The organism is Herbaspirillum sp. CF444 (assembly GCF_000282135.1).
In the GTDB taxonomy this organism is placed as follows: domain Bacteria; phylum Pseudomonadota; class Gammaproteobacteria; order Burkholderiales; family Burkholderiaceae_D; genus Herbaspirillum.
In genome coordinates this window covers 1-40,946 of record NZ_AKJW01000121.1, presented here as the reverse complement: position 1 = coordinate 40,946, position 40,946 = coordinate 1, and the positions used below count along the sequence as shown (strand labels likewise).

The following is a 40,946-nucleotide window of genomic DNA, read 5'->3' as shown; positions in this document are numbered from 1 at the left end:
GTTGTGCTCCTTGCGTGTGCCCCGGCACACGACGCGTCGCACGCCTTGCCAGCACCCTTTCTGGGAAGAACGCATCTCACGCCTATTTATGAAATGAGTTCTAAAACAATACTGTCATTTTGCTGCGACAATTCTGTGCAAGAATAAGCCGCATCTCGTTGAGCGCATGGAGCCGGCAGCCGCATGGATCTGAAGCTACCCGAACTGACCGAACTGGAACGCATCATTCAGGCAGGCGCGCCATGGCTCGAGGCGCGTTCCGCCTGCGACGTCGAATTCAAGGGGCAGCATTTCCCGGTGTACGTGCTCAGCATCGGCAGCAAGGACCCTTCTGCGCCGGCGGTCGGCTTCTTCGGCGGCGTGCACGGACTGGAACGCATCGGCACGCGCATCCTGCTGGCCTTCCTGCGCAGCCTGCTCGGGCGGCTCAAATGGGACAAGGTGCTGCACCACCAGCTTGAATCGGTGCGCCTGATCTTCATGCCGCTGGTCAATCCGGCCGGCATGTGGAACAACACCCGCTGCAACGCCAGCGGCGTCGACCTGATGCGCAACGCGCCGGTCGATTCCCTCGAAAAAGTCCCCTTCATGCTTGGCGGTCAGCGCTTCAGCGCCCGCCTGCCCTGGTATCGCGGCGCCGCCGACGCGCCGATGGAGGCCGAGGCGCAGGCGCTGTGCGACGTCGTGCGCGAGGAACTGAGCAGCCGTGCCTTCAGCGTCGCGCTGGATTGCCACTCGGGATTCGGCCTGCAGGACCGCATCTGGTTTCCCTTCGCGCACAGCTCGCAGCCGATACGCCACATGCCGCAGATCGAAGCGCTCAAGGATTTGTTCAGCCAGACCTACGCCGACCACAACTATCTGTTCGAACCGCAAAGCCTGCAGTACCTGACGCACGGCGACCTGTGGGATTACCTCTACATCCAGACGGCGGCGGAAACCGACAACGTCTTCCTGCCGCTGACGCTGGAAATGGGATCGTGGCGCTGGGTCAAGAAAAATCCGCGCCAATTGTTTTCGCGCACCGGCATGTTCAACCCGAACGCACCGCATCGCCTGCAGCGCGTACAGCGCAGCCACCTGGTCTGGTTCGATTTTCTGACGCGCGCGGCCTGTGCGCACAAGCACTGGCTGCCCAGTGAAGACGGCAGCACGCCGGTCGGGGTGACGAGCGCATGACGTCCTGGATATTGTTGCGCGGCCTGATGCGCGAAACTCGTCACTGGGGTGGATTCCCGCACCTCCTGTCGGGCTGCTTTCCCGATGCCGGCATCGTCATGCTGGACCTGCCCGGCAACGGCAGCCTGCATCGCAAGCGCAGTCCGTCGCGCGTGGAAGAGATGACCGAAGCCTGCCGTCGCCAACTGGCCGAACGCGGCATCGCACCGCCGTACAATCTGCTGGCTTTGTCGCTGGGCGCGATAGTTGCCTGCGACTGGAGCACGCGCCATCCGGAGGAGATCGACCGGGCCGTGCTGATCAACACCAGCCTGCGTCCGTTCAATCCGTTCTACCAGCGCCTGCGGCCGCGCAACTATCCCGCGCTGCTGAGACTGGCGCTGGGTCGTCCCGATGCGGCCGCGCGCGAGCGCACGATACTGCGCCTCACCAGCAATCGCCATTCGCCGGCCGGCCTGCTCAGCGAATGGCTGCGCTATCTCAACGAACATCCCGTGACGCAGGCGAATGCTCTGCGCCAGCTGCTTGCGGCGATGCAGTATCGCGCACCGCTGCAAGCCCCGAAAACATCCTTGCTGATTCTGGCCGGCGGCGGCGACCGGCTGGTCAATCCGCGCTGTTCCGCGACGCTGGCGCGCCGCTGGCAGGCGCCGCTGCGCGTGCACGAGAGCGCCGGGCACGACCTGACGCTGGATGAACCGGCCTGGGTGGCTCAGCAAATTCAGACATGGGCAAACGCAGCAATGAAGGGGACATGACGCACATGTTCATATGAGGATGACAACGATTACATTCGTTTTCATTTGAAAGAAAAAACAGAAATCTCTTTGAAATCAGAACAGTAGTACGTTTTATTATTGCGCAGTAGTGAAAATATATATATATTGTTTATATTATTTATTCAGGAGCAACCATGGCAACACAAAAACCTCAAGCAAAAACAGCTGTGCGCGCAACACCAGCGAAGGCGCCAGCCCTGCCGGCCAAGCCAGCAATCAAGCCGACCGTCGTCGCAAAGGCTGCCGTCAAGCCAGCTGCAAAACCTGCCGTGAAGAAGGTAGCCGCACCAGCCAAGGCAAAGATCGCCAAGAAGCCTGCAGTGAAAGCCGTTGTCAAAACAATCGCACCTGCGCTGAAGAAGCCGCTCGCACCAGTCGCGAAAACGGCAATCAAGACAGTGAAGAAAACCGAAGTGAAGCTCAAGAAGATCAAGCAAGTCCGCGACAGCTTCACCATGCCGGAAACCGAATACGAAGTGCTGGGCCAGGTCAAGAAGGCTTGCCTGAAAGCCGGCTTTGAAATCAAGAAGAGCGATCTGCTGCGCATCGGCGTGTCGCTGATCAAGAATCTGGAAACCGGCAAGCTGAAGACGCTGCTGGCAGGATTGACGCCGCTGAAAGTCGGCCGTCCAAAGAAGTAATACTTCCTCTTGTCCCTCTGAAGATGCCACCGGCGTTTTCAGAGGCGATCTCTACGCTGGCGTCTCCGCCCCCTCGCATCACACAATCTCAACAGCGCTTGCAGAACTCGCTTGATTGACGTCCGGCGGCATCCCGCGACGCGATCCCTCACGCTGCAGAACAATCGCCGTCGACAAGCTTGGTGTTGGTTTTGTCAGGTGCTCAGAATACCGCCATGCGTTCCAGCGTATGCGCCGGCTCTTCGCCTTCCGGATGCTGCAGCGCGATGGTTTTCAGGCCCGGCCTCAGTTTGACGGCTTGTACGCGCGGCCCCGGCACGATCTTGTCGCCATCGGCAAAGACGGTCCAGACTTCTTCGCCGTACTTGAGCGCTTCCAGCACGTGGATCACGTGGCTCTCGCTCGGCGCGGCCATCCAGCGATTGGTGTCCGTGTTCGCCAATCCCCAGCGCACGTATTGCACGTTGCCTTGCTTGTTGTAGTTGACGGCAGTGATGACGCGAATGATGGGCATGGACTCTGGGAGGCGAAAAGTGGAAAACCGATTATGTCACCGTATCTGGCGGGCCGCCATTTTTCCGGGCTTCATTTTTTACCGCCGATGACCTTCAGCGGCACCCACTTTTGATTCTTTACCTCGAAAATCGTGAATACCGGATTGGCCAGGTTGCCGTCCGCATCGAAAGAAATCGGACCGGTCAGTCCGTTATGCCGGACCTGATGCATGGCGGCAATGATTTTCTGGCGATCCAGGGAATTGGCTTGCTTGATCGCCGCCACCAGCACCTGCACCGCATCATAGGAGAACGGCGCATACAGGCCCATGTCCTCGCCAAACCGGCTCTTGTAGGCTTTCTCGAACTGCAGCCACTGCGCGCCTTTGTAGGAAGGCTGACCCGGCTCCAGCGCGACGGTGCCGTTGCCCGCTTCGCCGGCGACCTGCAGATATTGCGCGCCGACCGTGCCGCCGACGCCGACCAGCGGCGCATTGATGTCGAAGCGTCTCAACTCCTTCGCCAACTGTCCCGCCTGCGCATCGAGTCCGCCGAAAAAGACGACATCGGGATCCTGTTTTTTGACGCTGCGCAGAACCGCATTGAAATTCGAAGTGCGGCTGCTGACGCCGAACTGGCTGACGATATTGCCTTTGAGCGATTCGACCATTTGCGCAAAGTGTCTGGCGTATCCCGTACCGAAGGGAGTCTGGTCGTCGATGATCGCAATGCGCCGCGACTTCATCTGGCGGACCACATATTCGGCCGTGTAGCCGGCGCCTTCATCGTCGTGCGGGACGATGCGAAACGTCGTCGGAAAGGATTGTTCCGTATACGCATGCGCGGTGGTCGCCTGGGCGATCTGCACGATGTCCGCCTTCTTGTAAATCTGCGACGCCGGGATGCCGACGCCGGAATTCCAATGACCGATGACGCCGGCCACGCCGCTCTTGACGAAGTACTCGGCGACCAACAGTCCGGTGCGCGGATCGGAGCGATCGTCCTGCGTCAGCAATTTGAACACCAGCTTGTCGCCGTCGATATGGATGGCTTGCCGGTTGGCGTCGTCGACGGCAATCTCCGCCGCATGCACGAGGCTGGCGCCGATGGAACCGGATGCGCCGCTCAACGGTGCGGCATAGCCGATCAATACCGTTCTGTCCGCCGCCGTGGCGTGCACCGATAACAGCATCGCCGCGCCCAGGCCGAACAGTTTCAAAGAATCCAGCAGTTTCATTCTTGCATTCCCCAGATTCTTAACATAGTCAATGATGGTCATTCGAGCCGGACCTCCGGACACAAGGTCGCAAATCCCCATGTCCGCACTGTCCGGAACAGCGACAAAGAATGTACCTCAAAGAAGTGAAAATGAGAACGATGGGAATGTTTCAGGACGATGACAGTCGCTGATGCGGCGACTGCCGAAACGCGAAACGCAGGAAGCACAAGAGGAACAAGATGCCCGTCAGAAATCAAGTTCGATATGCGCCTGCTGCCCGACACGCAGCAGATTGCCCTGCCCCTGGATCACGATGGCGTTTTGCCCGAACGTCAGCCCGCCGTCCACGCGCTCGTTGGCGCGATAGGTCGCCAGCGTGTCGAGCGGCTCGTTCGGCCATTGCGCGCTGCTCCGACCGGTTTCCTGATCAATTCCCGGCATCGGGCAACGCGCGCACGGCTTTACCATGCGCAAAACGATTTCACCGCCCGGCTCGCCCAGCGTCAGCGTGTCGACATAATCTTCTTCGTACGCATCGAGGCCTGACAACACCACATTGGGGCGAAAACGATTCATAGGAATGGCCGGCGCGCCTTTCTTCCTCATGCGCTGATTCAGATCCTCCAGCGACGATTCGCTGACCACCAGCAACGGAAAGCCATCGGAAAACTGCGTCGTGGCAACCGCATCGCCGGTCCATTTGCGGTTGCAGATACGCTGCTCCGCCGGATTGAAGCGGACCAGCCGCGCATCGGCGCCGAAATAGGAAGAGAACCATTCATGCGCCCGCTCGCCGCAATCCAGCGCCTGCACGGCGTCGGTCCAGATGGTTGCGGACAAGTTGGCGGCGGAGCCGGCAAGTTCCAGCGGCAAGCGCAATTCCGGCATGCCTGGCGCTCGTACAATCAAGGCGTCGTCCGCCAAAGCGGTCTTGACAGTGGCCATCAGCGGATGCTCGCGTTGCGACAAGAACCGTCCGTCGCGATCGATCAGCATCCAGTGCCTGTCCATGGCGAGCCCGAGCTCGCCGATGCCGGCTTCGGACAAATCGATGCCGCCGCAGGATTTGATGGGATAGACATGCAATGCGCTTAGCGTGACCATGAAATGCAATCCTTAGCGTTTTTACTTTTATCTGCTGCGACCGGCAGCGTGAGTCTCGAAGATGGTAACGCATCGATCCGCTCCGGACATGCGACAATCCGGGTTCATCGGCGCCTCCGCCGCCTTTTCCTTACTCTTTTATTTTCCCTGCCATGATGCTCTTTGCCAAGTACTTGCACATCCTCGGTTTCACGGTCTGGGTCGGCGGCATGTTTTTCGCCTACCAGTGCCTGCGTCCCGTCGCCGGCGCCGTGTTGCAACCGCCGCAGCGCCTGACGCTGTGGGCCGGCGTGTTCGCGAAATTCTTCGCCTGGGTCTGGCTGTCCATCCTGCTGATCCTGGCGAGCGGCCTGCACATGATGGCGCAGATGGGCAAGCCGCCGCTGTATGTCTCCGCCATGGCCGGCCTCGGCATCCTGATGATGCTGATCTTTACGCACGTGTTCTTCGCGCCGTTCAAGCGCCTCAGGCGCGCCGTCGCGGCGGAAGACTGGAGCGCCGGCGGTGCGGCGCTCGCGCAGATTCGTCGCATCGTCGGCATCAACCTGATCCTCGGCCTGCTGGTGATTACCCTTGGTGCGCTGGGCCCGGTCTTTTTGGCTTGACCGTCACGGTCGGCGCGGGCTTGTCGCCCGCGTCCATCTTGTCCGCTTTTTCACCGCGCAACATAGCCTTGATGCCGCGGACGGCCTGGCGGATGCGCGATTCGTTTTCGATCAATGCGAAACGCACATAGTCGTCGCCATACTCGCCGAAGCCGATGCCGGGCGACACGCAGACCTTGGCTTTTTCGAGCAGCTGACGCGAGAATTCCAGCGAGCCGAGATGGCGATACGCCTCCGGAATACGCGCCCAGATATACATCGACGCCTTCGGCACGTCCACCATCCAGCCGGCTTCGTGCAAGCCTTTCACCAGCACGTTGCGGCGACTTTCGTAGTTGGCGCGGATTTCTTCCACGCAGCTTTGATCGCCCTCCAGCGCGGCGATCGCAGCCACCTGCACCGGCGTGAAACTGCCATAGTCGTGATAGCTCTTGATGCGCGCCAGCGCCGCCACCAGCTCCTTGTTGCCGACCATGAAGCCGATGCGCCAGCCGGCCATGTTGTAGCTCTTCGATAGCGTGAAGAATTCCACCGCGACGTCGCGCGCGCCTTCCACCTGCATGATCGACGGCGCTTTCCAGCCGTCGAAGGTGATGTCGGCATAAGCCAGGTCATGCACCACGAGGATATTGTGTTCGCGCGCCAGCTTGACCACGCGCTCGAAAAATTCCAGCTCCACGCATTGCGCCGTCGGATTGGACGGGAAGCCCAGCACCATCATCTTCGGCTTGGGATAGCTCTCGCGGATCGCGCGCTCCAGCTCGGAAAAGAAGTCGACATCCGGGCTCATGCGCACCGAGCGGATATCGGCGCCGGCGATCACTGCGCCATAGATATGAATCGGGTAACTCGGATTCGGCACCAGCACGGTGTCGCCCTTGTCCAGCGTCGCCAGCATCAGATGCGCGAGCCCCTCCTTGGAACCGATGGTGACGATGGCTTCGCTATCGGGATTGAAGTCGACGTCGTAGCGGCTCTTGTACCAATGCGTGATGGCCCGGCGCAGGCGCGGGATGCCTTTGGACGCCGAATAACCGTGCGTGTCGGGACGCTGCGCCACTTCGACCAGCTTCTCGACGATGTGTTTGGGCGTGGCGCCGTCGGGATTGCCCATCGACATGTCGATGATGTCTTCGCCGCGACGGCGCGCCGCCATCTTGAGCTCGGCGGTGATGTTGAAAACGTAGGGGGGAAGGCGATCGATGCGCGCAAAGCTGCGCGGACTGCGGGATTGAGTCATGTTGTACTTTCACGTGAGCGCCCGGAACCGTCCGAGCGACGTTGGATCAAGGAGATCCGTCGACGATACTACGTCAATTCTTTTGTGCTTGGGAAGTGCTTTTTCATAAAAATTATTACCATATGTATCGATATGCATCGTCCAGAAAAACTCAACAGTGCCGTCGCTTCGGTAATCGCTACTTTGCACTTTCCTGCGCCAGGAAGGTAATCAGGCTGCGCACCCGCGCCGGCAACAACTTGCCCGGCAAATGCAAGGCATAGACCTGTTCGCCGAAACCGACATCGACGCGCGCCTCCGGATAAAGATCCACCAGACGTCCCGCGGCAATGTCTTCGTCGACGAAATAATCGGGCATCACCGCCATGCACAGCGAACTGCGCGCCGACTCGCGCACCACGTCGAGATCGTTCGACAACAATACCGGTTCCGCCGGGCATTGCAATTTCTTGCCGCTCTGCTGGATCACCGGTTGCACGAACTGCCTGCTGCGCGCGAACCCGGCCAGCGGAACCGTCTGCAAGTCGCCTGCCGCCAGCTCGACAGCATAGCGCCCTGCCAGGTCCGGGCTGGCGCAAAGCCGCCACGAAATGCCGAACAGCTTGCGCGCCACGACATTCTCCGGCAATTGAGAGGCCACGCGGATCGCCAGGTCGACCGGATCGCTGGTGATGTCGACCGCCTGCTCGCTGAAGCGCAAATCGACCTGCACACGCGGATTGGCTTTCATGTAGGACATCAGCAAAGGCTTGAGCCAGACTGCGCCCAGCGCCAGCGGCGCCGAGATGCGCACCAGTCCTGAGGTGTCTTCGTTGAGGCCGTGCGCCAGCATGTTGGCGTCCTTGAGGATATCGGCCATGCGGTCGGCGTGCGCCGCCAGACGATATCCCGCCTCAGTCAGGCCAACGCGGCGCGTGGTGCGCATGAGCAACTGGCAACCCAGCCGCGTTTCTATCGCCTTGATGCGATGGCTCAGCGCCGAACGCGACAGGCTCAGCGCCTTGGCCGCCTTGCTCAGGCTGCCGGCCTTGGCAACGTGGCAAAAGATGATCAGGGAGTTGGCGTCGAGGTTCATGAGGCATTCCGTATTGGTGAATCAATTTCAACAAACTGATGAAGTCAGCATAGCTTATGCGAAACAATTTCGCTTCCTACAATGAGAGCAAGACAAATTTCTTGCATCGCGACGGCTTCTCGACCGCCTCTCGACATCTCATGCACATCGAATCCACCATTCAGATCGCAGCCACCGACGGCTATCAACTCGGCGCGACGCTGTTCTACGCCGACGACTCGCCGCACCCGGAGCGGCTGGCCATCATCAACTGCGCCACCGGCGTCAAGGCAGCCTATTACGCCCGTTATGCGCGTTTTCTGGCGGACCACGGCTACCTCGCGCTGACCTGGGACTATCGCGGCATCGGCGCCTCGCGTCCGGCTTCCTTGCGTGGATTCAAGGCAGGCAAGTCCGACTGGGGCGGCAAGGACTTCGAAGGCGTCCTGCAATGGGCCGCCAACAACTTCCCCGATAGTGAAATCCACGTCGTCGGCCACAGCATCGGCGGCGTCATGCCGGGTTACGCCCCCTCGTGCTGGCGCATCGACCGCCTGCTGCTGGTCGGCGCGCAATATGCCTACTGGCGCGACTATGCGCAGGCTGCGCGGCGGCGCATGTTGCTGAAATGGCATGTGGCGATGCCCTTGCTGGCCGGGCTGCTCGGTTATTTTCCCGGCCGCGCGTTGGGATGGCTGGAGGATCTGCCGGCAGGCGTCGCCCGTGAATGGGCCTTTCGCCGCGCCCGGCTGGAGCATCCCGAGCCTGCCCGCACCGATCATTTCCCCCTGCTCGGCTGCCCCACGCTGGCCTACACCATCAGCGACGATCCCTTCGGCACGCCGGCGGCCGTGACGCGCCTGCTCGACTACTACGTCAACAGCAAGCGTACGCTGGTCAGCCTGACGCCGGAGGATCTGCACCTGAAACAGATCGGCCATTTCGCCTTCTTCCACGACCGCTTTCGCAGCAGCCTCTGGCTGGAGACCTTGCAATGGCTGACGACCGGCACGCATCGCCGTCGCATACTCGGCGAGTGCCCGTCCGCCCGTATCGTGACGGAACAAGCAGAAGACATGGACGCCGCCTAGCTCGTCGTTGCCGCCGCGCGGCGTTCCGGCAATGCCCCGATGGCGATGCCGATGATGATCAGCGCCATGGAAGCGACCAGGCTGAACTCCAGCGGTTCGCCCAGGGCCAGCGACGAACACACGATGCCGAACACCGGCACGCCCAGCAGGCCGAGCGAAGTGCTCATCGCCGGCAAGGCCTGGTTCACCTTGTTGATCGCCCAGTAGGCAATCGCAATGCCGAAGCTGGCGCTGTACAACTGCAAGCCGACCACCTGCGCATTCAACTCGAACTGCGGCGGCCCTTCGAACAGCCAGGCGCACGGCACCAGCACGCAGCTTGCCGTCAACGCCTGCCACACCAGCAGATCGAAGGGCTGGCCGATCCAGCGATGGCCGCGTACATACAGGATGCTCGCGGCCCAGAACATTGCGCCCAGCAAGATCAGGCCGTTGCCGAGCACCGAGGCGTGGTTGCCCCAATCAAACGCCAGCGGGTTGAAGATCAGCACCAGCCCCAGCAAACCGAACACGGTGCCGATGGCGCGCCGCAGGGTAAACGCCTCGCCGAGAAACAGACGCGCACAAGGCGCCACCCACATCGGCGTAGTGTAGGCCAGCACCACGGAACGGCCGGCGGCGACGTGCTGCATGCCGACGTTGCCGAGGATGGAATACGCCGTCATGTGCAGCAGGCCGACGCTCAACACCACCGGCAGATCGCCGCGCCGTGGCAGGATCAGGCGGCCGCGCGCCAGGCACAGGACCAGCAACACCACCGTGCCGATGCACGAACGTATCGCCGTCGACCAGATCGGCGACATGTAATGCAGGATGGCCTTGTTGACCGGCCAGGTGGTGCCCCAGATGATGACCACCACGCCGAGCAACAGGACTGCCTGGCGGGAGGACAAGCTTGATTCGCGCATGTTTTCGCTTTGTTTTGTTATGCCGGCAATGGCAAAAGAACGCCGTCAGGCAATGGTTTTCTCGGCACTGTTTCCGGCCCGATAACGCGCCATCAGCGTGCCGAGGCTGTCGTGCTGATGGCCTTGCGCGTCGAAGTTGTCCGGATCGAGCCAGTGTTCGAACGCGCTCTTGATCTGCGGCCACTCGCTGTCGGTGATCGAGAACCATGCCGTGTCGCGGCTGCGGTTCTTGTACACCACCGCCTTGCGGAAGATGCCTTCGAAGGTGAAACCGTAACGCAGCGCCGCGGCGCGCGAAGGCGCGTTGAGGCTATCGCACTTCCATTCATAACGGCGATAACCCAGCTCGTCGAACGCGCGCCGCATCATGAGGAACATCGCCTCGGTGGCGGCCCGCGTGCGCTGCAGGCGCGGCGAGAAGTTGATGTTGCCCACTTCGATGGCGCCGAAGTTCTGATCCATGCGCATGAACGACGCCACGCCGACGGCGCGGTCGCTGTCCAGATCGACGATGGCGTGCATCATCGGGTCCTTGCTGACGCTCATCTTCTCGACCCATTCGCGATATTCGGCAAAGCCGGCCGGCGGATTAGCGAACAAATAGGTGAAGTTGCGGCCCTCGGCATCGTCGCCGTTGGCGTCGAACAATTGCTCCGCATGCAGCTCGACCCTGATGGGTTCGACACGGCAATAGCGGCCGTACATGGCGACCGGCGGCGGCAATTGGCGCGGCGTCCAATCGGCCAGCGACAGGCCGACCGGCTGGCCGAATTCGTTATAAGCGTGATGAGCGGTAGCTGTTGTCATAGGAAGCATTGGCAATGAAATTGTTGAATGAATCTGCACGAATCCGTGCCATGAGACATAGATTAATGATAAATTTGGTCCTTCAAAAGAGCCAATATTCAGTATTTTCATCAAACCAATGCAAAACAGCCTGAGCACCTCGCCCTCTCCTTTTCCGTTCGACCTGACGGGAATGCATCTCGCGCCCGGCAAAGGACTGGCGGTGCAGTTGTACCAGAGCCTGCGCGATCGCATCCTTGGCGGCCAGATCGATCGCCAGGTCAAACTGCCGACCACGCGCGAGCTGGCGCAGGCGCTCAAGGTGTCGCGCACGACCGTGGTCCGCGCCTACGACCAGTTGTATGCCGAGGGCTACATCAGCGCGCGCGTCGGCGACGGCACCTACGTCTCGGCGCCGGCAAGCGACATTGCCAAAACGCCGCCACCGGCCAAGGCTGTCGTCAAGCCGCGCCTGTCGGCGCTGGGCCAGCGCGTCGCCACGCACGCCAAGCTCATGCCGCAACCCGGCAAGCCGCGCGCATTCCGTCTCGGCGTGCCGGCGCTGGATTTGTTTCCGGGCGACGTGTGGGCGCGGCTGCAAGCGGATTTCTGGCGACGCGCGCCGGAGAACCACATCGGCTACAGCGACCCGGCCGGCGATCCGCAATTGCGCGAAATGCTGGCAGGCTACCTGCGCAATGCGCGTGGCCTGGTGTGCGATCCCGATCAGATCATCATCACCGCCGGCACGCAGCAGGCGCTGTTCATGTGCGCTCAATTGCTGCTCAATCCGGGCGATCTGGCCGCCATGGAAAACCCCGGCTATCCGCGCGCGGCGTCGGCATTGACGCTGACCGGCGGCAAGGTGGTCGGCATCGGCGTCGACGCCGAAGGCCTGATCGCGCAAGAACTGCATGCGCATCGCGACATCCGCCTGACCTATGTCACGCCTTCGCATCAGTATCCCAGCGGCGTCACGCTGTCGCTGGCGCGCCGGCTGGAATTGCTGGCCTGGGCCGAAGCCAATCAGGCCTACATCCTTGAAGACGACTACGACGGCGAGTATCGCTACAGCGGCACGCCGCTGGCCTTGCTGGCGTCGCTGGACCGCAGCGGCCGCGTGCTGTACATGGGTACGTTTTCCAAGATCGCCTTCCCCGGCCTGCGTCTGGGCTACATCGTCGCGCCGCCCGCGCTGGCCAACACGCTGGTCAATCTGCGCATGCAGTACGACCGCCACTCGTCGGTGCCGGAACAGGCCGTGATGGCGGAGTTCATTGCGCAGGGACATTTCCAGCGCCATGTCCGCCGCATGCGCCGCGCCAGCCGCGCGCGCCGCGACACCATGAGCGAGGTGTGGGATCGCATCCGCCCGGGCGGCATCGTGTTGCCCCAGATCGATGCCGGACTGCATTGCACGGTGCGCTTGCCGACGGTCGGGCAGCAGGACGAGATGATCCTGAAGGCGGCGGAAATCGGTGTCGAAATCGACGGTCTGACACGCTTTTGGCTGCCGCATGCCGTCAATGAAAACAAACAAGGCAAACGCGAAAACGGCGGCGGCCTGGTCATGGGATTTGGCGGCGCCGATGAAGCCGCGATCGCGGCGGCGATCAAAGCGCTGGCAAAGGCTTGGCGCTAAGGCGGTTCAAAGGCGCGGCTCAGAGGCGCGCACAATGAAAATAAGAGACAGGAACAACACATGGATTCAAACGTTCTGATCATCGTCGTCGGCGCGATGGTTGCCGGCTTTGTGCAGGGCTTGTCGGGATTTGCGTTCGGATTGGTGGCGATGTCGTTCTGGGTATGGACGATCGATCCGATGATCGCAGCTGCGCTGGTCGTGTTCGGTTCATTGCTGGGACAACTGCTGGCGGTGTTTTCGGTGCGGCGCGGATTCAGGCTGGAGCGCTTGCTGCCTTTTGTGATCGGCGGCCTGTTGGGCATCCCGATCGGCGTGCTCATTTTGCCCTTGCTTGACGCCAACATGTTCAAGCTTCTTCTCGGCGCCTTTCTGGCGGTCTGGTGCCCGGTCATGCTGCTGTTACCCAGGCTCCCGCCCCTGAAATTCGGCGGACGGGCGGCCGATGGCGTGATTGGCGTCATGGGAGGCATCATGGGCGGCATCGGCGGCTTCAGCGGCGTGATTCCCACGCTCTGGTGCAACCTGCGCCGCCTGGACAAGGACGAGCAGCGCTCGATAATCCAGAACTTCAATCTGAGCATGCAAGCCGTGACCCTGGCCACGTATATTTTCAGCGGCATCGTCACGCGCAAGATGTTGCCGATGTTCGGCATCGTGGCGCCGGCCATGCTGATCCCGACGCTATTGGGTACGCGGCTCTATCTGGGCATCAGCGAGGCGACCTTCCGCAAGATCGTGCTGAGCCTGCTGACGCTCTCGGGCATCGCCCTGCTTGCGTCCTCGCTGCCGAAATTGCTGAACTAGCGCGCCAGCCATCCGGCAAAGACCGGAATCAGCCACGGCGCCAGAAATGCCGTCAGCACGCCGTTGAGCCCCATGCCGAGACCGGCGAAGGCGCCCATCTCGGGACTGACCTGAAAGGCGCGCGCCGTGCCGATGCCGTGCGAGGTCACACCCAGCGCAAAACCACGCACTTCCGCCGAATCGATGCGCAGGAGATTGAACAGGAAGCGCGCGGCAATCGCCCCGAAGATGCCGGTGCCGATCACCAGCACCGCAGTCAATGCAGGCAGGCCGCCGAGCTTCTCCGCCACGCCCATCGCGATCGGCGTCGTCGCGGATTTGGGCCCGATCGACACCGCCAATTGATAGGAACCGCCCAGCAACACGGTCAGGGTCACCGCCGAGACGATCGCCGTGGCCGAACCGGCCAGCAAACCGCACAACAACGGCAGGAAGGACTGGCGCAAACGCGGCAGCTGGCGCGCCAGCGGAATCGCCAGCGCCACCGTCGCCGGTCCCAGCAGGAAGTGGACGAACTGCGCGCCGGCAAAGTATTCGCTGTACGGCATGCCGCTCGCCAGCAGCACCAGGCTGACCAGGGCAATCGCTATCGCCACCGGATTGGCCAGCGGCGAAAACTTGCAACGGCCGTAAATCCAGTATGCGACGACGTAAGCGCACAAGGTCAGCGTCAGGCCCAGCAACGGCGAGGCCGACAGATACACCCAGATCAGCCCCAGCGGCGGCAGCTCATGCATGTCCATCCCCGTTATCGCTCATGTTCTCATTGAGATTGTCACGCCGTTTCTGCCAGTTCATGACCGCGCGCGTGACGGCGGCAGTGACGGCCAGCGTCAGCAAAGTGCTGATTGCGACCGCCAGAATGACCGTCATCCAGTGCCCTCGCACCTGCCCGGCTGCGGCGACGATGCCCACGCCGGCCGGCACGAACAGCAGCGACAAATGCCGCAGCAGTTCGGAAGCCGTCGCTTCGACTTTTTCCAGCAAAGGCGGATACGCCGCCAGGCTGAAAAACAGCAGCAGCATGCCGACGACGGGACCGGGGATCGGGAGTTTCAGGGCGTAGGCGATGCCTTCGCCGAGACATTGGAACACCAGCAGGGTCGCGAAACTGGCAAGCATTTCACTCCCCCACGGGCAAATAAATCAGGTTAGTTTGGCTTCTTCAAAACGTTGCGACAGTTCAGCACGCAATTTCTTGCGCAGCTTGGCTGCTTCGAAGCGGCGCTTTTCTTCCGCCGTGAACGGACGCAGCGACGGCACCGCCACCGGCTTGCGCTCGCCGTCGACGGCCACCATGGTGAAGAAGCAGCTGTTCACGTGGCGCACTTCCTGGGTGCGAATGTTCTCGGCCACCACCTTGATGCCCACTTCCATCGACGACGTGCCGGTATGGTTGACGCTGGCAAGGAAACTCACCAGTTCGCCGACATGGATGGGCTGGCGAAACATCACCTGGTCCACGCTCAACGTCACCACGTATTGACCGGCGTAACGGCTGGCGCACGCGTAGGCAACCTGGTCGAGGAATTTGAGAATGGTGCCGCCGTGCACGTTGCCGGAAAAATTGGCCATGTCGGGCGTCATCAGGACGGTCATGGTGAGTTGGTGAGATGGCATGTCCATGGTGCGCGGCTTTCTCTTTTTGGATGAGTTCAGGTCGTGTATGCGTTATTTACGCGTTATTTACGTCACGCCGCCGGCGAACTTGAAGCTGCCCAGCCCCTTGCTTCATTCGATTTTGCGACGCAGCGCAACAAAGCGGAAAGACTAACTGGAATAATCCCGCCAGGCAAGTCAAAACACCATCCGTCAGCGCCTCTGCTCAGGCCGTTTTTGAGAAATGCGCCTCGGCATTGCGCAAGAACTTGTCAACCGACGCGGTAATCGCTTCCGGCGACCAGCCTGCCATATGCGGCGTCAGCACCACGTTCTTGAATTCCAGCAGTTCCAACGGCGGCTTGGGTTCGCTTTCATAGACGTCCAGACCGGCGCCGCCCAGTTCGCCCCGGCGCAAGGCTTCGGCCAGCGCTGCAGTATCGACCACGCTGCCGCGCGAGATATTGACCAGAAAGCCCTTGGGGCCCAGCGCCTGCAATTCGCGCGCGCCGACCAGATGTCGCGTGGCCGCACCACCGGGTGTCGCCGTCACCAGCACGTCGCACCAACTCGCCAACTGGGGCACGCTTTCGAAATAACGGTAATCGACGTCGTCGCGGCGCGAGCGGTTGAAATAGCCGATTTCCATGTCGAAGGCGGCCGCACGACGCGCGATCTTCTTGCCGATCGCGCCCAACCCCGCCACGCCCAGGCGTTTGCCCGCCAGTTGCGGCGGCAAGACCAATGTTTCGCGCCAGATGCCTGCGCGGCAGGCGATGTCGAGCTGCGGAATATTGCGCATCACGGCCAGTACCAGCCCCATGGCGTGATCGGCGACGCAATCGTCGTTGGTGCCGGCGCCGGTGGCGATCCTGATGCCGCGCTTTTCGGCATGTGCGCTGTCGATATTCTCGAAACCTGCGCCGAGGGCGCAGACCAGTTCCAGTTGGTTCAAAGTGTCCATCTCGGCCGCGGTCAGCCCGGTCGAACCATTGGTCAGCACCACTTTGACGTCTTTGGCGATACCGGGAATGGCCGCGTCGCGCGTCTGCTTGTCGGGTGCATAAAGGATCTCGAAAGCACCGCCGATGGTGGCCTTGCTTTGTTCGGAAAGATGAATAAGGACCAGGAGTTGAGGTTTCATTGTCGGATTGAAATGGAAGAGAAAGGCGTAATCTGTACCCATACAATTTTATGTTGAATTGCGTTGCGACGCGCGGCCATCCTCAGGTACACCGAAAGCAACATTGCCGGCGCTTGTGCTTGACGCATGATTTCTCATCCTTTATATTGCGCCCATCTCAATTTTTGGTGAAAACACGAAGTGGACAGTTGTTCTAGTTACTTAATGCAGACGGGTCGATAACCCGGACCAGCTTTCCCTCGCAGCGCCATCCCTGCTGCAGCCGAAGTTGTTCCGGTTGCAGTGTCGCGGTGAATTCTCACCCTTCCCTTTTCTTCCCGTCTTTTCATTTTCAATGCTTGCGCAGGCGCGCTATTGTTCGCGCCGGCAAGAACGATGTGCACACGCCTATGGGCTTATGGGCCTGGGCGTCGCGCGCATCCGGACAGGGAAGGATTTTTACCCATGGATGCACACGTTTTCGCGTTACGCATTTTGCTGGCGCTGGTTCTCGGCTCCATCATCGGCGCCGAACGGCAAATGCGCCAGCGCATGGCCGGCTTGCGCACCAATGCGCTGGTGTCGACCGGCGCGGCGCTGTTTGTCATGGTCTCGGCCTTCGAGACCGACCCGCAGGGTGCCACGCGCATCGCCTCTTACGTCGTCTCCGGCATCGGCTTTCTCGGCGCCGGCGTGATCATGCGCGAAGGCATCAACGTGCGCGGCCTCAATACCGCCGCCACCTTGTGGTGCTCCGCCGCCATCGGCGTGCTGTCCGGTCTCGGCCATCCGCTGGAAGCCGGCATCGGCGCAGGCGCCATCCTGGGCGCCAACGTACTGTTGCGCAGCGTCGCCCATCTGATCAACAAACAGGATCTGCAGCGCGCAACGGAAATCGAACAGGTCTACCGCCTCTCCATCGTCTGCCGTCCCGACGATGAAGTGCAGGTCCGCACGCTGATGCTGCATATGCTCAACGGCATGCCGCACCTGATCGTGCAATCGCTGCACAGCGAAGACCTTCCTTCCGGCAATCATCTGGAGGTACGCGCCGACCTGATCACCTCACCCAGCAATCATCTGCAACTGGAGCAGATCGTCAGTCGGGTCAGCCTTGAAAAAGGCGTCAGCGCCGCGCGTTGGGCGGTACTCAATGTCGTCGAAGTATAGGATCAGGACGTTATAGAAATCATATAAAGGGTCGTCCCGCGCCGCCAGGCGACAGGGACGGTCCAGGGGAAGGAGCAACACCATGCGCATTACCAAACTGGAAACCAAACTCGACACCTTTTTCAACGGCAACTATTTTCTGAACAATACGTCGTCGCCCGCCGCGCCACAACGCCTTCCTTATGAAGTGATCGCATCGTGCCGCTGCAACGAGGCCCAGCGGATTGAAGAACTGATCTTGCTGCAGCTGCAGGATGGCTTCGACCAGGGTTACGAATTGGAAATCACGCCACGCGCACACCTGCAACTGGTCGACTACACCATCTCGCTGGCCTGCTCCACCGCCGAACGCGCCGCTTTGGTGCGTCTGGTCAGCCGCCTCGGGTTGGAAAAAAGCATCCGCAGCGTGCGTTGGCAAAGCGTGCCGGGCGCGCGCGGCTGAGTCGCGCGGTGCGCCGCTGCATCATCGGCAAAACACGCGGTGAAGCGGCCGCCGCGATTGTATGGGCCAGTGAAAGAAGCAAGAGAAATAAGAGGGATTAATTCGTCTTCTCTTTGCGCACATCTCCTGTCAATGCTGCTATCGTGTAACCAATCCGCTGCATTAAAACAAACACATTGCATCGGCGGCAAAAACACCCATTGTTATAGCCCGTAGTTATGTTTCAGCGATATCCGTTCACAGAACGAAAATGGAATCGATATAGATGACTACCCTTGAAGAGGCGCCGGCCTCCTCCAGCGCCAAGCGCGTCAACATTCGTATTTTTGCTACCGTCTTCGTCGGGCTGGTCTGCATTTCCATCCTTGCGCTGCATATCTTCTTTTCGTGGAATGTTCGCAGCAAGGACATCGACGATGCCCAGGTCGCCACCGCCAACCTGTCGCGCGCGCTGGCCGAGCATGCCGAAGCGACGCTGACTTCGGCCGATTCGGTGCTGTTCGGCATGGTGCAGCGCCTGGAAGTGGAAGGCAACGATCGCGAAGCTCTGGCGCGCCTGTATCCGCTGCTGGCGTCCTACGTCAAGGAGCTGCCGCAACTGCAAGGCCTCTTCATCTACGACCAGACCGGAAAATGGCTGGTGAATTCGCTCGACGACTCGCCCTGGATGCTGAACAACGCGGATCGCGAGTATTTCATCTTCCACATGACCCATACCGATCGCAACGCGCACATCGGTCTGCCGGTCAAGAGCCGCTCGACCGGCGACTGGATCATTCCCGTCTCGCGACGCATCAATCGGCCTGACGGCAGTTTCGCAGGCGTCGCGCTGGCCACGGTGCCCGTCGATTATTTCCTCAAGTTTTACGCCAGCTTCGACACCGGCAAAAAAGGCGAAATCCTGCTGGCGTCGCAGGCCGGCATCTTGCTGGCGGAACTTCCGCTGCAGGCCGACTCCATCGGCAAGAACATCAGCAACGAGAATCTCGTCAGCGAACACACCCGTCGCAACAAGCGCGGCGTCGCCCTGATCCAGTCGCCGCGCGACGGCTTACTGCGCATATACAGCTACAAGCGTCTGGAGAAATATCCGCTGTTCGTCACCGCGGGCGTTTCTTACGATGAAGTCCTCTCCGGCTGGCGCACCGAAACGCTGCTGCAATCGATAGGCGTGTTGATTCTGGTGGCCATGCTGGCCTGGCTGGGCAAGCGCCTGGTCAATCAGATCAAGCTGCGCGCCCAGGCCCAGCAAAAGCTGCTGTCCGCGCGCGAACAACTTGTGGAAATGAACAAAACGTTGCAGAAGATGGCGCTGGAAGACAGCCTCACCGGGGTCGCCAACCGGCGTCAGTTCGACGTTACGCTGGCCAACGAATTCAACCGAGCCAAGCGTGAAAGCCAGTCGCTGGCGCTGTTGATGATCGACGTCGACCATTTCAAGAAATACAACGACACCTACGGCCATCCGGCCGGCGACGTCTGCCTGCAAAAGATCGGCAAAGTCATCAAGATGAACCGCCCGGGCGACCTGTCGGCGCGTTATGGCGGTGAGGAGTTCGCCATCTTGCTGCCCAACACCGATCTGGAAGGGGCAGTCAGCGTCGCCGAGAAAATCTGCGCCGACGTGCGTAGTCTCAACATTCCGCACGGTAAGAATCCGACCGGCATCGTCACCATCAGCGTCGGCGTGCAGGCAATCGTACCGACCAAGAACTGCAACCTGATGGATCTGGTCAGCGCCGCCGACAAGGCGCTCTATACCGCCAAGGCGCGCGGACGCAACCAGGTGTGCAGCAGCGACGACAAAATTCCGCCGGCCTGCGGGCCAGCCTGAACACGCTCCGCGACGCTCAGTGATGCGGCAGCATTTCCACCGCTGCCTTTCTGGCTTCCCGCTCTGCCGATTTTTCATCTTCAAAGATGGTGTCCAGCAAGACGCGCTGGGACGGGAAAATGGCGTTGCGATGCATGGGGTTGGTTGACGGACCGAAGATGGCCACCGTCGCCGCCCAGTTATTGCGGTCCGAAACCAGCTTCACCCCCGAATACTCGATTTCGTAGTCCCCTACCTGTTCTATCGGCATGATGTCTCCTCGTCTGCGTGCGGTCATTCATGGCTGTCGGAAGCTGCGATCCACGGCGTCCCGCTCTTCCGTTTTCTATTCTACAAACTCACATCAATGTGCATCGGTATCGGTGGTGCGATCGCCCAGATGACTGATCGCGTAGCCCTTTTCGCCGATCTGGTGAAAAGCGTCATCGGGATTGAGGGTGTAATGCTTGCCGCCATCGCGCTCAAAATCCACATTCAATTCATGCACCAGCCAGTCTGTGCTGGCGACTTCCTGAGGCAAAAGCTTCTCGGTCGGAACGACGAGATAAGAACAAAGATTGCTGTCTTCAGACCTTTTGTACACGTCCACTTTCATCATTTCTCCCTTGCCGGTTTGTCAATCACATCATCACGTCAATCATGATCGGAAATACGTGCTTTTCAGCATGATCTTCAAGTGGGACTAGGGCAAAAATCATTAGTTCAACCCGATTTCTGCGACCACCAAGCTGCGACTTCGGGTCGCATTTTCGTCTTCTTTGCGATACTGCGATACGCGCCGACAGTCTTCGGCTTCTTCTCTCCACCATACACCATCCATGCAGGATTGCAGGGGTTGCCGCCTCTCGCATCTTAAGTTCCTGTTTGTGGAATAATGCTCCGACGTCTGTCGCGCCGATAAAAACGCTCCAAAAACCCCCGCAACAAGGAAGAACGAACTGAACCGCATCGAGCAGCTAAGAATCTTTTGCATGGCAGCAGAAAGCGCCAGCTTTCGCGAGGCCGCCGTGCGCATGGGCATCTCGCCGCAAGTGGTCACGCGCGCCGTCAAGGAACTGGAAACGGCTTTCGGGGAGTTGCTGTTTCATCGCAATACCCGCCAGGTACGCATCACCGCGTTCGGCGAACGCCTCATGCATCGCGCCCGCATGTCGATCAATGCGCTCGACGATTTGTTTCTCGACAACAATCACCGCAACGACAATGAATTGCGCGGCATCGTCCGCATCACGGCACCCAGCACCCTCACGCGCACCTACCTGCTGCCGCTGCTCAACAAGATTGCGCTCGACCATCCCAACATCACGCTGGACCTGCGCCTGTCGGAAGTCATCACCGATGCGGTCGACGACAAGATCGACATCGGCATCCGCGTCGGCTTTCTGCGCGACAGCCGCTATGTGGCGCGCGCCGTCGCCAAGGTGGCGTTTTTCGTCTGCGCCAGCCCGGCGCTGATTGCGCGCTGCGGCGTGCCGACCACGCTGGAACAACTGGTGGAGCGCCCCATGAGCGCCATCGTCGACCGCAACACCGGCCGTCTCTGGCCCTGGTATTTCGCCGACGGCCAGCAGGTCGGCCCGCGCCTGCCGGCCTTCATTACCGACGATCCCGATACCGAGCGCCGCTCCGTGCTCGACGGCGTGGCCTTCGGCCAACTGGCGGCCTTCATGGCCATGCCTTATATCCGCAACGGCGAACTGGTGACGGTGCTGCCGGAGCTGGAACCGACGCCGTGGGACCTCTACGTCTACCGCCCCCAGCGCGGCCCGGTTCCTGCCCGCGTACGGCTGGTATTCGATGCGCTGGTGGAGGCGCTTTCCGCTTCAGACGATTTTCCGATCGGCTCAAAGTCGGCTACCTGAAGCAATCCCTCCATTATTCCTCAATCAGGAATCTAGAATTCCAAAGCTTTTCATTTCAACGCGCACTAATCATTGCGATACTCCAACAACTCGCAGGATTTGCTGCTACATTGCCTATGGCAGCGAAATATTCCTTCACTAGGTCTCCCCCAAGTCGGAAAGGTATAGGAACAATGCCCACGCTCACCATCAACGGCAAACAGCACAACGTCGATTTGCCCGAAGACACTCCCATCCTCTGGACCTTGCGCGATCAGCTCGGCATGACCGGCACCAAATTCGGCTGCGGCATGGCCTTGTGCGGCGCCTGTACGGTGCACCTGGACGGCCAGCCGATCCGCTCCTGCATCACGCCGATTTCGGCCGCCGCCGGCAAACAGATCACCACCATCGAAGCAGTTGCACAAGACAAGGTCGGCAAATCGGTGCAAGACGCCTGGATGGCGCTGGGCGTGCCGCAATGCGGCTATTGCCAGGCCGGCCAGATCATGTCCGCCACGGCGCTGCTGAAGACCACGCCGAACCCGACCGACAAGGACATTGACGACGCCATGAGCGGCAACATCTGCCGCTGCGGCACCTACACCCGTATCAAAGCCGCCATCAAGCAGGCCGCGGCACAGAACGGAGGTGCAAAATGAGCGCAGGAATGAGTACACGCGTCGATGAACTCGGCAAAGTACAACTGAGCCGCCGCAGCCTGCTCAAAGGCATGGTCTCCTTCACCGGCCTGGCGCTGACGGTCGGCAGCAATGGCATTGTCGGCATCGCCACGGCCGCCGACGCGCCCAAATACGGCGGCGACGGCATGCCGGGCGGACTCAAGGACAGCGCGCTGCTGTTCGTCTCGATCGGCGCCGACGGCATCGTCACCATCGTCGCCCACCGCTCCGAAATGGGCCAGGGCGTGCGCACCAGCCTGCCGATGGTGGTGGCCGATGAACTGGAAGCCGACTGGAGTCGCGTGCGCGTGCTGCAGGCGCAAGGCGACCAGGAAAAATACGGCAACCAGAACACCGACGGCTCGCGCAGCATGCGCCATTCTTTCGGCCCCATGCGCCAGGTCGGCGCCACCGCCCGCCTGATGCTGGAAACCGCCGCCGCGGCGCGCTGGAAAGTCCCGGTCGCCGAAGTCGAAACCAGGAACCACGAACTCATCCACAAGCCCAGCGGCCGCAAGCTCGGCTTCGGCGACGTCGCCGCAGAAGCCGCCAAATTGCCGCTGCCGGCACGCGACGCCGTCCATCTCAAGACGCCGCAACAGTTCCGCTACATCGGCAAGGACAGCACGCGCGGCATCGACCTGCATGACATCGTCACCGGCAACACGCAATACGGCATCGACACCCGCCTCGAAGGCATGGTCTACGCCGTGATCGCCCGCCCTCCGGTATATGGCGGCAAGCTGGCCGGCGTCGACAGCAGCGAAGCACTGAAAATCCCCGGCGTGATCCGCGTCGTCGAACTCAAGGGCAGCCCGCCGCCGGCATTGTTCAATCCGCTCGGCGGCGTCGCCGTGATCGCGCGCAACACCTGGGCCGCCATCAAGGGCCGCGAAGCGCTCAAGCTGACCTGGGACAACGGTCCCAACGCGTCTTACGATTCGGCCGAATACCGCAAGACCATGGAAGCCGCTGCGCGCAAACCGGCCAAGGCCGTGCGCAACAACGGCGACGCGATGGCCGCGCTGTCAACGGCAACACGTCGCATCGAGGCCGAATATTATCTGCCGCACATCGCCCACGCGACCATGGAGCCGCCTGCGGCCGTCGCCCGCATCGTCGACGGCAAGTGCGAAGTCTGGGCCTGCGTGCAGGCGCCGCAAGCCACGCGCGAAACCGTGGCCGGCCATCTGGGCCTGAAGCCGGAGCAAGTCACCGTCAACGTCACCTTGCTGGGCGGCGGTTTCGGCCGCAAGTCCAAGCCCGACTTCGCCGCCGAAGCGGCCCTGCTGTCCAAGGCCATGAACGGCGCGCCGGTCAAGGTCACCTGGACGCGTGAAGACGACATCCACCACGACTATCTGCACACCGTTTCCGTCGAACACCTGGAAGCTGCGCTCGACGCCAACGGCAAGGTCAACGCCTGGCTGCACCGCACGGTCGCGCCGACCATCGCTTCGATCTTCGTCGCCGGCGCCAAGGGCGAAGCGCCGTTCGAACTGGGCATGTCGGCGATCAACATTCCTTACGCGATTCCGAATTTCCGCGTGGAAGCGCCGGAAGTCGAGGCGCACGCGCGCATCGGCTGGTTCCGTTCGGTATCGAACATTCCGCATGCTTTCGCGGTCCAATCTTTCAGCGCCGAACTGGCAGCGGCGGCCAAGCGCGATCATCGCGACTACCTGCTTGAACTCATCGGCCCGGCACGCAAGATCAGTCCGTCGGAGATGTCCGACGGCTGGAACTACGGCGAATCGCCTGAACGTTATCCGCTCGATACCGGCCGCATGCGCGGCGTGATCGAACTGGCAACGGCAAAGGCCGGCTGGGGACGCAAGCTGCCCAAGGGCCGCGGACTCGGATTGGCGGTATGCTACAGCTTCGTCACGTATATCGCGGCGGTGGTCGAAGTGGTCGTCAACGACGAAGGCGAAGTATCGATCCCGCGCGTCGACATCGCCGTCGATTGCGGCCCGTCGATCAACCCGGACCGCATCCGCTCGCAAGTCGAAGGCGCCTGCATCATGGGCATCAGCCTGGCGATGACGGGTGAGATCTCGTTCAAGAACGGCGCCGTGGAACAAAGCAACTTCCACGACTACGAAGTCTTGCGCGCCTTCGCCGCACCGGGACAAATCCAGGTGCACATCGTGCCGCATGCGCTGGACGTGCCGCTGGGCGGCGTCGGCGAACCGGCCACGCCGACCATTGCGCCGGCGCTGTGCAATGCAATCTTTGCGGCAACCGGCAAGCGCATCCGCCAGTTGCCGATACGCGAGCAGCTGAAAAAAGCATGACGACGGAAACCTGCAAGACAAACCGTCAGTTTTAGTCAACACGGAGCACCCATGGAATCCATCGACTTCGACGTTCTCAATACCGCCCTCGCCTGGCACGAGCAGGGGCACCGCGTCCTGCTCGGCACCGTCATCCATACCTGGGGATCGGCGCCGCGCCCGGTCGGCTCGATGATGGCGATTCGCGGCGATGGCCATGTCCGTGGTTCCGTTTCCGGCGGCTGCGTGGAGGACGATCTGATCCGTCGCATCCAAGCCGGCGAATTGCAGGATGCCTTGCCGTTCGAGTTGAAATACGGACTCACCGCCGACGAGGCGCATCGTTTCGGCCTGCCTTGCGGCGGCACCCTGGAAATCATGATGGAGCCGGTCTCGGCCATGTCGCGCATCGCGGAATTGCTGGCAGCCGTGCGCCAGGGCCTGCGCGTCACGCGCACGCTGGATCTCGACACCGGCGCGGCAACGCTTTCCACCGACAGCAACGCACGCCAGACGCTGGTGCAGGATCGCCAACTCATTGCGCCCTTCGGCCCGCGTTACCGCCTGATCATCATCGGCGCCGCACAGATGTCGCGCTATGTCGCGCAGTTTGCGCTGGCGCTGGACTATCAGGTGATCGTCTGCGATCCGCGCGAAGAATATCTGAAGGAATGGGATATCGCCGGCGTCGAGCTGTCCGACGAGATGCCCGATGATCTGCTGCTGCGCCTGCAACTGGACGCCAACAGCGCCGTCGTGACGCTCACCCACGACCCCAAACTGGACGACATGGCGCTGATCGAAGCGCTCAAGTCGCCGGCCTTCTATATCGGCGCCATCGGCTCGCGCACCAACAACATCAAGCGCCGCGAGCGGCTGGCATTGTTCGACATCAGCAGCGCCGAGATCGACAAGCTGCACGGCCCCGTCGGCCTGTTCCTCGGCGCGCGCACGCCGCCCGAAATCGCCGTCGCCATCCTGGCCGAAATGACCGCCATCCGCAACGGCGTCTCCATCTCGCAGACCCATGCCGCACGCACCGATCCCCTTCCCGGCGCCGAAGGCGGCGGCAGTTGCATGGTCGGCGAATTCACGAAATAAAAGGGTTGCCGCAAAAGGGTTGCCGCGTTCCCTCAGGGCGAGGAGAAGGCAGCGGCAAGATCGTCTCTTGTGTCGATGTCGCGGTGAATGCCGGGGTCGTTGACGGGGATGTCATTGACCGGGAACCTCTTCAGCAATTCCCGCGCACCGCGATCGCCGCTCAGTTGCAGCAATGCGTCCAGATGGCGGCGGCTGAAGGCAACCGGGTTGCCGCGTTGTCCCAGATAAGCCGGCACGGCGATGTCGACGCCGTCCTTGAGCGCCGCCAGCAAGCCGCCATGCGTCGACGCCAGCACATGCGGCATGTCGCCCAGCGCGATGATCCATCCTGCGACATCCCGCGCATGCCGCACGCCGCACATCAGCGAGGCGCTCATGCCCTCGGCTGCATCGGCGCATTCCACCACCTCGCAACCGATTGCCGCAAGACGCCGGCCAACCTCTCCCGGCAGATCGTTGACCACGGCGACGACCGGCAGCACACTCAGGAGCCTGCGCGCCGCGGCTTCAACGACGCAGTCGTCCGTATCCGGCAAACGCGCCAGCAATTTGTTGTCGGCGCCACCGGCATCGAAGCGCGAGCCTTTTCCGGCAGCCAGCAAGAGGCCGCGAAAGGAAGAAGAGGAAGGGAAAAGAGTAGAAGTGGCGGAGATCATGGACGCCAATTATCCATCAAAACAACGTCCGTGCAACTTCGACACGGCATCGTCAGTCGGCTTTCCCGTACCGCAGCAGGAAACGGGTGCAATCGTCCACGGCCAGCGGCCTGCTGAAGTAATAGCCCTGCACCTTGTCGCAGCCGCTCTGCTTCATGACATCGTGCTGCCCCTGCTCTTCCACGCCTTCGGCCAGCACTTCCAGATGCAGACTGCGCGCCAGGGCAATGACGGCCTTGGAGATGGCCAGATCGTCGGCGTCCGTGGTGACATCGCGTACGAAGGATTGATCGATTTTTAACTGATCCACCGGAAAGCGCTTGAGATAGTTGAGGTTGGAATAGCCGGTGCCGAAGTCATCGATTGACAGACGTATGCCCATGGCTTTGAGCGATTGCATGACCTCGATGCTTTTCTCCGGCGTTTCCATCGAGGCGCTTTCGGTCAGTTCCAGCTCCAGGCAACGCGAATCGAGCCCGCTGTCGTCCAGCGCCTTGCGCACCACGCTGGCCAGATTCTTCAGGGCGAACTGCTTTGCCGACAAATTGACCGCCATCGTCAGCCCGTGCATCCCCATGTCGTGCCAGCGCTTGCCCTGTTCGCAAGCCGTGCGCAAAACCCATTCTCCGATCGGCACGATCAATCCGGTTTCTTCCGCCAGCGGGATGAACTGCAGCGGCGAAACCATGCCCTTTTCAGGATGTTGCCAGCGCAGCAGGGCTTCGATGCCGACGACCTTGCCGCTTTCCAGCGATATCTGCGGCTGATAGTGCAGGATCAGCTCGTTCTTCTGCACCGCCTGACGCAGCTGCGAGGCCATTTGCAACCGGTAGCTGACCTGGCTGTTCAGGCTCGGCGTATAGAACTGGAAACGCTCCAGCACGTTGTCCATGGCGCGATGCATGGCGACCTCGGCCGCTTGCAGCAGGGCGTCGCCGTTGTCGCCGTCATTGGGATAGACGGTCACGCCGATGTTCGATTCCAGATAGACGCCCTCGCTGTCGTCGACGTGATACGGCAGATCGAGCACGTCGATGATCTCTTGCACCGCCATGGCGATCTGGTCTTGCGCAGGTACATGCAACACCATCGCAAAGCTGGTGTCGCCGAAGCGCGCCAGCGTCGCGTCATGCTGCATCAATTCCGCCAGGCGGCGACCGGCTTCCACCAGCGCCTCTTCGCTCAGTTTCAACCCCAGGCTTTCACGCACGGCGATGGCGCCGCGCACGCCGATGAGGATGACGGCGATCAGGCCGGGCCGTTGTTCGCGCTCCACCCGCGTGATGCCTTGCTCCAGCCGGTCGCGCAACAGGCTGCGATTGGGCAGGCCGGTCAGGACGTCGTAGTTGCTCAGGCGATGCACGCGATCTTCCGCCTGGCGCCATTGCGTGATGTCGATGCCGCTGCAAATGAAATTGAACGCCAGTCCGCTGTCGTCCTGCAGGAAGGTGGTCAACCACAGGATCTCGCGCCGCTCGCCGCCGGCCGTCATCCAGCGGCTTTGATATTGCAGCGGCTGTGTCTGCAGATGCCAGTGCAAGAAGTGATTGCGCACCGGTTCGATCTCTTCCGTCGGAAAGAAAACATCCCAGAACTGCTTGTCCTGCACCTGCGACAGCGTGTAACCGGTGGTACGCTCGGCGGCCTGATTGAAGCGCATGATGCGACCGTCCTTGTCCAGCATCATGCCCAGCGCGCCGGTGGTGTCGAAGATGGCGGACAGCAGATTGCGTTCAGTCTGCAACGCCTGTTCCATCTTGCGGCGGATCTTGTTCTGGTGCGCTTCCTGCAGGGCGCGCTCCACGGCGGACGGCAGGCGCGCAAGATTGGACTTGAGCACATAGTCGTAAGCACCGTGTTTCAACGCCTTGATGGCGCGCTCCTCGCCCATGGTGCCGGACACGAACAGGAACGGCGTACTCGGCGTCGTTTCCTGCACGATTTGCAGCGCCGACATGCCGTCGAAGGTGGGCAGGGAAAAATCGCCCAGAACGATATCCGGCTGATAATTGCTCAAGGCGTCGACGAACGCATCCTCGGTGTCCACCTGGCGAACATCGCAGGCAATCCCGGCACGCACCAGCTCATAACGCGACAATTCAACATCGTCGGGATCGTCCTCGACCATCAGAATCTTGAGTGTGCCTCTTCTCATCCCCATGTCCTATGTTCAGGATACCGGCACCCGATTGACGAGCATCCAGTAGAAACCGGCCTTTTCCACCTCTTCCTGGAAACTTTCGAAATCCACCGGCTTGACGATGTAACTGTTGACGCCAAGCTGGTAGCACTCGCTCAGATCCTGCTCTTCGGCGGACGAGGTCAGCATGACGACCGGGATCGCTCGCGTGACGGGATCTTCCTTGATCTTGCGCAGTACGTCGATGCCGCTGACCTTGGGCAGCTTGATGTCCAGCAAGATCAGCTTGAGCGGCTCGTCCTGCGCGCGATGTGCATAGCTGCCCTTGGAGAAAATGAAATCCAGCGCATCCGCGCCGTCCTGCACCCACTCCACCTTGTTGGCGAGCTTCTTCCTTTGCAGCGCGCGCAGCGACAACTCGGCATCGTAGGGATTGTCTTCCACCAGCAAAATGTCGATCTTTTCAAAGTTGCTCATTGCCACCCTCTCCGCCATCCTTTCGCAACACCACAGGCAGCGTGAAATGAAACGCTGCTCCTTCGCCGACGGCGCCTTCAGCCCAGACGCGTCCACCGTGGCGCGTCACGATGCGATGCACGATCGCCAGGCCGACGCCGGTCCCCTCGAACTCGCTGACGCGATGCAGGCGCTGGAACACGCCGAACAGCTTGTTGTAATAGCGCATGTCAAAACCGGCGCCGTTGTCGCTGACCGTGTACGTCAGCATGCCGCCATCCACTGCTCCCTTGATCGTGATATGCGCCTGTTCGCGCTTGGCGCTGAACTTGCAAGCATTGGACAGCAGGTTGAACCAGACCTGCCTGATCAAGGTAAGGTCGCCTCGCGCCACGGGCAACTCGTCCATCGACAGCGTGGTGGTGTTGGTTGCCGCGCTCGTGGCATCGTTGAACGCAGCCTGCGCCAGCGCCGCCATGTCGAGATGGCCGTAGTTGAGCTCCTTGCGTCCCAGGCGAGAAAACTCCAGCAGTTCATCAATCAGCCGCCCCATGTTGCGGGTGTTGTTGCGGATGATTTCCAGCTTGCGCCGTCCTTCCTCGTCCAGTTGTTCGGCGATGTCTTCTTCCAGCATGCGCGCAAAACCGTCGATGGCGCGCAGCGGCGCGCGCAAATCATGCGAAACCGAATAGCTGAAGCTCTCCAGTTCCTTGTTGCTGGCCTCCAGTTTTTCGATGTTGTTCTTGAGCTGCCGCGTCAGTTCGCGGTTGGTCTCCTCCAGCTTGCCGCGCGCAAGGATTTCAAGCTTGAGGGCGCGATTGAGCGCATGCAGGTGTTGATTGCCGGCAGCAACATCCTCAGTCGACTCCGAAAGTTCCAGTTCATCCGCGCCGATACTTTTTTGCAGTTCCTCATGCAAGCGACCCAGCTCATCGCGATTTTTCTTGAGCAACACATAGGACGTGATGTCTTCCACGCGATGCATGATGTAGAGAATGTTGCGCGCCTCATCCATCACGGGGAAGTTCGACGGACTCCAATAACGCTCCTCAAAGCCGCTGCCGTCGGGCCGCGGCACATCGTACTTCTGCATTGCCATGGCGTCCGGCATTTTGGTCGCCAGCACCAGGTCCAGGGAGCGACGCAGGTTGGCGACGCCGTCGGCATTGGGGTCGTCCGGATTGTCAGGAAAAACATCGAACAGATGACGTCCGATAATGTGTTCGCGTCGCGTCAGGGTCGCCTGCAGATAGGCATCGCTGACGGCGGTAATAGTGAAGTCGGGCAGCAGGACCAGAAACAGTCCCGGCACCGATTCGAACAGCAATCGAAAATCTGCAATCCCCTTTGCGCAGACCTGTAATGTCATCGCTTATGTCCGTATCTTGAAAGAGCCGCAAGGATCTCGAGTAGCACGTCGAGTACCAAGCCGCATGCTTCGCACCCCGCACATTGTCATGTCAGGGCAGACTTAATTTTCTTGATTTTCTTAATTTCTTGCTTGGTTCTTGTTGGTCATGAAGCGCTTCGAAAGTGCGCAAAACTCGGTCAGTGGAACAAGGCTGATTGTTTATATTTTTGTAAAACCCGGGTGACGAGTCCAATGTACCTAATTGATAGTTACATTTCAAGCGTACGTAACGGGTTTTGAAGAGGCGTGTGCAAAACTTGATTTTTTGCCAATCAACATCTTCCCGGTAGGTTGAAAAATGCCATCAACCGAGGCGGCTTTGCAACCATGTCGAGGCACCCGCAAGGCTGCGGAAATCGGAAAGGGAACGGCATTCGATATGCGGCTGGCGCTCGCGCAGCATGCGCGACAACGCCGAACCCGGGCCGAGTTCCAGCGCGACGGCAATACCTCGTTCCGCGCAGGCGTCCATGCACGCCGACCACTGGATGGTGTCAGTCAGTTGCTCTGCGAGACTGTGCTTCGCCGCATCTTTGTCGCGGATCTCTTGCGCCGAAATACCGGCCAGGACGGGAGTGACGGGATCGTTGAACTCGACGGCATTCAACGCCAATGAAAACGGCGCCAGCGCCGACGCCATCAGCGGCGTATGCGACGCGATGCCGACCGGCAACACGCTGGTTCTCGCACCCAGCGATTCGCATTGCCGCCTCGCCGTCAGCAGGTCCGCGCTGCGACCGCCTGCAATGAGCGTATCGAAACCTGTCCGTATCGCCACATGGGCATGATGCTGCTGCAATACGGCCGCAGCCTCTTCAACCGGCAAACCGCTCACCGACATCAATCCCTGCTGCGGTTCATCGCGCAGGCATGCATCCATATATCCGGCGCGTGCAATTGCCAGGTCGATCGCGACCGCTGCCCGCAAGGAAGCTGCAACGCCATATGCCGTCAACTCGCCGATGCTGTAGCCGGCAACCAGGTCCGGCGTCGGAAGCGCATCGCGCAACACCTGCCACGCCGCCAGCCCGGCGGCGACCACCAGTGGCTGCGCATGGCGATTGGCGAACAGCAGGCTGTCGTCCTGCAGTATCGCGTCGAGCGGATGCGCCAGGCGTTGATCCAGTGCGTATTCCTGCAAGACCCCGGCGCCACGCGCGTCGTTGCGCAGCAGATCGAACATGGCGGCATGCTGGCCGCCTTGTCCGGGACAGAGAATGGCAAACCGCTCCGTCATGCTTTCAGGCCGGCGTTGTATTTGCCCTGCCCTTCGCCGCCGCACACGGCATGCAACAGGCAAGCCGCCGCCAGCAGATCCGCGGCGCCGCCCGGCGACAGGCGATGTTGCACGAATTCATGATGGCATGCTTGCGCCCGTGCTTGCCAGGCGATATTGCCGGTGCCGCCGTCGTTCATGAAAGCACGGCTGCGTTGCTGCACCCTTGCCGCTCCGGCACTGCCGCCGCGATGATAGACGTTGGTGTCGCTGACGTGCGCCATCAACGCGAACAAGGCGTCAACCTTGGCGCATTGCCAGTCGCGCCCGGCATCGAGCGTCGCCTGCAATTGCGGCAAGGCGACATCAAAGACGGATGGGAATCCCAGCGCACCTTCTTCGCGCGCGCCTCCGACGGCATGGTGTGCGGCCACGCGCAGACCGTTGCTGTCGTTTTCTGCGGCTCTTGTGTGCGCTGCCAAGGCATCGCCCCACTGAATCAGCAATGTCGCGCGCACCGCCTGCGGAGAAAGCGTCATGTCCTGCGCGCGGCACGACGCCACTGCGGCGCACAGCATGCCCAGGCAAAAGATCGCGCCGCGATGAGTATTGATGCCACCAGTCGCCTGCAGCATGCGCTGCTCGGCCTTGATGCCGAGTTGTTTGAGTACGCTGAACGGCGCGCCGCTCGCCCCCGCCTCGGCAATCTCGAAGAAGTAGTGCCGCAAGGAGAACAGGCTGCGCATGAACGTCGACGCATCCATGTCGTCGTGGCTGCCGTTGTCCACCAGCGAGACCAATCCCGGTTTGGGATAAAGCGTCAGCTCCTGATGCAGGCTGCGCACCGCTGCGCGCGCCAGCATGCCGCAAAAGGCACGCAAGCTGCGTCGCCGGCGGCGGCGCTCGGTATAGTGCGGCACGCTTGCCAGACGCATCGCTGGCATGGCCGGCGGATGATCAAGATGATTCAGGCCGGACATGTCGGCCTCTCATGTGTTTCTCTATTGTTCAGCATGGTCAGAAGGTCGCCGACACGCACGAGGGAGACGTCGCGACTGCGTTTGAGCAGTACGCGGTTATCCGGGCGCCTGCCGGCTTGCGCCCATTCTTTCCACGACACGGCGGCGTCATCGGGAAAGGCGACTTCGCCATCCAGCGGCAAGACTTGTGCATGCCGTTCAAACAGACGGATACCCTCCGTCAATTGCTGCTCGCCCGATGGGCGGAACAACAGATCGATATCGGAAGAATCGCGCAGATACCGCTGACCTGTCAGCGCCTGCAAGGCCAACGAACCATAGACGCCGACTGACAGTCCTTGCGCGGCAATGTCGCCATGCAATTGCTGTAACGCAGCATGCCAAGACAACGGCGCGTGCGGAATGACATCCGCAATTTCCAGCGGCGCCCGCACCATGCGCACCTGCGTCTTTGCTACGCGCAAAGGCAGACGCAGCTTATTACCCTCGGTATCGGGAGGCAAGGCCACGCCCAGGCAAATCGCATCCTCCGGGCAATCCGCATCCTGCCGACGCACTACCGCCGGCCAGTCGTGCATCCGCCAGCGCCGGACGTGATGGCGATGTTCGTCCGGCAGCGTCGCGGCGGCATCCTGCCAGCCGCGTTCGCTCAGCCAGACCAGGCTGTGTCGCTTATAGGGGCTGGACATCGCTGCCGCTGACGATGGCGTTGACGACGCGCTGCGACCAGTTGCGGCCGCCGCGTTGCTGACCGAGCGCGGCGCGTCCGTCCCGGTTGTCGGCATCGGCGAGCGCCTGCACCAGTTGCGCGGCCAGATCCTTGCTCCAGATGTCGGCGACGCCACCCATGCGGCGATAGTTTTCCGGCCCGGGCGCAAACACCGGATTGCTTTTGGCCAGCTCGACCAGCCGTTCTTCCGGTACCTTGGTGATGCGCGCCATGGCGGGCAAGCCCATCACGCGGATGGTCGCATCCGGCAAGGCGTAGCAGGCGTCGGCCATCAGACCGCTGGTGATGAAGCCGCCCGACAGCGCCTGGTCGTACACCAGGCCGATGATCTTGTGTCCCTCGCGTCGCGCCAGGTCGATGCACTTGCCCAGATGCGCCATGTAGCTGTTGATGCCGAGCATCTCGTCGCGATGACGCAGGCGCTGGCCTTGCGTGTCGACCAGGATGACGATGGAACGCCCCGGATGCGCGCGCACGGTTTGCAGGATGGCCTGCGCCTGCGACAAGGCGATCTCGATGCCGATCGGCGTATGACCGGTGGTGCCGACGACGGTGACGACCTCGCCGTCGACCTGCGCCGTGCCGGACAAAAATTCGGCTTTCTCGGTAATGCTGTGGCCTTGCGGAAACAAATCGTCCGCCAATGTTTGCCAGCTCATGGTGTTCCTTTCACGCGATGCGCTTCGGCCAGGGCGACGAACGGTCCGGCTTCCAGCAACGGAACCTGCTGTGCCTGCGCCACCCCCAGGCGCTCCCAGATTTCCTGCGGATCGGCGGCGTCGCCGAAGCGGGCGATGCGTTGTTCGAGCATGGCTTGCTCCGCTTCCAGCGCTTGCAGCGTCAGCGCAGTCGGATTGCCCTTGAATGCTTGCAAGGTCCGCGATGCCGCTGCACGAAACGCTTCCGTGTCATCCGCAACGATGCCCTGGCAATCGCCCAGCAAATAGCGATGCTTGCCGCCGGTGGTGCGCCACACCAGCGCGCGGTCGCGCGAGTCGAATTCTTCGACGCCGTTGGCGGTCTCGATCACTTCCGGTCCCGACATGGCCAGACGGCCTTCTTCCGACATGATGATGGCGTTGGCGCAGCGCGCGACGATGCCCATGCCGCCGAAGCAGCCGTTGGAGCCGCCCACCAGCACGATGACGGGAATGCCTGCCGCACGCGTGTCGAGCACGGCGCGCATCACTTCGGACACGGCGATCAGGCCGGCGTTGGCTTCATGCAGGCGCACGCCGCCGGTTTCCAGCAGCAGGATGACGCCTTCGGCTTGTTCCTGCACGGCGCGTTTGAGCAAGCCAACCAGTTTGGCGCCGTGGACTTCGCCGACCGCGCCGCCCATGAAACCGCCCTCCTGCGCTGCCGCAAATACCTTCGCGCCGTTGAGACTGCCGCGTCCGACCACGACGCCGTCGTCGAACGACACCGGTGCATCGAGCTGCCCCAGATGCGGACTGACGATGCGTTTGGACGGTGGCAAAAATTCTTCAAAACTGCCGGCGTCGAGCACCTGTGCGATGCGTTCGCGGGCGTTGGCTTCCAGATAACTGGACATTTTCACCGCCATCATTTTTCCTCCACCATGGCTTCCACCGCCTGATCCAGGCGCAGGCTGACCACGGCCGGCGTCGCGCCCATGTCGTTGATCGAGATGCGCGTGTCGGCCAGTTGCCAGCGCTTGTTGAAGTCGCCGATGACGGCTTCCCAGATCGCACCGAAGCCGCGCGCGGCGGTCTTGATTTCGACGGCGCAGCCGCCCTGCAGGTCGGCCGGTTCGATCAGCACTTCGAGATTGCCCGAGCTGACCACGCCGACCAGTTCGGCCTTGGCGGACAGCTTGCGGGTGCCGTTTTCAAAACGATAGTTCAAGGTTTCCATATCACCAGTTCCTGAAACGTTTGGGCGGGTTGTACAGGCCGCCGGAGGCGCGCACCAGATCCTTCATGTTCTTGGCCGCCAGCAGGTCGCGCGTGGCGAGGCGCTTGTCGATGCCCATGTCCTCGGCGCGGCGAATGATGCCCCGATCACGCAGGTTCTCGACCATGCGCTTGTCGCGCGCCAGGCCGACCGGCGTATAACCGGCTACGCCGCGAATGGCTTGCTCGCGCTCTTCCTCGGTGCGGCACAGCAGCAGGTTGGCGATGCCTTCTTCGGTCAGGATGTGCGTGACGTCGTCGCCGTAAATCATCACCGGCGGAATCGGCATGTTGGCCTGTTCGGCCAGTTGCCAGGCATCGAGCTTGTCGACGAAGGCCGGTTGCATGTGTTCGCGGAAGGTTTCCACGGTCTGCACCACCAGCTTCTGCCCGCGCGGGATGGCGTTCTTGCCGGCCCTCGCCTGCTGGCCGGCCTTGAGCCAGGCCGGGCTGGCGTGACGGCGGCCGCGCGCGTCGGCGCCCATGTTGGGCGCGCCGCCGAAACCGGCAATGCGTCCCAATGTCGCGGTCGATGAGTTGCCCTGCAAGTCGATCTGCAAGGTCGAGCCGATGAACATGTCGCAGGCGTAATGGCCCGCTGTTTGCGAAAACGCGCGGTTGCTGCGCATGGAGCCGTCCGGACCGACGAAGAAGACGTCGGGACGCGCGCGGATGTAGTCTTCCATGCCCAGTTCGGAGCCGAAGGAATGCACCGACTCGACGAAACCCGCTTCGATGGCCGGGATCAATGCCGGATGCGGATTCAGCGCCCAGTGCTTGCAGATCTTGCCGCGCAGGCCGAGCGATTCGGCGTAAGTCGGCAGGATCAATTCGATCGCGGCAGTGTCGAAGCCGATGCCGTGGTTGAGACGCTGGACGCCGTATTCGGCGTAGATGCCCTTGATGGCCATCATCGCCATGAGCACCTGGATTTCGGAAATCTGCGCCGGGTCGCGCGTGAACAACGGTTCGATGTAATGCGGCGTCGGCGCCTTGGTCACGAAGCTGACCCAGTCGGCCGGGATGTCGATGCGCGGCAGCACGTCGACGATTTCGTTGACCTGTGCGATCACAATGCCGCTGCTGAACGCGGTGGCTTCGACAATCGCCGGCGTGTCCTCGGTATTGGGTCCGGTATAGAGATTGCCGTGGCGATCCGCCGCCTGCGCCGCCACCAGGGCGACGCGCGGCGTCAGGTCGACGAAATAGCGGCCGAACAATTCCAGATAGGTATGGATCGCGCCGATATTGAGCTTGCCGGCCGACGCCAGCTTGGCCAGCCGACCGGCCTGCGGACCGGAGAAGGAAAAATCCAGTTTCGAGGCAATGCCTTTTTCGAAGACGTCCAGATGCTCCGGCAAGGCCAGCACCGAAAACAGCATGTGCAGGTCATGCACGCGCGCCGGATCGAGCCCGGCCAGCGCCTTCGAGAGGAAATCGGCCTGCTTCTGGTTGTTGCCTTCAAGGCAGACGCGATCGCCCGATTCGATGACGGCGTACAACAAATCGGCAATGCGCGCCGACGGCAAGAGCTTGCCTTCGAGCGCATTGCCGAGCACGCTGCCTGCGCGCGCCAGGCGTTCATTGCGATTGGTTTGCCGACGATTCCAGACGTGGTCGGTCGGGGTGGCTACAGGCATCTACTTCACTCCCATGAGGATATTGGGCAAGCCGGTGGCGATGCCCGGAAAGAAACACAACAGAATCACCGCAAGGAACATCAGCGCCAGGAAAGGAATCGTGCCCTTGATGACTTCCGACAGCGGGATGTCGGGTGCGATGTTCTTGATCACGAACAAGTTCAATCCTACCGGCGGATGGATCAGGCCCATTTCCATCACCACGGTCATGACGATGCCGAACCAGATCAGGTCGAACCCGGCTTCGCGCAAAGGCGGCAAAATGATCGGCGCCGTCATCAGGATGATCGATACCGGCGGCAGGAAGAAACCAAGCACGATCACCATCAGCAGGATCACCGCCAGCAGCAGCCATTTCGACAGATGCATGTCGACCACCCACTGCGCCGCCGACTGGCTGATGTGCAGGTAACTCATCACATAGGAATACAGCAGCGACATGCCGATGATCAGCAGCAGCATGCCCGATTCCTTGATGGTCGAGTTGAGGAAGGGCACCAGCTCGCGCGGCTTGTAGATGCGGTAGACGACGGCGATCAGCACGATGGCCAGCAAGGCGCCCAGACCCGCGGTTTCCGACGGCGTGGCAAAGCCGCCGTACAGCGCCACCATCACGCCGATCAGCAGGATCAGGAAAGGCAGCACGCGCGGCAGCATTTCCACCTTTTGCGCCAGCGTGAAATGCTCGTCGTCGAGGTAAGCCGACTTGGCGCCGCCGCCGGTGTAGATGGCGTGCGCCATCTTGTACTCCTTGCGCGCGCGGAACACGGCATAGCCCGCGAACAGGATCACCAGCAACACGCCCGGCCCGATGCCCGCGAGGAACAGGCGTCCCAGCGATTGCTCCGCCGCCACCGCGTACAGGATCATGGTGATCGACGGCGGCAGCAGGATGCCGAGCGTGCCGCCCGCGGCGATGATGCCTGCCGCAAACCCGGGCGAATAACCGCGACGGCGCATTTCCGGAATGCCGGCCGAGCCGATCGCCGAGCAAGTCGCCGGCGACGAACCCGCCATCGCGGCGAACAAGGCGCAGGCAAACACGTTGGCGATGCCGAGGCCGCCGGGCACGCGATTCAACCAGGCGTGGATGGCCGAGTACAAATCCTTGCCGGCCGGGGATTTGCCGATCGCAGCACCTTTCAGGATGAACAGCGGAATCGACAACAAGGTGATGGAAGCGATTTCTTCATAGACGTTTTGCGTGACGGTGTCCAGCGACGACGCCGGCATGAAGAAATACATGAACGATGTCGCCACCACGCCGAGCGCAAACGCGATCGGCATGCCGGAACACATCACGAGGATGGTAACGATCCCGTACAGGGAACCGAGGACTAAAGGCGTCATGCGGCCTCCTTCGTTCCGGTGATGCGGGTCAGCACCTGCACCAGCAATTGCAACGTCAGCATGCTCATGCCCAGCGCCATCATCGCGTAGGGAATCCACAGCGGCGGCGCAAAGGTCGACGAGGTGGTTTGCCCATCGACCCAGGCTTCATGAAACAGCGTCCACGACTTCCACGCGAAGAAGGCGCAAAACACGAACGAGATCAAGTCGACGATGAACATGCGGACCTTGTTTGCGTTCGGCGACAGGAAGCCGGCCAGCGCTTCGATGCCGATGTGGCCGCGCAGCGATTGCACGTAGGCCGAACACAGGAAGATCACGCCGACCAGCATGAACACCGATGCTTCGTCCTGCCAGTCGGTCGGCTGATGGAAGAAATAACGCACCACCACCGAGTACGTCAGGATCATTGACGTCACCATCAGCGCGATCATCGCCAGGAACACCGCGAGCTTGTTGTACTTCTCCAGCGCATGGTGCAACCCGGCCAGCGCGGCGTTGGCCGGCACCGCAGGTTTGGCCGGCGGCTGCATCTCGAAGCCGTGGCTCATAGGAGTTTCTCCGCCAGTTTCATCAGGTTGGCGCAGTTGGCGTTGCGTGCGGCAAAGTCTTTCCAGGCGGTGGCGCGGGCGATATCCTGCCACTTCTTGACGTTGGCGGCGTTGAGGTCGACCACCTTGGCGCCGGCCTTCTGGTACACGGCGGCGACGGCGACGTCGTCGGTCTGCGCGGCCTTCAGCGCGAACTGCTCCATCTCGGCGCCGACGGCCATGATCGCTGCTTGCTGGTCCTTGCTCAGTTTTTCGAACACGGACTTGGAAATCATCAGCGGCTCGAACATGTACCAGTACGCCTTGTCGCGGCCGGTGGTCAAGGCCTTGGCGACTTCTTCCAAGCGGAAGGACATGAAGGACGTCGACGAGGTCATCGCCGCATCCATCGCACCGGTCTGCATGGCGGCGTAGATTTCATTGGACGGCAGCGTCACCACGGCGGCGCCCGCTTCTTTCAGGATCAGGTCCATCTCGCGCGAACCGCCGCGCACTTTCATGCCCTTGGCGTCGGCCGGATCGACGATGGGCTTGCCGCGCGAGGCCACGCCGCCCGCCTGCCAGATCCAGCTGACGATGAGGATGCCCTTCTCCGCCAGGATGCGGGCCAGTTCCTTGCCGACTTCGGCGTTCTTCCAGGCCGAGCCTTGCGCGTACGAGGTTACCAGGCCGGGCATCAGGCCGATGTTGGTTTCCGGCACTTCGCCGCCGGCGTAGTTGAGCGGCACCAGCGACAGGTCGAGCGCGCCTTTGCGCATGGCCGAGAACTGCGCATTGACCTTCATCAGCGAAGAGCCGGGATAGATTTCGAACTTGAGGCTGCCCTTGGTGCGCTTGGTCACCTCTTCGGCAAACATGCGCGTCAGGCGATCGCGGAAGTCGCCTTCGTTGATGGTGCCGCCGGGAAACTGATGGGAAATCTTCAGCGAGGTGGTGGCCTGTGCCCAGGCCGACGTGCCGGCCGTCCACAACGGCGCCGTCGCCAGCGCGCCGATGATGCTTCTACGGGTTTGCGAAGTCATTGCTGCTCCTCCTTAGGGTGAAAGAAATACTGCTTTTTAATTATTCGGTGCCGGCTTGTTGCGAATGCTTGCCGGGATATTGCTGAGGTGGTCCCGGCCTGTTCTTGCCTGTTCTTGCCTTGCATCGCGGTGTTTTTGTAGCTGCCTTGCGACGTCGTCTCTGCACTTGCTTTGCTGTCTTTGCTTTTTTATGTATCTTTCTTGTATACACGTTCTTACAAAACAAATACATTGTCAAGCATCAGAGATGATTTAGAATTGATTCATTGCATACTTGATATCATCATGGACATCCCCAAGAAGCGTTCCGAGACATTGCGCGAATCGATTGAAGAGCTGATCGCCGTCGGCAAGCTGACGCCCGGCCAGCATCTGGACGAAACCGTGCTGGCCGAACAGTTCGGCGTCTCCCGTACGCCGATCCGCGAAGCGCTGATCCAGTTGGCGTCGATGGGCATCATCGTGATGCGGCCGCGGCGCGGCGCCATCGTGGCCGAGATCGGCCCGCAGCAACTGATCGAGATGTTTGAAGTCATGGCGGAACTGGAAGCCATGTGCGGCCGCCTGGCGGCACGCCGCATGTCGGCGGCAGAGCATGCCGCGCTGATGGCGGCGCATCAGGCCTGCAAGGATGCACGCGACGCCGCCGATCCGGATACCTATTTCTACAAGAACGAAGACTTCCACGGCCAGATCTACGCCGGCAGCCACAACGCTTTCCTGGAAGAACAGGCGCGCGTCCTGCAGCGCCGCCTGCGCCCCTACCGTCGCCTGCAACTGCGCGTGCGCGATCGCCTGAAAAGGTCTTACGACGAACACGAAGGCGTGGTCAAGGCCATCATCTCCGGCGACAGCGAACGCACGGTGGAATTGCTGCGCCAGCATGTGATGGTGCAGGGGCAGCGTTTTGCCGACCTGGTGGCGTCGCTGCACCAGTTGAAGTCAGCGCCTGACGGTGAGAAGCCGTCGCTTAGCGATGCGCTGGCCTGACGTTCGGCTGCCGCCTTAGTCCAGACTGAATCCCCACAACACATCCAGCACATGCTGCGTCGGCCGTTCGATATTCTCAGCGCGATGCGCAATGCCCAACTGACGCCATAGCGCCGGCTTCAAAGGCCGCATCTGGATGCGCGCATCGGGCAGCGAAGCGCCATCCTCATGCGGCAGCAAGGTGGCGCCATAGCCGGCCGCCACCAGACTCTTGATCGCATCGTTGTAGTTGAGCTGGATGCGTGGCACCGGCCGGTGGCCGCCGGTGGC

Annotated in this window: 43 protein-coding genes; 15 read left to right on the top strand and 28 right to left on the bottom strand. The window is 61.3% G+C overall.

What is annotated here, in order from left to right; translation table 11 throughout:
* Positions 1-183: 183 nt before the first annotated feature.
* The 3 genes from PMI16_RS24825 (at position 184) to PMI16_RS24815 (ending at position 2,599) form a co-directional block, all read left to right on the top strand.
* On the top strand, positions 184-1,179 hold the full coding sequence (locus PMI16_RS24825; protein ID WP_007884743.1) for a M14 family zinc carboxypeptidase: 996 nt from the start codon (positions 184-186) through the stop codon (positions 1,177-1,179).
* On the top strand, positions 1,176-1,937 hold the full coding sequence (locus PMI16_RS24820) for an alpha/beta fold hydrolase (RefSeq protein ID WP_007884742.1): 762 nt from the start codon (positions 1,176-1,178) through the stop codon (positions 1,935-1,937). Before PMI16_RS24825 ends, PMI16_RS24820 begins: the two co-directional genes overlap by 4 nt.
* A gap of 155 nt (positions 1,938-2,092) precedes the next feature.
* Positions 2,093-2,599 (top strand): hypothetical protein, encoded by a 507-nt coding sequence (locus tag PMI16_RS24815; protein WP_007884739.1) that lies wholly within the window; start codon positions 2,093-2,095, stop codon positions 2,597-2,599.
* Between the two features lie 202 nt (positions 2,600-2,801).
* Here the strand turns inward: PMI16_RS24815 and PMI16_RS24810 are convergent, their stop codons facing one another.
* From PMI16_RS24810 to PMI16_RS24800, 3 genes are all read right to left on the bottom strand, one after another.
* A complete protein-coding gene (locus PMI16_RS24810) occupies positions 2,802-3,113 on the bottom strand; it encodes a hypothetical protein (RefSeq protein ID WP_007884737.1) in 312 nt (103 codons plus the stop codon).
* A 71-nt stretch (positions 3,114-3,184) separates the two neighbouring features.
* Entirely contained in the window at positions 3,185-4,330 is a 1,146-nt protein-coding gene (locus PMI16_RS24805; protein ID WP_034382246.1) for a branched-chain amino acid ABC transporter substrate-binding protein, read from the bottom strand.
* Between the two features lie 228 nt (positions 4,331-4,558).
* Entirely contained in the window at positions 4,559-5,416 is an 858-nt protein-coding gene (locus PMI16_RS24800) for an MOSC domain-containing protein (RefSeq protein ID WP_007884732.1), read from the bottom strand.
* 155 nt (positions 5,417-5,571) lie between these two features.
* Here PMI16_RS24800 and PMI16_RS24795 point away from each other — a divergent pair, with 155 nt between their 5' ends.
* Positions 5,572-6,021: a CopD family protein gene (locus tag PMI16_RS24795; RefSeq protein WP_034382262.1), complete on the top strand. Its 450-nt coding sequence runs from the start codon at positions 5,572-5,574 to the stop codon at positions 6,019-6,021.
* Here the strand turns inward: PMI16_RS24795 and alaC are convergent.
* Positions 5,984-7,261, bottom strand: coding sequence for an alanine transaminase (alaC, locus tag PMI16_RS24790; RefSeq protein ID WP_007884729.1), 1,278 nt, complete (start codon positions 7,259-7,261; stop codon positions 5,984-5,986). The genes PMI16_RS24795 and alaC overlap by 38 nt on opposite strands.
* A 178-nt stretch (positions 7,262-7,439) precedes the next feature.
* Positions 7,440-8,336 carry a LysR family transcriptional regulator gene (locus PMI16_RS25110; protein ID WP_007884727.1) on the bottom strand — a complete coding sequence of 299 codons (897 nt, stop codon included), beginning with the start codon at positions 8,334-8,336 and terminating at the stop codon, positions 7,440-7,442.
* Between the two features lie 140 nt (positions 8,337-8,476).
* Between PMI16_RS25110 and PMI16_RS24780 the strand changes: the two genes are divergently transcribed.
* A complete protein-coding gene (locus PMI16_RS24780; RefSeq protein ID WP_157212807.1) occupies positions 8,477-9,406 on the top strand; it encodes an alpha/beta hydrolase family protein in 930 nt (309 codons plus the stop codon).
* Here the strand turns inward: PMI16_RS24780 and PMI16_RS24775 are convergent.
* Positions 9,403-10,314 (bottom strand): DMT family transporter, encoded by a 912-nt coding sequence (locus PMI16_RS24775; RefSeq protein WP_007884723.1) that lies wholly within the window; start codon positions 10,312-10,314, stop codon positions 9,403-9,405. The genes PMI16_RS24780 and PMI16_RS24775 overlap by 4 nt on opposite strands.
* 45 nt (positions 10,315-10,359) lie before the next feature.
* Positions 10,360-11,121 carry a GNAT family N-acetyltransferase gene (locus PMI16_RS24770; RefSeq protein ID WP_007884721.1) on the bottom strand — a complete coding sequence of 254 codons (762 nt, stop codon included), beginning with the start codon at positions 11,119-11,121 and terminating at the stop codon, positions 10,360-10,362.
* Between the two features lie 118 nt (positions 11,122-11,239).
* On the opposite strand from PMI16_RS24770, the gene pdxR reads away from it, so the two are divergent.
* Both pdxR and PMI16_RS24760 read left to right on the top strand, forming a co-directional pair.
* A complete protein-coding gene (gene pdxR, locus PMI16_RS26740; RefSeq protein WP_007884717.1) occupies positions 11,240-12,742 on the top strand; it encodes a MocR-like pyridoxine biosynthesis transcription factor PdxR in 1,503 nt (500 codons plus the stop codon).
* Positions 12,743-12,802: 60 nt separating this feature from the next.
* Positions 12,803-13,549: a sulfite exporter TauE/SafE family protein gene (locus PMI16_RS24760; protein WP_007884710.1), complete on the top strand. Its 747-nt coding sequence runs from the start codon at positions 12,803-12,805 to the stop codon at positions 13,547-13,549.
* Here the strand turns inward: PMI16_RS24760 and PMI16_RS24755 are convergent.
* The 4 genes from PMI16_RS24755 to PMI16_RS24740 all read right to left on the bottom strand — a co-directional run bounded on the left by PMI16_RS24755 (position 13,546) and on the right by PMI16_RS24740 (position 16,292).
* On the bottom strand, positions 13,546-14,286 hold the full coding sequence (locus PMI16_RS24755; protein ID WP_007884708.1) for an LrgB family protein: 741 nt from the start codon (positions 14,284-14,286) through the stop codon (positions 13,546-13,548). The genes PMI16_RS24760 and PMI16_RS24755 overlap by 4 nt on opposite strands.
* Positions 14,279-14,671 (bottom strand): CidA/LrgA family protein, encoded by a 393-nt coding sequence (locus PMI16_RS24750; RefSeq protein ID WP_007884707.1) that lies wholly within the window; start codon positions 14,669-14,671, stop codon positions 14,279-14,281. Before PMI16_RS24750 ends, PMI16_RS24755 begins: the two co-directional genes overlap by 8 nt.
* 24 nt (positions 14,672-14,695) lie before the next feature.
* Positions 14,696-15,175 carry an acyl-CoA thioesterase gene (locus tag PMI16_RS24745; protein WP_007884706.1) on the bottom strand — a complete coding sequence of 160 codons (480 nt, stop codon included), beginning with the start codon at positions 15,173-15,175 and terminating at the stop codon, positions 14,696-14,698.
* A gap of 199 nt (positions 15,176-15,374) precedes the next feature.
* Complete coding sequence (locus PMI16_RS24740; protein ID WP_007884705.1) at positions 15,375-16,292, bottom strand: 2-hydroxyacid dehydrogenase; 918 nt, start codon at positions 16,290-16,292, stop codon at positions 15,375-15,377.
* Between the two features lie 444 nt (positions 16,293-16,736).
* Between PMI16_RS24740 and PMI16_RS24735 the strand changes: the two genes are divergently transcribed.
* From PMI16_RS24735 to PMI16_RS24725, 3 genes are all read left to right on the top strand, one after another.
* Positions 16,737-17,441: an MgtC/SapB family protein gene (locus tag PMI16_RS24735; RefSeq protein WP_007884700.1), complete on the top strand. Its 705-nt coding sequence runs from the start codon at positions 16,737-16,739 to the stop codon at positions 17,439-17,441.
* An 82-nt stretch (positions 17,442-17,523) separates the two neighbouring features.
* Entirely contained in the window at positions 17,524-17,883 is a 360-nt protein-coding gene (locus tag PMI16_RS24730; RefSeq protein ID WP_007884698.1) for a hypothetical protein, read from the top strand.
* Positions 17,884-18,148: 265 nt separating this feature from the next.
* Positions 18,149-19,717: a sensor domain-containing diguanylate cyclase gene (locus PMI16_RS24725; RefSeq protein ID WP_007884696.1), complete on the top strand. Its 1,569-nt coding sequence runs from the start codon at positions 18,149-18,151 to the stop codon at positions 19,715-19,717.
* Between the two features lie 16 nt (positions 19,718-19,733).
* On the opposite strand, the gene PMI16_RS24720 is transcribed toward PMI16_RS24725, so the two are convergent.
* Positions 19,734-19,967 carry a hypothetical protein gene (locus tag PMI16_RS24720; protein ID WP_007884695.1) on the bottom strand — a complete coding sequence of 78 codons (234 nt, stop codon included), beginning with the start codon at positions 19,965-19,967 and terminating at the stop codon, positions 19,734-19,736.
* Positions 19,968-20,060: 93 nt separating this feature from the next.
* Positions 20,061-20,315 carry a DUF6139 family protein gene (locus PMI16_RS24715; protein WP_237719945.1) on the bottom strand — a complete coding sequence of 85 codons (255 nt, stop codon included), beginning with the start codon at positions 20,313-20,315 and terminating at the stop codon, positions 20,061-20,063.
* Between the two features lie 340 nt (positions 20,316-20,655).
* On the opposite strand from PMI16_RS24715, the gene PMI16_RS24710 reads away from it, so the two are divergent.
* The 4 genes from PMI16_RS24710 to PMI16_RS24695 all read left to right on the top strand — a co-directional run bounded on the left by PMI16_RS24710 (position 20,656) and on the right by PMI16_RS24695 (position 25,618).
* Entirely contained in the window at positions 20,656-21,579 is a 924-nt protein-coding gene (locus tag PMI16_RS24710; RefSeq protein ID WP_034382245.1) for a LysR family transcriptional regulator, read from the top strand.
* 173 nt (positions 21,580-21,752) lie between these two features.
* Entirely contained in the window at positions 21,753-22,220 is a 468-nt protein-coding gene (locus tag PMI16_RS24705; RefSeq protein WP_007884689.1) for a (2Fe-2S)-binding protein, read from the top strand.
* An 8-nt stretch (positions 22,221-22,228) separates the two neighbouring features.
* Positions 22,229-24,538: a xanthine dehydrogenase family protein molybdopterin-binding subunit gene (locus tag PMI16_RS24700; protein ID WP_034382242.1), complete on the top strand. Its 2,310-nt coding sequence runs from the start codon at positions 22,229-22,231 to the stop codon at positions 24,536-24,538.
* A 51-nt stretch (positions 24,539-24,589) separates the two neighbouring features.
* Positions 24,590-25,618 (top strand): XdhC family protein, encoded by a 1,029-nt coding sequence (locus tag PMI16_RS24695; RefSeq protein ID WP_007884686.1) that lies wholly within the window; start codon positions 24,590-24,592, stop codon positions 25,616-25,618.
* 32 nt (positions 25,619-25,650) lie between these two features.
* Here PMI16_RS24695 and PMI16_RS24690 read toward each other — a convergent pair whose 3' ends face one another.
* The 14 genes from PMI16_RS24690 to dctP form a co-directional block, all read right to left on the bottom strand.
* On the bottom strand, positions 25,651-26,274 hold the full coding sequence (locus PMI16_RS24690; protein WP_007884685.1) for a nucleotidyltransferase family protein: 624 nt from the start codon (positions 26,272-26,274) through the stop codon (positions 25,651-25,653).
* 52 nt (positions 26,275-26,326) lie between these two features.
* Entirely contained in the window at positions 26,327-28,429 is a 2,103-nt protein-coding gene (locus PMI16_RS24685; RefSeq protein WP_007884684.1) for an EAL domain-containing protein, read from the bottom strand.
* A 15-nt stretch (positions 28,430-28,444) separates the two neighbouring features.
* On the bottom strand, positions 28,445-28,891 hold the full coding sequence (locus PMI16_RS24680; protein ID WP_007884683.1) for a response regulator: 447 nt from the start codon (positions 28,889-28,891) through the stop codon (positions 28,445-28,447).
* Positions 28,878-30,239, bottom strand: a complete 1,362-nt coding sequence (locus PMI16_RS24675) for a sensor histidine kinase (protein WP_007884682.1) — start codon at positions 30,237-30,239, stop codon at positions 28,878-28,880. The genes PMI16_RS24680 and PMI16_RS24675 overlap by 14 nt, the downstream gene beginning before the upstream one ends.
* Before the next feature lie 346 nt (positions 30,240-30,585).
* Positions 30,586-31,518, bottom strand: coding sequence for an ACP S-malonyltransferase (locus PMI16_RS24670; protein WP_007884680.1), 933 nt, complete (start codon positions 31,516-31,518; stop codon positions 30,586-30,588).
* Complete coding sequence (mdcB, locus tag PMI16_RS24665) at positions 31,515-32,477, bottom strand: triphosphoribosyl-dephospho-CoA synthase MdcB (RefSeq protein ID WP_007884678.1); 963 nt, start codon at positions 32,475-32,477, stop codon at positions 31,515-31,517. Before mdcB ends, PMI16_RS24670 begins: the two co-directional genes overlap by 4 nt.
* On the bottom strand, positions 32,465-33,166 hold the full coding sequence (gene mdcG / locus PMI16_RS24660) for a malonate decarboxylase holo-[acyl-carrier-protein] synthase (RefSeq protein ID WP_007884675.1): 702 nt from the start codon (positions 33,164-33,166) through the stop codon (positions 32,465-32,467). Before mdcG ends, mdcB begins: the two co-directional genes overlap by 13 nt.
* Positions 33,150-33,866, bottom strand: coding sequence for a biotin-independent malonate decarboxylase subunit gamma (mdcE, locus tag PMI16_RS24655; protein ID WP_007884674.1), 717 nt, complete (start codon positions 33,864-33,866; stop codon positions 33,150-33,152). The genes mdcG and mdcE overlap by 17 nt, the downstream gene beginning before the upstream one ends.
* The gene (locus PMI16_RS24650; RefSeq protein ID WP_034382248.1) at positions 33,863-34,762 is read right to left on the bottom strand and encodes a biotin-independent malonate decarboxylase subunit beta; all 900 of its coding nucleotides are present in this window, start codon (positions 34,760-34,762) and stop codon (positions 33,863-33,865) included. The genes mdcE and PMI16_RS24650 overlap by 4 nt, the downstream gene beginning before the upstream one ends.
* A gap of 11 nt (positions 34,763-34,773) precedes the next feature.
* Positions 34,774-35,085, bottom strand: a complete 312-nt coding sequence (mdcC, locus tag PMI16_RS24645) for a malonate decarboxylase acyl carrier protein (protein ID WP_007884670.1) — start codon at positions 35,083-35,085, stop codon at positions 34,774-34,776.
* A gap of 1 nt (position 35,086) precedes the next feature.
* The gene (mdcA, locus tag PMI16_RS24640; protein ID WP_007884668.1) at positions 35,087-36,763 is read right to left on the bottom strand and encodes a malonate decarboxylase subunit alpha; all 1,677 of its coding nucleotides are present in this window, start codon (positions 36,761-36,763) and stop codon (positions 35,087-35,089) included.
* Positions 36,764-38,113 carry a TRAP transporter large permease gene (locus PMI16_RS24635; RefSeq protein ID WP_007884665.1) on the bottom strand — a complete coding sequence of 450 codons (1,350 nt, stop codon included), beginning with the start codon at positions 38,111-38,113 and terminating at the stop codon, positions 36,764-36,766.
* A complete protein-coding gene (locus PMI16_RS24630; protein ID WP_007884663.1) occupies positions 38,110-38,664 on the bottom strand; it encodes a TRAP transporter small permease in 555 nt (184 codons plus the stop codon). Before PMI16_RS24630 ends, PMI16_RS24635 begins: the two co-directional genes overlap by 4 nt.
* Complete coding sequence (dctP, locus tag PMI16_RS24625; protein WP_007884660.1) at positions 38,661-39,686, bottom strand: TRAP transporter substrate-binding protein DctP; 1,026 nt, start codon at positions 39,684-39,686, stop codon at positions 38,661-38,663. The genes PMI16_RS24630 and dctP overlap by 4 nt, the downstream gene beginning before the upstream one ends.
* A gap of 285 nt (positions 39,687-39,971) precedes the next feature.
* On the opposite strand from dctP, the gene PMI16_RS24620 reads away from it, so the two are divergent.
* Positions 39,972-40,676, top strand: coding sequence for a GntR family transcriptional regulator (locus PMI16_RS24620; protein ID WP_007884659.1), 705 nt, complete (start codon positions 39,972-39,974; stop codon positions 40,674-40,676).
* Between the two features lie 15 nt (positions 40,677-40,691).
* Here the strand turns inward: PMI16_RS24620 and PMI16_RS24615 are convergent.
* Positions 40,692-40,946, bottom strand: a 255-nt coding sequence (locus PMI16_RS24615) for a LysR family transcriptional regulator substrate-binding protein (protein WP_007884658.1), incomplete at its 5' end; no start/stop codon positions are given.

Bases quoted from the DNA above. Each gene is read 5' to 3' on its own strand.
- PMI16_RS24825 (WP_007884743.1), top strand. From the start codon at position 184: ATGGATCTGAAGCTACCCGAACTGACCGAACTGGAACGCATCATTCAG.
- PMI16_RS24650 (WP_034382248.1), bottom strand. From the start codon at position 34,762: ATGTCCAGTTATCTGGAAGCCAACGCCCGCGAACGCATCGCACAGGTG.
- PMI16_RS24720 (WP_007884695.1), bottom strand. From the start codon at position 19,967: ATGCCGATAGAACAGGTAGGGGACTACGAAATCGAGTATTCGGGGGTG.
- mdcE (WP_007884674.1), bottom strand. From the start codon at position 33,866: ATGAGCTGGCAAACATTGGCGGACGATTTGTTTCCGCAAGGCCACAGC.
- PMI16_RS24775 (WP_007884723.1), bottom strand. From the start codon at position 10,314: ATGCGCGAATCAAGCTTGTCCTCCCGCCAGGCAGTCCTGTTGCTCGGC.
- PMI16_RS24735 (WP_007884700.1), top strand. From the start codon at position 16,737: ATGGATGCACACGTTTTCGCGTTACGCATTTTGCTGGCGCTGGTTCTC.
- PMI16_RS24680 (WP_007884683.1), bottom strand. From the start codon at position 28,891: ATGAGCAACTTTGAAAAGATCGACATTTTGCTGGTGGAAGACAATCCC.
- pdxR (WP_007884717.1), top strand. From the start codon at position 11,240: ATGCAAAACAGCCTGAGCACCTCGCCCTCTCCTTTTCCGTTCGACCTG.
- PMI16_RS24730 (WP_007884698.1), top strand. From the start codon at position 17,524: ATGCGCATTACCAAACTGGAAACCAAACTCGACACCTTTTTCAACGGC.
- PMI16_RS24700 (WP_034382242.1), top strand. From the start codon at position 22,229: ATGAGTACACGCGTCGATGAACTCGGCAAAGTACAACTGAGCCGCCGC.
- PMI16_RS24750 (WP_007884707.1), bottom strand. From the start codon at position 14,671: ATGCTTGCCAGTTTCGCGACCCTGCTGGTGTTCCAATGTCTCGGCGAA.
- PMI16_RS24795 (WP_034382262.1), top strand. From the start codon at position 5,572: ATGCTCTTTGCCAAGTACTTGCACATCCTCGGTTTCACGGTCTGGGTC.
- PMI16_RS24810 (WP_007884737.1), bottom strand. From the start codon at position 3,113: ATGCCCATCATTCGCGTCATCACTGCCGTCAACTACAACAAGCAAGGC.
- PMI16_RS24780 (WP_157212807.1), top strand. From the start codon at position 8,477: ATGCACATCGAATCCACCATTCAGATCGCAGCCACCGACGGCTATCAA.
- PMI16_RS24745 (WP_007884706.1), bottom strand. From the start codon at position 15,175: ATGGACATGCCATCTCACCAACTCACCATGACCGTCCTGATGACGCCC.
- PMI16_RS24690 (WP_007884685.1), bottom strand. From the start codon at position 26,274: ATGATCTCCGCCACTTCTACTCTTTTCCCTTCCTCTTCTTCCTTTCGC.
- PMI16_RS24820 (WP_007884742.1), top strand. From the start codon at position 1,176: ATGACGTCCTGGATATTGTTGCGCGGCCTGATGCGCGAAACTCGTCAC.
- PMI16_RS24675 (WP_007884682.1), bottom strand. From the start codon at position 30,239: ATGACATTACAGGTCTGCGCAAAGGGGATTGCAGATTTTCGATTGCTG.
- mdcB (WP_007884678.1), bottom strand. From the start codon at position 32,477: ATGTCCGGCCTGAATCATCTTGATCATCCGCCGGCCATGCCAGCGATG.
- PMI16_RS24715 (WP_237719945.1), bottom strand. From the start codon at position 20,315: ATGATGAAAGTGGACGTGTACAAAAGGTCTGAAGACAGCAATCTTTGT.
- mdcA (WP_007884668.1), bottom strand. From the start codon at position 36,763: ATGCCTGTAGCCACCCCGACCGACCACGTCTGGAATCGTCGGCAAACC.
- PMI16_RS24805 (WP_034382246.1), bottom strand. From the start codon at position 4,330: ATGAAACTGCTGGATTCTTTGAAACTGTTCGGCCTGGGCGCGGCGATG.
- PMI16_RS24740 (WP_007884705.1), bottom strand. From the start codon at position 16,292: ATGAAACCTCAACTCCTGGTCCTTATTCATCTTTCCGAACAAAGCAAG.
- PMI16_RS24800 (WP_007884732.1), bottom strand. From the start codon at position 5,416: ATGGTCACGCTAAGCGCATTGCATGTCTATCCCATCAAATCCTGCGGC.
- PMI16_RS24685 (WP_007884684.1), bottom strand. From the start codon at position 28,429: ATGAGAAGAGGCACACTCAAGATTCTGATGGTCGAGGACGATCCCGAC.
- PMI16_RS24670 (WP_007884680.1), bottom strand. From the start codon at position 31,518: ATGACGGAGCGGTTTGCCATTCTCTGTCCCGGACAAGGCGGCCAGCAT.
- PMI16_RS24725 (WP_007884696.1), top strand. From the start codon at position 18,149: ATGACTACCCTTGAAGAGGCGCCGGCCTCCTCCAGCGCCAAGCGCGTC.
- dctP (WP_007884660.1), bottom strand. From the start codon at position 39,686: ATGACTTCGCAAACCCGTAGAAGCATCATCGGCGCGCTGGCGACGGCG.
- PMI16_RS25110 (WP_007884727.1), bottom strand. From the start codon at position 8,336: ATGAACCTCGACGCCAACTCCCTGATCATCTTTTGCCACGTTGCCAAG.
- PMI16_RS24815 (WP_007884739.1), top strand. From the start codon at position 2,093: ATGGCAACACAAAAACCTCAAGCAAAAACAGCTGTGCGCGCAACACCA.
- alaC (WP_007884729.1), bottom strand. From the start codon at position 7,261: ATGACTCAATCCCGCAGTCCGCGCAGCTTTGCGCGCATCGATCGCCTT.
- PMI16_RS24755 (WP_007884708.1), bottom strand. From the start codon at position 14,286: ATGCATGAGCTGCCGCCGCTGGGGCTGATCTGGGTGTATCTGTCGGCC.
- PMI16_RS24635 (WP_007884665.1), bottom strand. From the start codon at position 38,113: ATGACGCCTTTAGTCCTCGGTTCCCTGTACGGGATCGTTACCATCCTC.
- PMI16_RS24760 (WP_007884710.1), top strand. From the start codon at position 12,803: ATGGATTCAAACGTTCTGATCATCGTCGTCGGCGCGATGGTTGCCGGC.
- PMI16_RS24695 (WP_007884686.1), top strand. From the start codon at position 24,590: ATGGAATCCATCGACTTCGACGTTCTCAATACCGCCCTCGCCTGGCAC.
- PMI16_RS24770 (WP_007884721.1), bottom strand. From the start codon at position 11,121: ATGACAACAGCTACCGCTCATCACGCTTATAACGAATTCGGCCAGCCG.
- PMI16_RS24705 (WP_007884689.1), top strand. From the start codon at position 21,753: ATGCCCACGCTCACCATCAACGGCAAACAGCACAACGTCGATTTGCCC.
- mdcG (WP_007884675.1), bottom strand. From the start codon at position 33,166: ATGTCCAGCCCCTATAAGCGACACAGCCTGGTCTGGCTGAGCGAACGC.
- PMI16_RS24630 (WP_007884663.1), bottom strand. From the start codon at position 38,664: ATGAGCCACGGCTTCGAGATGCAGCCGCCGGCCAAACCTGCGGTGCCG.
- PMI16_RS24620 (WP_007884659.1), top strand. From the start codon at position 39,972: ATGGACATCCCCAAGAAGCGTTCCGAGACATTGCGCGAATCGATTGAA.
- mdcC (WP_007884670.1), bottom strand. From the start codon at position 35,085: ATGGAAACCTTGAACTATCGTTTTGAAAACGGCACCCGCAAGCTGTCC.